Genomic DNA, 55,091 nt, shown 5'->3' on the forward strand with positions numbered 1-55,091 from the left:
TTTTCATGGTTCTCCCGCGACGGGAACGAGCTACTTGCCCACCGGCAAGCCCCCTGGCTGGATATATCCGAGTTTCCAGGCCACCAGGATGCACAGGAACAAAACAACCGACAGCCCGATCCGAACCGTCAGCGCGCGCGCCATGCCGCCTCCTTTGGCGCGGCCGTTGCGCCCGTCCCTCAGCATGAAGAACAGCGCGAACCCGAGGCTCGCCAGGATGCCCGCGAAGGCGAGGGCGACAAAGTACTTCATGAATCACATTATCGGCCGCAGAGGCGGTCTCACGGTTTGAATACAGATATCCCTGTCGATACATCGCCCGCGCGTCGCGGGCGTTTCTGGCTGGTCACATTGCTGGCGGCCATTGGCATCGCGGGCACGTTCTCGCTGGGACAGTGGCAGCTCTCCCGCGCGGCGCAGAAGGAGGCCATCCAGGCCGAGATCGATGCGCGGAAGAACCTGGAGCCGCTCGATCAGGCCGCTTTCCTGGCGCTGGAGAACGCTTCTTCCTCCGCCCTTCACCGGCCGGTTCGGCTGCGCGGCCTCTGGCTCCAGTCGCAGACGGTCTATCTCGACAACCGGCAGATGCACGGGGTGCCCGGCTTCTACGTCCTCACGCCGTTCGCGATCGAAGGCTCGAACCAGACCGTGATGGTGCAAAGGGGCTGGATCCAGCGCAATTTCAATGACAGGACCCAACTTCAGCCGGTCGTGACGCCCGCCGGCCTGGTCGAGGTGATCGGCGCGATTTCGCCACCGCCGTCGCACCTGCTGGACCTTGGCAAGACCGAGCCCTCAGCGCCAATGCCGGACGGCGCGGGGTCTTCCCCCATCCGGCAGAATCTCGACCTTGAAGCGTATCGAGCCGAGACCGGGCTGCCCCTGCGGACCGATATCTCCCTGCAGCAGAACGGCGAGGCATCCGAGGGCCTGCAGCGAGATTGGCCGGCTCCCGCGCTGGGTGTCGAAAAGCACTACGGCTATGCGTTCCAGTGGTTCGGGTTGTCGGCCCTCGTCCTCATTCTCTATGTCTGGTTCCAATTCATCGCCCCCTACCGTCGCGCACGCCTTGCCCGCCGCCGCTGACGAGCCGCTCGGGCTGACGGTGCACTCGATGCCGTCGCCGCGCCAGGCGCTCGACGCGGCGGCGACGCGCCGCAAGGTGACCGGTCGGTGGAAGATGATCCTGGTCCTGCTGTGCTGTGCGGCGCCGGTGATCGCCTCGTACTTCACCTACTACGTGATCCGCCCGGAGGGCCGCAGCGTCTATGGCGAATTGATCGACCCGCAGCGCCCGATGCCGAACCTCCAGGCCACCTCGGCCGACGGTGCGACGATCCAGCTTCAATCGCTGCAAGGGCAGTGGCTGCTGGTCGCGGTGGCCGGCGCCGCCTGCGACTCGGTGTGCGAGCAGCAGCTCTATCTGCAGCGTCAACTGCGCGAAAGTCTCGGGCGCGAGAAAGACCGGCTCGACCGCGTCTGGATCGTGAGCGATGCGGCGCCGCTGCCGAAGCGTCTCGAAGATGCCCTGCACGGCGCGACGGTCGTCCGCGTGCCCGAAGCGCAACTGGCGCAATGGCTGGCCCCCACCGCGGGCCACGCGCTGGCGGATCACCTCTACCTGGTCGATCCGATGGGCCACTGGATGATGCGTTTCCCGCCGCGCATGGATACCGCCGGCGCGAGCCGCGCCAAGCGCGACCTCGACAGGCTGATGCGCGCCTCCGCGTCGTGGGACGAGCCGGGGCGCTGAGCGAGTCATGGAAAGCACCTCGCTCTACGACCTCACCCCGATTGCCTGGCTGCTGGCGGTCGGCGTGCTGCTCGCGCTCGGGCCGCTGGTCTGGGTCTGGCGGCGCAATGCCGGCGCCGGCCCGGCGCGCAGGCTGCACGCGCTGACCGTGCTCACGCTGTTCCTGACCTTCGACCTCACGCTCTTCGGCGCCTTCACCCGTCTCACGGATTCCGGTCTCGGCTGTCCCGACTGGCCGGGTTGCTACGGCAACGCGAGCCCGGTCGGTGCGAAACACGAGATCGCGATGGCACAGGCCGCCCAGCCGACCGGGCCCGTCACGCACAGCAAGGCCTGGGTGGAAATGGTCCACCGCTATCTGGCGACCGGTGTCGGCGCGCTCATCCTCGCGCTCGCCGTCGCCACCTGGGTCGCGCGGCGCCGACAACGCGCGGAGCACACCGGCACGAGACCGCTGAGCGCCTGGTGGCCCGCGGCGACGCTGGCATGGGTCTGCCTGCAGGGGGCTTTTGGCGCGCTGACCGTGACGTGGAAGCTTTTCCCTGCCATCGTCACGCTTCATCTTCTGGGCGCCGTGGTGCTGCTCGCGCTGCTCTGCATCCAGGCCGTGCGCTACCAGCAGGATGCGATTCGGCGTCCGCCGACGCCCGTGCCATCGGCGCTGCGCAACCTGCTGATCGCGACTATCGTGCTGCTGGTGCTGCAGATCGCGCTCGGCGGCTGGGTCAGCACGAACTACGCGGTGCTCGCCTGCACGCAGTTCCCGACCTGCCAGGACAGCTGGTGGCCGCCGATGAACTTTGCGCAGGGATTCCAGCTCTGGCGCCATCTCGGGGAAACGGCGGACGGCGCCCCCATCGACTTTGCTGCCTTGACCGCGATTCACTATGTTCACCGCCTGATGGCCTATCTCGTCTTCATCGCCATCGTTGTGCTGGTGCGTTCCCTTCTTCGTGTACGGCCCCTGCGTCCGCAGGCGCGCTGGCTGGCCGGGCTCGCGCTGCTCCAGCTCGCGACCGGCCTCGGCAATGTGCTGCTCGGCTGGCCGCTGGCGGCCGCCGTGCTGCACACCGGCGGCGCCGCGGCGCTCGCGGTGGTACTGACCTGGACTCTGTGCGAAAGCCGGCGCGAGGGCGCAGCCGTGGCAGCAACTGCCACCGGGCGCCGCGATGGATTGGAGGCCGCATGAGCGCACCGGCTTCCGTCCACAGCTCGCACACCGCCAACGTGATGCGCCAGTTCTACGCACTGACCAAGCCGCGCGTGGTGCAGCTGATCGTGTTCTGCGCCCTGATCGGCATGGTGCTCGCCGTGCCGGGTGTTCCTGGCTGGGCCGACCTCCAGCAGGCGGTGTTGGCCTGCATCGGCATCTGGCTGGTCGCCGGCGCCGCTGCGGCGTTCAACTGCCTCGTCGAAAAGGGCATCGACGCCAAGATGAAGCGCACCGCATGGCGGCCTACCGCGCGCGGCGAACTGAGCGACCGGCAGGCGTTGATCTTCTCGATCGCCCTGTGCGCCCTGGGCTCCGCCATCCTCTGGTTCGCCGTGAACCCGCTCACGATGTGGCTGACCTTCGCGACCTTCGTCGGGTACGCGGTGATCTATACGGTCATCCTCAAGCCGCTGACGCCGCAGAACATCGTCATCGGCGGCGCCTCCGGCGCGATGCCGCCGGTGCTCGGATGGGCCGCGATGACCGGCGAAGTCAGTCCCGAGGCGCTGATCCTCTTCCTGATCATCTTTCTCTGGACGCCGCCGCACTTCTGGGCGCTGGCGCTCTACCGCGTCGAGGACTACCGCAAGGCCGGCCTGCCGATGTTGCCCGTGACGCACGGGAACGAGTTCACGCGGTTGCATGTGTTGCTCTATACCCTGATCCTCTTCGCGGCATGCCTGATGCCGTTCATCTACGGGATGAGCGGCTGGCTCTATCTGGTGGTGGCCTTCGGCGTGAGCATCGGCTTCACGGGCTATGCGTTCGCGCTGTGGCGCAACTACTCCGATGCGCTGGCGCGCAAGACTTTCCGCTTTTCGCTGATCCACCTGAGCGTGCTGTTCGCCGCACTGCTCGTCGACCACTATCTCCGATGACTTCATCCATCAACAAGCGGCAGGCCCTCCGCCGGATCGCCATCGCGGCGGGTTCGCTCGCGGCCGCCTGCGCGGGCATCAACCTCGCGGGCTGCACCGAATCCAAGCCGACCTTCAATGCCGTGGACATCACCGGCGCCGATTACGCGAAGGACTTCTCGCTCACCGACGCGAACGGCCGCGTGCGCACGATGGCGGACTTCAAGGGCAAGGTGGTCGTGCTCTTCTTCGGCTACGCCCAGTGCCCGGATGTCTGCCCGACCACCATGACCGAGATGGCGCAGGTCAAACAGCAACTCGGAAGCGATGGTGACAAGCTGCAGGTGGTGTTCGTCACGGTCGATCCCGAGCGCGACACGCCGGAGGTCATGAAGGCATACATGGGTGCGTTCGATCCGTCCTTCGTCGCGCTGATCCCGACCGCCGAGCAACTGCCGCCGCTCGCCAAGGACTTCAAGGTCTACTACAAGAAGGTCGACGGCAAGACGCCGACGAGCTATTCGATGGATCACTCCGCGGCCAGCTTCATCTACGACCCGCAGGGGCGGCTCCGGCTGTATGCGCGGTACGGCGCCGGCGTTCCGCCGATGGTGGCCGACATCCAGGCGCTGCTGAAGTCCTGATCGCGCTTCCGTGGACGACAGCGTCGATCACCTCAGGTCGCGGAAGGGCGCGTTCCGCATCGCGCTGATCCCGGCGGAGGTGCTGGAAGCGCTCAACGACGGGAAGCTCGAGACCGTCAATCTCAACGAGTTCCTGGCGTTGGAACTGCCGCGCCTGGCACGCAAGGTCGCGGTGCACATCGGGCTCGATGCGCAAAGCGAGCGCTTGATCGACACCTTCGCGATGCTGCCGGCCTTCAAGCCCATGCAGCGGCACGGCCATATCGCGCGTGCGCTGTACGACCTGACGGCCGAACTTGCCGAGCGCGATGCCGTAGCCCATCGGCTCGCGACCCATCCGAGCGACGTGGCGCGCTGCTGGGCGACGCACTGGATTGCGATGTCGGGGCTCCCGTTGCAGGCACAACTCGAAGCCGCTTGGCGCTTCGCCGCGGATCCGCATTTCGGCGTCCGCGAAATGGCATGGATGGCCGTGCGAGACGCGACGATCCGCTCGCTCGACGAAGCGTTGCGGCTCCTCAAGCCGTGGGCGCTCGATCCCGACGCGAACATCCGCCGCTTCGCGAGCGAGCTGACGCGGCCGCGCGGCGTGTGGTGTGCCCAGATCGAGCAGTTGAAGGCCGAACCGTGGCGGGCGATCGAGCTTCTCGAACCCTTGCGGGCCGATCCCAGTCGCTACGTACAGAACTCGGTGGCGAACTGGCTCAACGACGCGAGCCGGACCCAACCGGACTGGGTGGAAGAGATCTGCGCGCGATGGCAGCGCGACAGCGACCTGCCGGAAACCCGCTACATCGCGCGCCGCGCTCTGCGCACCTTGTCCCGGCAGGCGCCTGCGCCGGTCTGAAAACGAAAAAGCCCGGCGGGGCCGGGCTTGTCGGAGCGGGGGCGTCTCAAGCGTATTCCGCGAGCGCCTTCTTCATCTTCTTCATGGCCGCCACCTCGATCTGGCGGATGCGCTCGGCGCTCACGCCGTAGACCTCGGCGAGGTCGTGCAGCGTCATGCCGCCCGAACCGTCGTCGTTCACCTTCAGCCAGCGCTCTTCGACGATGCGGCGGCTGCGGTCGTCGAGGGCCTCGAGCGCCGTGGTGATGCCGTCGGTCGACAGCCGGTCGCGCTGGCGCGACTCCAGCAGCGCGGTCGGCTCCTGGCTTGCATCCGCCAGGTAGGCGATCGGGCCGAAGCCGTCTTCGCCGTCGTCGGACGGACTCGGGTCGAGCACCACATCGCCACCGGAAAGCCGGGTTTCCATCTCGAGGACTTCCTCCGGCTTCACGTTCAGGCGGGTGGCCATCTGCGAGACCTGGTCCGCGCTCAAGGTGTCGCGGTGCGCCTCGCCCTCAATGGCGGCTTCGGCCTTGAATCCCTGCTTCATCGAGCGCAGGTTGAAGAACAGCTTGCGCTGGGCCTTGGTCGTCGCGACCTTGACCATGCGCCAGTTCTTCAGGATGTACTCGTGGATCTCGGCCTTGATCCAGTGCATGGCGTAGCTCACCAGCCGCACGCCCTGATCGGGATCGAAGCGCTTCACGGCCTTCATCAGGCCGACATTGCCCTCCTGGATCAGGTCGCCGTGCGGCAGCCCGTAGCCCAGGTATTGGCGGGAAATGGAGACGACCAGGCGCAGGTGCGACAGGATCAGCGCACCGGCGGCTTCGAGATCGTTGTGGTCGCGCAGTTTGCGCGCGTAGCCCTGCTCTTCCTCGAGCGTCAGCAACGGCAGCCGATTGGTTGCCGAGATATAGGCGTCCAGGTTGCCCAGCGGAGGCACTATCGACCACGGATTGGCGACGGCGAGCTGGTTGGCAGAGGCTCCAGACAGTGTTGTCATTCGGGAAACTCCTTCGTTCTTGGCCATATTAGCACTCGATTAGAGGGAGTGCTAAGACAAGGGTTCCCTGGCCGCGTCAATGGCGGCGATAGCTTGACAGCACCACTTTCAGTGGCCTGCGGGGCGCTCAAGGTATCACCAGCGGATACCAAGACGCTGAAAAATCTTCGAAAGTACAAAAAGTGGTCCAACCCAGAGGTACTGGATATCCTCGAAGAAGGAAGGCTTCTTCCCCTCGATCTTGTGGCCCACGAACTGGAAGATCCACGCCACCACGAAGATGGCGGCGGACACCGGCAAAACAAGGCTTCCCATGGCGTGCACGGCGGCCAGAAGGAGCACGGTGCCCACGAGCATGGTGATCAGGAACGCGGGCACGTGGAGCCGTGCGTAATACACCAGGCTCGCAGCCACGAACGCGTAGGCGACCCAGGGATGCAAAGCAAAGAGAAGGCCGACGATGCTGAGCATGATCGCCGGGATCGCCACCATGTGGATCGCCTCGTTGACTGGATTCCGGTGGCTCTCCTCGTAATGGGCGAGCAGGCGATCGACCTTCCGGTCGGTGCCGGCGAGCGGGGCGGCGGTGGTGTCCATGCGGTCTCCTTGTTCTGGTGCCGCGGACATGATGCCAGAGCGGCTCCGGCGCAACAGGAGGATGAACCCGACCGTTTATTTACCCGAGAAGCGCCTGTGCGAACTCCCGCGCGTCGAAGGTTTCCAGGTCTTCCAGCTTTTCGCCAACACCGATGAAATAGACCGGAACTGGCCGCTCGCGCGCGATCGCGCACAACACGCCGCCCTTGGCGGTGCCATCGAGCTTGGTGACCACCAGACCCGTCAGGCCGAGCGCCTCGTCGAATGCCTTGACTTGCGCCAGCGCGTTCTGCCCCGTGTTGCCGTCGATGACCAGCAGCACTTCATGCGGTGCCGTCGGGTCGGCCCGATTGACGACGCGCTTGATCTTCTTGAGCTCGTCCATGAGGTGGATCTGCGTCGGGAGCCGGCCCGCCGTGTCGACCAGCACCACGTCCTTGCCGCGCGCCTTGCCGGCGTTGACGGCGTCGAAACTGACGGCGGCGGGATCGCCGCCTTCCTGGCTGACGATCTCGACGGTGTTCCGGTCCGCCCAGACGAGCAGCTGCTCGCGCGCGGCGGCGCGGAAGGTGTCGGCCGCGGCCAGCAGCACGGAGGCGCCCTCGTTGGCCAGATGCTTCGTCAGCTTGCCGATCGACGTCGTCTTGCCCGCGCCGTTCACGCCGGCCACCATGATCACGGTCGGGGTGTACTCGCCGATCACGAGTGGCTTTTCGAGCGGGCGCAGCAGGTCGGCGATCGCATCCGCCAGCAGCACCTTGACCTGGCCGGCGTCCGTGGCCATGTTGCTCTTGACCCGGCGCCGAAGGTCCTCCAGCAGATGCTCGGTCGCCTTGACGCCGGTGTCGGCCATCAACAGCGCCGCTTCCAGCTCTTCGTAAAGCTCGTCGTCGATCTGGGCGTTGACGAACGCGGCGGTGATGCTGTTGCCCGTCTTGCGCAGGCCGCTCTTGAGCTTGCCCAGCCAGCCGCTGCGCTCGGGTTGTGCAGGTGCCGGGACCGGCGCAGGGACGGCTGGCGCGGGCGCCGGTGCCGCGACGGGCGGGGGTGCAGGCTCGGCGGGAATCGGCTGCGGGCTCTCGGGCTGGTTGAAGAGGGGGGGCGCTTCCTGGGAAACGGCCGGTGCAGGGACCGGTTCGACTTCGGCGGCAGGCGAGGGCGCAGGTGCCGGTGCCGGTGCCGGCGGAGCGCCCTTGCCGAACCAACTGGAGGGCGAAAAGACCGACCTTGCCGGCGTGGCCGGAGCCGCCGGTGTTTCACCCGACGAAACCTCGGGAGAAGGCGCCGGTGCCTGGGCGGCATCGGGCTGCGGTTTTTTCTTGAAGAAACTGAACATTGGCGGGTTTTTACAATCCGAGCCATTCTATGAAACACCCCTCGCCACGCCGCGCTGCGCTGGGTGCGGTGCTGGCCTTGGTGCTCTCTGCACCCTGGGCGCTGCCCGCCTTCGCGCAGTCTTCCCCCTCGAAACCCGCAGCCGCATCGCCTTCCAACGGGGCGCCGGCCGCCGAGAAATTCACCCTCGCCAATGGCATGACGCTGATCGTGCAGCCCGACCGGCGCGCACCCACCGCGGTCCAGATGCTCTGGGTCCGCGTCGGCGCGATGGACGAGGTGGACGGCACCTCCGGCGTCGCGCACGCGGTCGAGCACATGATGTTCAAGGGCAGCAAGACGCTCAAGCCCGGCGAGTTTTCCCGCCGCGTCGCGGCACTCGGCGGCCGCGAGAACGCCTTCACGACCCGCGACTACACCGGCTACTACCAGCAGATCCCGGTTGAAAAACTGGAGCAGGTCATGAAGCTCGAATCCGACCGCTTCGCCAGCAACCAGTGGCCGGACGACGAGTTCAAGCGCGAGATCGAGGTGGTCAAGGAAGAGCGGCGCATGCGCACCGACGACCAGCCGCGCGCCTTGCTCGGCGAGCAGCAGAACGCGGCGGTGTTCACCGCCTCGCCGTATCACCGCCCGGTGGTCGGCTGGATGAGCGACCTCGATGCGATGACTCCGGACGACGTCCGCGACTTCCTGGCGCGCTGGTACACCCCCGCCAATGCCGCGATCGTGGTGGTGGGCGATGTCGACGTGGCGCAGGTTCGCGCGATGGCCGAGAAGTACTACGGTTCGATCCCCGCGCGCGCCGTGCCGACCCGCAAGCCGCGCACGGAACCCGCGCAGCGCGGGATTCGCCGCATCGAATACAAGGCCCCGGCCGAGCAGGCCTACGTTTCGCTCGCTTTCCGCGTGCCGCAGATCGATACGGCCGACAACTTCAAGGGCGACATCGATCCCTACGCACTCGTGGTGCTGGCGGCGGTGCTCGACGGCTATCCGGGGTCGCGGCTCGATCGCGCCTTGACGCAGGGCCCCGACCGGGTCGCGGATTCGGCGGGTGCCTACTCGGGCTTCGTCGGCCGCGGGCCGCAACTCTTCGTGCTCGATGGCGTTCCGGCCGCCGGGAAGACGGCCGAAGCGGTCGAGGCCGCCTTGCGCGCCGAGGTCGCGAAGATCGCCCGCCAAGGGGTCGGCGAAGCCGAACTCGCGCGCGTCAAGACGCAGTGGGTGGCGAGCGAGACCTACAAGCTCGACTCCGTCATGGCACAGGCGCGCGAACTCGGCAGCAACTGGGTGCAGGGGCTTCCGCTCGACGCGAGCGCGCGCATCATCGAGCGGCTGCAGAGCGTCACCGCGGAGCAGGTGAAGGCTGCGGCCGCCAAGTACTTCGGAGATGACCAGCTCACGGTCGCCACGCTGCGTCCGCTGCCGCCCGAGGCGAACCGTCGTCCGCGGGGATTCGCGGCACCGATGGGCGAAATGCGTTGATGGAAAGCGGAAGACCCATGTTCAAGTTCCCGACAACAGGCCTTCGCGCCTTCCTCTTCGGCGCCACGGTGCTGATGGGCGCGAGCGCCCAGGCCGCGATTCCGATCCAGCAGTGGACCCTGGCGAACGGCGCCAGGATCTATCTGGCCGCCACCAACGCCTTGCCCATCGTCGATGTGCAGGCCGACTTCGACGCCGGTTCCCGCCGCGATCCGGCGGCCCAGGCCGGCCTCGCCAACGTGACCGCCACGATGGTCGAGAAGGGCATCCGCGCGAACGGCAGCGACCCGGCGATGGACCAGAACGCGCTCGGCGAAGCCTGGGCCGATCTCGGCGCGAACTTCGACGTGAGCGCCGGCGGCGAGCGCACCAGCTTCACGCTGCGCACGCTCGCACAGCCCGCGCTGCTGGACAAGGCGGTGCGACTCGCCGCACGCCAGATCGGCGAGCCCGCATTTCCGCCAGACGTCTGGAGCCGCGAGCGCGAGCGGCTCAACGCGGCCATCAAGGAAGCCAACACCAAGCCCGCCACCGTGACGGAGAAGGCCTTTGCGCAAGCGGTCTACGGAACGCATCCCTACGGTGTCGAAACGACCGAGGCAACGCTCGCGCAGATAGACGTGGCGACGATGCGCAAGCGCTACGAGCAACTCATCGTGCCTTGCCGGGCGAAGATCAGCATCGTCGGCGCCGTCACCCGTCCGCAGGCGGAGGACATCGCCAAGGCGCTGCTGTCGCGCCTGCCATCGTCGGCATCGTGCCCGGAACTGCCCGCGGTGCCCGAAGTTGATCCGCTTGCCGCCGCGAAGGAAACGCGCATTCCCTTCGATTCCGCGCAGGCGCACGTGCTCATCGGCCAGCCGGGCTACCGGCGCGCCGACCCGGACCACTTCGCGCTGAACCTCGGCAACTACGTGCTCGGCGGCGGCGGGTTCGTTTCGCGACTCACCGAGCAGGTGCGCGAAAAGCGCGGGTTGACCTACAGCATCTACAGCGGCTTCTCGCCGGGCCTGCAGGCGGGTGCATTCCGCATCGGCTTCCAGACGCGGCCGGACCAGGCCGAAGAAGCGGTCAAGGTCTCGCGCGAGGTGCTGGCGAAGTTCGTCGCCGAAGGGCCGACCGAAGCCGAGCTCAAGGCGGCGAAGGACAACCTCATCGGCGGGTTCCCGCTCTTGCTCGACAGCAATCGCAAGCTGCTCGGCAACGTCGCCAATATTGCCTGGCACGACCTGCCGCTCGACTACCTGGAAACCTGGACGGCCCGCATGAACGCCGTCACCGTGGCGGACGTCAAAGGCGCCTTCGCGCGCAAGCTGCAGCCGGAGCGCATGGTGACGGTCATCGTCGGCGCCAAGCAGCCCTGACCGCGCGAGGGCATCGAAGGCGCAATCCGCGCCTTCGATGCCGTTAAGCTTTGGGCGTGAAACCCGCGCCCCGAAAATCCATCCCCGCCAAATCGCCTGCCGCCCTCGCCAGACTTGCCAAGGCGCCTCATTTCGTCCGCATCATCGGCGGCGAATGGAAGCGAACCCGCCTTGCCGTGGCCGACAAGGCCGGCTTGCGTCCCACGCCCGACCGGGTGCGCGAGACCCTTTTCAACTGGCTGGCCAGCCTCGCAGGTGCCGGTGGCGGCGAACTGCCCGGATGGCGCTGCGTCGATGCCTTCGCGGGCACCGGCGCGCTCGGGCTGGAAGCCGCCTCGCGCGGTGCCGAGTCGGTCCTGCTGTGCGAGCAGGACCCGGCGCTCGTCGCGCAACTGCAGGCGCTCAGGACAAAGCTCTCTGCAGAAGCGGTGCGCGTCGAACGCGGCAACGGCATCACGGCGCTGGAGCGCACGCCGGCCGGCACTCTCCATGTCGTCTTCCTCGATCCACCGTTCGACAACGCGGGCCTCTATGCGCCCGCATTGAATGCTGCGATGCGCGCGCTGCGGCCAGCCGGTGTGATCTACCTCGAAGCCGCGCGGCGCTGGAACGACGAGGAACTCGCGTCGCTCGGCCTCGTCGTGTACCGCCATCTCAAGGCCGGCGCGGTGCATGCGCACCTTCTTCAGCGTGCCGCGGACGCGGCTGCATAATCCGCCGAAACACAGGGCCGCGAGCGGCTGCATGAGAGGAGCAACCATGACCAGCAACGTGATCGCGGTATACCCCGGCACATTCGATCCGATGACGCTCGGCCACGAAGACGTGGTGCGGCGCGCAACCCAGCTTTTCTCGAAGGTCATCGTCGCCGTCGCCGCGGGGCACCACAAGAAGGCGCTCTTCACATTGCAGGAGCGCATCGACATGGCCCGCACTGCGGTGAGCGCCTACAGCGATCGGGTCACCGTCGAGAGCTTCTCGGGGCTCCTGCGCGACTTCGTCGTCGCGCGCGGCGGCAAGGCGATGGTGCGCGGCCTGCGCGCGGTGACCGACTTCGACTACGAATTCCAGCTGGCGGGCATGAACCGTTCGCTGATGCCGGAAGTGGAGACGGTGTTCCTCACGCCCAGCGACAAGTACCAGTTCATTTCCAGCACCTTCGTGCGCGAGATAGCGATGCTCGGCGGCGAGGTCGACAAGTTCGTCTCGCCGAAGGTGCAGGAGGCCCTGCTCGCCAAGGTGAACAGCCTCGGGCGCGAATGAGCGCCGCGCCGGGCCGCCCCAAGCAAGCTCACGCCCCCTTGGGGGGCCGCGAGGACACGGCAGTGCCGAGCGTGGGGGCTGCATGAGCGCCGCGCCGGGCCGCCCCAAGCAAGCTCACGCCCCCTTGGGGGGCCGCGAGGACACGGCAGTGCCGAGCTTGGGGGCGGTATGACCGACGCCGCGCTGCCTCGCCTGCATCCCCTGGGCGAGGCGGCCCTGGTGTGCGAGTTGCCACCGCCGGCGACGCTTGCTCAGCAGCAGCAGATCTGGGCCCTCGCGGCCGAAGCCGCGCAATGGCGCGGCGTGCGCGAGGTGCTCCCGGGCATGAACAACCTGAGCCTGCTCTTCGATCCCGAGCAGATCGACGGTGTCGAGCTCGAAATGCAGGTGCTCTCCGCATGGCCGCAACTCGCAGCGGCGCCCCTCGGAGGGCGGCGCATCGACATCCCGGTGGTCTACGGCGGCGAATCAGGGCCCGATCTGGCCGATGTGGCCGCGCACACGGGCCGCACGCCGGCGGATGTCGTCCGGCGGCACTGCGAAGGCGACTACGTCGTCTACCTGCTCGGGTTCTTGCCCGGCTTCGCGTTCATGGGCGGGCTCGCGCCGGAGCTCGCCACGCCGCGTCGTGCGGCCCCACGCGTGGCGGTTCCGACCGGGTCGGTCGGAATCGGTGGCGAGCAGACTGGCATCTACCCGATGGTCTCGCCAGGCGGATGGAACCTGATCGGCCGAACCTCGGTGCCGCTGTTCGATCCCCGCGCGGAGGCCCCGACGCTGCTGCGTCCCGGTGACCGCGTCCGCTTCGTCGCGGAAAGGGTGGAGCTTTGACGGCCGCCATCACGGTCCTTCGTGCGGGCATGCTGGCTTCAGTGCAGGACCTGGGCCGGCATGGCCATCGGCACCTCGGCATCTGCCCCGGGGGGGCGCTCGACTCGCTGGCGCTGGTGCTGGCGAACCGGCTGGTCGGCAATCCCGACGGCGCGGCGGGGCTGGAACTCACCATGGGCGGCTGCGAGCTGCGCTTCGAAGCGGCCACGCGCGTCGCCTGGGCCGGCGACGACTTCGACGCCCGGCTCGACGGCCAACCGGTCTGGCCGGGTTGGAGCGTGCCGGTGCGCGCCGGACAGATTCTCACGTTCGGACGCGCCAACCGCTCGCGCAAGAAGGCGGGCATCCGCACCTGGCTGGCGGTTGCCGGCGGCATCGACGTGCCGGTGATCCTCGGGTCGCGCAGCACCGATCTGATGGCCGGCTTCGGCGGCCACGAGGGCCGTGCCCTGAAGGCCCACGACACTCTGATCTGCGGCCCGAGTGCGCTCACGACGGCCCAGTTGGAAAGGCGTGCGTTCGGTGCCCGAATGCCGTCCGGGCACACCGACCCGGCGGATGGCGCCATCGAGCTTCGCATCGTTCCCGGCCCCGAGCTCGAGTTCTTCACGGTCGCGTCGCGAGAGCAGATCTGGCGCGATGCATGGCGCATCACGCCGCAGAGCAACCGCATGGGAAGCCGACTCGAAGGCCCGGAGCTCAAGCGCAAGCGCAACGGTGACATGCTGTCGTCCGGCGTGATTCCCGGCACCATCCAGGTGCCGCCTTCGGGCCAGCCGATCGTCCTGATGGGCGACGCGCAGACCATCGGCGGCTATCCGCGCGTGGGCGTGGTGATTCGCGCCGATCTGTGGAAGCTGGCGCAGGCGCCGCTCGATGGCCGCCTGCGCTTTCGTCCGGTCGAGACTGCCGAGGCGCTCGCGGCCTGGGGCGAACAGAAGCGCTATCTCGCCCACCTCGCGCAGGGCCTGCTGTCGATGGGGTGGCTGACGCCGGCGCAGAATCCTCTCCATGGAGAAACGCATGCGGATTGATCTCAATGCCGACCTCGGCGAAGGCTGCGACAACGACGAAGCGCTGCTCGGACTGGTGAGTTCGGCCAACATCGCCTGCGGCTGGCACGCGGGCGATGCGCGAACCATGCGCCAGTGCGTGCGCTGGGCGATCGACAAGGGCGTGGCGATCGGCGCGCATCCGAGCTTTCCGGACCGCGAGAACTTCGGCCGCAGCACGATGCATCTGCCGCCCGATGAAACCGTCGCCGGCATGCTCTACCAGATCGGCGCACTGGCGGCGATCGTGAAGGCCGAGGGCGGAATGCTTGCGCATGTGAAGCCGCACGGCGCCCTCTACAACCAGGCGGTGAAGGACCCGGTGCTGGCTGATGCGATCTGCGAGGCGGTGCGGCGTTTCGATCCGACGCTGCGCTTCTTCGGTCTCGCCGGCAGCGGCATGATCGCGGCGGCCCAGCGCGCGGGGCTCACGCCGGTCGAGGAGGTCTTCGCCGACCGCGGCTACCAGCCCGACGGCAGCCTCGTCCCGCGCAGCCAGCCCGGTGCGCTGATCGAGGAGGAAGAGCAGTCGCTCGCACAGACGCTGTCGCTGGTGCGCGACCACCGCGTGACCGCCATCGACGGCAGCGTGGTGCCGGTCAATGCGCAGACGGTGTGCCTGCACGGCGACGGCGCGCATGCGCTGGCCTTTGCGCGACGCATCCGCGAACGGCTCGCGGCCGAAGGCATCGCCGTCGCCGCCACGGCCTGAACGATCCGGCGCAGATCGTGAACGTCCTCCTGACCGGCTTCGAACCGTTCGACAAGGACGCGATCAACCCGTCGTGGGAGGCGGTGCGCTCGCTGGACGGCTGGCGCCTCGAAGGCGCCACGGTGCATGCGCGGCGCATCTCGTGCGTGTTCGGCGCCGCCTTGCGCGAGCTCGATGCGGCCATCGACGAGCTTCGACCGCAACTCGTCATCGGCGTCGGCCAGGCGGGCGGGCGCAGCGAGATCACGCCCGAGCGCGTGGCGATCAACATGGACGACGGCCGCATCTGCGACAACGCCGGCTGCCAGCCCATCGACGAGCCGGTGGTCGCGGGTGCGCCGGTGGGCTATTTCTCGAGCCTGCCGATCAAGGCGATCGTGCGCGACCTGCGCGCGGCCGGCATACCGGCGGCGGTGTCCAACTCGGCGGGCACCTTCGTGTGCAACCACCTTTTCTTCGGATTGATGCATCGCATCGCGACCCGGCCGGTGCACGGCATGCGCGGTGGGTTCATTCATATCCCCTATCTGCCGGAACAGGCGACCCGCTTGCCAGGGGCGCCCAGCATGTCGCTCGATGCCGTGATCGCCGCGCTGCGGATCGCTGTTGCAACCTCCATCGAGGTGCGCGAGGACTTGCGAGAAACCGGCGGCCAGTTGCACTGAAGCGTGCTTACGCGCCTTGAACGACGCGCTGCAGCCACGGGCCGAGCGTCTCGTTGACGAAGGCCGGCTTCTCCATCGTGAGCATGTGGCCGCATTCGGCGACCCAGACCAGTTCCGCGTGCGGCATCAGCGCCGCGATCTCGCGCGAGCATTCCGGCGGCGTGAGGCGATCGGCGTCGCCGCAAAGCACGAGTGTCGGGCAACGCAGGTGCGCGAGGTGCGGGCGTGCATCGGGCCGCTCCATCAGCGCGCGGTTCTGGCGGATCAGCTGCGGGGCGCCGGCGTCGAGGATCAGCTCGACATAGCGCTGAATGAGCGCGTCGTCGCGCGCCTGTGCCGGGTGAAACGCGAAGCCTGCGTTGAGTTCGATCACGTCGCGCGCTTCGCCGCGCTCGAAGAGTTCGATCGCCGATTGGCGCAGCTCGTACATCTCGGGCGTTTCGGGGCGCGCATTGGTGCCGAGGAGGGCGAGTCCCACGATGCGATCGGGCGCCTGCCTGGTCGCTTCCATCGCGATCATTCCGCCCATCGATGCACCGCAGAGAACCAGCGGACCGGGGTGCTCCGCGAGCAGCGCCGCCGCCATGGCCTCGATGCGGTCGTGGCGCATGTGCACGTCGGTGACGTGCACATCGAGTGTCGGGCGCAGGACGGGTATCTGCGCTTCCCAGAGGCGCTCGTCGCAGGCGAGCCCAGGCAGCAGGACAAGACGTGGCATGCGTCGATTCTCCGCGATCGCACGGGGAGACATCGCGACGTCACCCGCGTGCGCGGACAATAGGCGCCGATGCCCACCACCGAACTCATCCTGATCCGCCACGGCGAAACCGACTGGAACCGCGAACTCCGCTTTCAAGGCCACATCGACGTGCCACTCAACGACATGGGCCACGAGCAGGCCCGAAGGCTCGGCCTGCGACTGGCGGGGGAGTCCGTGCAGTACCTCGTCAGCAGCGACCTCATGCGTGCGCAGCAGACCGCGGCGCCGGCGGCGCAGCAACTCGAGCTGGCGATCGCGACCACGGTCACGCTGCGAGAGCAGAACTTCGGGGTGGTCGAAGGCATGCGGGCCGAGGAGATCCAGACCCTGCATCCGCGCGCGTGGGAAGACTGGCTGCAGTTCCGCGAAGACCATGCCATGCCCGAAGGCGAGTCGGCAAGGCAGTTCCACGGGCGGATCATCGATGCGCTCGGCAGCATCGCCACGGCACATTCGGGCCAGAGCGTGCTGGTGGTGACGCATGGCGGCGTGCTCGACATGGTCTGGCGAACCGCCCGCGGGCTGGGCCTGAACGGTCCGCGCCAGAGCGAGATTCCCAACGCGGGTTTCAACCGCATCCGCCTTGCCGACGCTTCCGCCCCCGATCGCATTGAAATCGTCGACTGGGCCGACACGCGGCACTTGGACGATCTGCCGGCCCAGCCGACCTACGACCAGCGGCGGCACCTGAAGAAGTAGCCGGCGCGCGGTAGCGCTATCAGCGCGCCTAGAATGGGGCGCATGAGCAAAGATGGCGCCGCCCCCGTCCGCCGCACCCGCCGTGGCAGCGGCGCGGTCACGCTGCACGATGTCGCGAAGCTCGCCGGTGTGGCGCCGATCACTGCATCGCGTGCGCTGAGTTCGCCTTCGCAGGTGTCTGCCGAGGTGCTCAGGAAGGTCACCGAGGCCGTCAGTCGCACCGGCTATGTGCGCAACGTGCTCGCGGGCGGGCTGGCGTCGACGCGCAGCCGACTCGTCGCGGCGGTCGTGCCGACGATCGCGGGGCCGGTGTTCCTCCAGACGGTGCAATCGCTGACCGAGGCGCTCGGCGAGCGTGGCTACCAGCTCATGCTGGGCCAGAGCGGCTACGTGAATTCGCGCGAGGACGCGCTGCTCGAAGCCATCATCGGCCGCCGGCCGGACGGCATCGTGCTCACCGGCATCATGCATTCGCCCGAGGGACGCAAGCGGCTGCTGGCGGCGGGCATTCCGGTGGTCGAGACCTGGGACCTCACACCGACGCCGCTGGACATGCTGGTGGGCTTTTCGCACGCCGAGGTGGGGCGCAAGGTCGCCGAATTCCTGCGCGCCAAGGGACGCCGCCATCTCGCGGTGGTCGCAGGCGATGACGAACGGGCGCGCAGGCGGCATGGCGCTTTCTGCGAGGCGGCACGCGCGGCAGGCTTGCCCGAGGTGCCGGTCAAGCGCGTGCCCGCGCCGACGACGCTGAAGAGCGGCCGGACGGCCCTGTCCGAGCTGCTCGGCGAGCATCCGGGCATCGACGCCGTGTTCTGCAGCTCGGACCTGCTGGCGCTCGGCGTGATGATCGAAGCGCAGTCACGCGGCATCGCGGTGCCCGGACAGCTCGCGGTCGTCGGCTTCGGCGATCTCGAATTCGCGGCCGACCTGCAGCCGGCGCTGACCACGGTGCGCATCGACGGCGCCGCTATCGGGCGCCAGGCCGCGCAGTTCATCGTCGAGCGCGCGGAGGGGCGTCCGGTCGACCAGCGCGTGATCGACATCGGCTTCTCGATCGTCGAGCGCGACAGCGCCTGATCCGCGTAAACCCTAGGTTCGAACCCGTTGTCGAATTTCACGGTAGCGCTATCATTCGGGCATCGAAGATAGCGCTACCATCGAAAGAGACACCTTCATGAACTTCAGGAAATTGATTGCCGCAGGCGCCATCGCCGTTGCGACTGCCACCGGCGCTCATGCGCAGGACTGGCCCCAGAAAACGGTGAGCATCGTCGTTCCGTTCCCGGCGGGCGGTTCGACCGACATGGTCGCCCGCGCCATCAGTCCCAAGCTCGGCGAAAAGCTGGGCCAGAGCTTCATCGTCGACAACAAGGCCGGCGCGACCGGCACCATCGGCGCGACACAGGTCAAGCGCTCGCCGCCGGACGGCTACACCTTCCTCGTCACCTCCCTGGGCCCGCTGGTGATCGCGCCGCACCTCATCAAGGGCCTTCAATACGATGCGCTGAAAGACTTCGACCTGATCACCGTCGCGGTGCAGGCGCCCAACGTGCTGGTCGTCCCGGCCAACTCGCCGCACAAGTCGGTCGCCGACGTCATCGCCAGTCTGAAGGCCAATCCGGGCAAGATGACCTTTGCATCGTCCGGCAACGGATCGAGCGACCACCTGACGGCCGAGCTTTTCTGGCAGCAGACGGGGACGCATGGCCTGCACGTGCCGTACAAGGGCGGCGCGCCGGCCATCACCGACCTGCTGGGCGGCCAGGTCGATGCGTCCTTCCAGAACGTCAACGCGGTGGTGCAGTACATCAAGGGCGGCAAGCTCAAGGCGCTCGCGGTGACGGGCGAGAAGCGCTCGCCCGTTCTGCCCGACGTGCCGACCATCGCCGAAGCCGGCGTGAAGAACGTCGACGTCTATTCGTGGCAGGCCATCGTGGCGCCCAAGGGCTTGCCCACGGCGGTCCGCGACAAGGCGCACGGCGCGATGGTCGCGGCGCTCAACGACCCGACGGTGAAGAGCCAGTTCACCGCCATCGGTCTCGAAGTCGTCGCCAACACGCCGGCGCAGTTCGCCGCCTTCCAGCAGCAGGAGTACGCCCGCTGGAAGAAAGTGATCGAGACCGGCAAGATAACTATCGACTGACCACCCCCAGCCTCGCGCACTTCGTGTCGCTCTGCACCCCCTCGAGGGGGCGCACCCAGCGGCCCGGCGGAGCCGGTTCCGCGGGTGCCTGCGAACGGGCCGGCTGCGCGGCCGCTGTTTGACCTTCTACGAGAGTCTGAACCTATGTCTTCCTCCACTCCCAAGATCACCGAACTGCGGGTGATCCCCGTCGCCGGCCGCGACAGCATGCTGCTGAATCTCAGCGGTGCGCACGGCCCGTTCTTCACCCGCAACCTGCTGATCCTGACCGACAGCGCCGGCCGCACCGGCGTGGGCGAGGTGCCCGGCGGCGAGAAGATCCGGCAGACGCTAGCAGACGCTCGCGATCTGGTCGTGGGCCAACCGCTCGGCCAGCACCAGGGCGTGCTGCAGCGCGTGCAGAAGAAGTTCGCTGACCGCGATTCCGGCGGGCGCGGGCTGCAGACCTTCGACCTGCGCACCACCATCCATGCGGTCACCGCCATCGAGTCCGCGATGCTCGATCTGCTCGGCCAGCACCTGGACGTGTCGGTGGCGGCGCTGCTCGGCGAGGGCCAGCAGCGCGACGCGGTCGAGATGCTCGGCTACCTCTTCTTCATCGGCGATCGCGACAAGTCCGATCTGCCGTACGCGCGCGAGCCGGGCGCCGACAACGACTGGTTCCGCCTGCGCCACGAGAAGGCGATGACGCCCGAAGCGATCGTCCGCCTGGCCGAAGCAGCGCGCGAGCGCTACGGCTTCAACGACTTCAAGCTCAAGGGCGGCGTGCTGCGCGGCGACGAGGAAGTCGACGCCATCATTGCGCTGCACGAGCGCTTCCCCGAGGCCCGGGTCACGCTCGACCCGAACGGCGGCTGGCTGCTCAAGGATGCGATCCGCCTCGGTCATCGGATGCGCGGCGTGGTCGCCTATGCCGAGGATCCCTGCGGCGCGGAGGAGGGCTTTTCCGGTCGCGAAGTGATGGCCGAATTCCGCCGCGCCACCGGCCTGCCGACCGCGACCAACATGATCGCCACCGACTGGCGGCAGATGGCGCACGCGCTCTCGCTGCAGTCGGTGGACATCCCGCTGGCCGACCCCCACTTCTGGACCATGGCCGGCTCGGTGCGCGTCGCCCAGACCTGCCGCGACTGGGGGCTCACCTGGGGCTCGCACTCCAACAACCACTTCGACGTGTCGCTCGCGATGTTCACCCACGTCGGGGCCGCGGCGCCGGGCCGCGTGACCGCCATCGACACCCACTGGATCTGGCAGGACGGCCAGCGCCTCACGAAGGAACCGCTGCGCATCGAGGGCGGCATGGTGCAGGTGCCGAAGAAGCCCGGCCTGGGCATCGAACTCGACATGGCCGAAGTCGAGAAGGCGCATCAGCTTTACAGGCAGCACGGCCTCGGTTCGCGCGATGATGCGGTTGCGATGCAGTGCCTGATCCCCGGCTGGAAGTTCGACCCCAAGCGTCCGGCCTTCGATCGCTGAGCCTGCCGACCGCTCGACGACACCACAAGGAGACGACATGAGAGAAAACCGCCTGCGGACGCTCTGGAAATCGGGGGGCGCCGCGGTCAATGGCTGGCTCGCGATTCCCAACGGCTTTTCGGCCGAGACCATGGCTCACCAGGGCTGGGATTCACTCACCATCGACCTGCAGCACGGCGTCGTCGACTACCAGTCGATGATCCCGATGCTGCAGGCCATCTCCACCACCGACACGGTGCCCGTGGTGCGCGTCCCCTGGCTCGACCCGGCGGCGCTGATGAAGACGCTCGACGCCGGCGCCTACGGCGTCATCTGTCCGATGATCAACACGGCCGACGAGGCCGCGCGGCTCGTCGCCTACACGCACTACGCACCGCGCGGCACGCGCAGCTTCGGTCCGATCCGGGCCTTGCTCTATGGCGGCGCCGACTATCCGCAGCACGCGAACGACACCATCGTGACCTTCGCGATGATCGAGACGGCGCAGGCGCTCGAAAACCTCGACGCCATCATGTCGGTCGAAGGGCTCGACGCGGTCTATATCGGCCCCTCGGATCTTTCGCTGGCGCTCGGCTGCAGGCCGGTGTTCGACGATGTCGACCCGCCGGTGGCGCAGGCGATCGACCACATCCTCGAACGCGCGAAGGCGCACGGCCTCGTCGCAGGCATCCACAACGGCACGCCCGAAGGCGCGCTCGCCCGCATCGCCAAGGGCTTCCAGTTCGTCACCGTGAGCTCGGATGCGCGCCTCATGGCGGCAGGATCGCAGCAGGTGCTCGCCAAGATGCGCGCTGCGCAACCGGCCGCCGGCTCAACTTCTTACTGAAAGGACATTGATCATGAAGATCGGATTCATCGGACTCGGCATCATGGGCGCGCCGATGGCGCAGAACCTCCTTCAGGCCGGGCACGAGATGTTCGTGCGCACCCGCAGCAAGGTGCCCGAAGCACTCAAGGCAGCGACCGCCTGCGCAAGCAACGCCGACGTGGCGCGTGCGGCGGATGTCGTGATCCTGATGCTGCCCGACACACCGGACGTCGAGCAGGTCCTCTTCGGCGAGGACGGCGTCGCATCGGGCCTGTCGAAGGGCAAGACGGTGATCGACATGAGCTCGATCTCGCCGATCGACACCAAGCGCTTCGCCAAGAAGATCAACGAGCTTGGCTGCGATTACCTCGACGCGCCGGTCTCGGGCGGCGAAGTCGGCGCCAAGGCCGCGAGCCTCACGATCATGGTCGGCGGCGACGAAGCGGTGTTCGAGCGTGCCAGGCCGCTGTTCGAGAAGATGGGCAAGAACATCACGCTGGTCGGCGGCAATGGCGACGGACAGACCACCAAGGTGGCCAACCAGATCATCGTGGCGCTCAACATTGCGGCCGTGGGCGAAGCCTTGCTGTTCGCGAGCAAGGCGGGCGCCGATCCGGCCAAGGTGCGGCAGGCGCTCATGGGCGGCTTCGCGGCCAGCCGCATCCTCGAGGTGCACGGCGAGCGGATGATCAAGCGCACCTTCAATCCGGGCTTCCGCATCGGCCTGCATCAGAAGGACCTGAACCTTGCCCTCGCCGGCGCGAAGGCCATGTCCGTGGCCCTGCCCCAGACCGCGTCGGCCGCGCAGCTCATGCAGTCCTGTGCGGCCCATGGGTGGGACCAACTCGACCATTCGGCGCTGGTGAAGGCGCTGGAGCAGATGGCCGCGCACGAAGTCGCGAAGGACTGATTTCAGGCGGGCAGGCCGAGGCGGGCATAGACCGCCGATGCCTGTCGCAGCAATCGCCGCGATTCGGGCTGGCGATTGACCTGCTGTTGCAGGATTCCCTGCGCACCGGCGAGCGAGCCGCCCGTGCCGTTGCGGACGAGCGCATCGAGATAGACCTGCTCGAAGAGATCGCGCTGCGCGTGGCTGCCGCCGATCTCGATCAGGCGCGGCAGCGCCAGCCCCAGTTCCTCGATCGCGGTTGCGTGCTCCCCGCGCGCATGCGCGAGCAATGCGCGCGCGGCCGGTACGCACACCCGCTGCCATGCGCTGCGCGTCGATGGCGGTGCTTTCGGCGCGAAGTCTTCGATGCGCTGCAGCAGCGTGTCCGCCTCCGGTCGACCGGCGCGCGCGAGACCGTAGAGGTACTGCAGGTCGAGAAACGGCAGCACATGGTCGTCGAGCCGATGCGCAAGATAGCCGCCCACGTCCTGCCAGCGATCGCCCACGTCGATGCCCGCCAACTCGAACCGCGCCAGCAGCGACACGGCGCCGATCTGGTCCTGCGAGTACGCCTTGACCACGCCCCATACGTGGTTGTCGTAGACCGTGAGAGCGTCCGCGTCACGTCCCAGGTCGATCAGGAAGAGCGCGACGTGCCACCAGTTGTGCGTGACCATGAAGGAGTTGAGTCCGACCCAGGTGTCGCTCACCCCCTGCATGAAGTCGAGGCCTTCGCCGAGCCGGCCTTCGGTGAGCATCACGTGGGCGAGCGCGTGATGCGCCCAGGGCTCCTTGCGCTCCATGGCGATCGCTCGGCGAGCACTGGCTTCAGCCTCGCGCATCCGGTGGCATTGCTCGTGGCCGAATGCGGCCATGCCGTGCAGATAGGGAACGTCGCCGGCATGTGGCAGTGCGGTCAACGCCAGGCGCAGCATGCCCGGGCAGTCGCCGACGTTGAAGCAGTGGTATTGGCCGAGCTTCAGCGAAGCCAGGTCGCGCGGATGCTCCTTTGCCTGCTCCTCGTGCAGCGCGATGGCGCGTGTGATGTCGCCTTCGGCCCACGCGGCGATGGCTGCGATATAGCGCTGTTCGCGTGAAGTTGCGCGGGCGGATGCGGCTTGCGCGCGATCGATGAAGGGACGCGCGTTCGCGGCCGCATCGCCCGATTCCGCGAACAGATGCAGCGTTGCGCAATACGCCTGCACGATGGGGCTGGGGTCGTGCGCGGCAGCCAGCACATCCACCGCGCGCGCCTCGCACGAGATGAAGCCTTCGACGAAGTCATTGACCGCGCGCAGGCTCGTCGGGTCGTCGAGGCTGAGCGGATTGCCGAGGCTGTCGCAAAGACGGGGCGCTGAACTCAAGGCGGCTCCTGGCGTGGGATCGGGGAAGCAGCCATGTTGCCACGCCCGGCGTTCAAACGCCGGCTTGCTGGTGTCGATATTCCTGGGTTCGTCCCCCATAGCCGTAGGCGGCAGCACGCGCGTCGATCAGGTGCACATACGAGACTTCGTGCAGGTTGCTCCTCAATGCGGCCATCGCTGCATGCACCTCGCGCACGTAGCGAGCCTTCTCCGCCTTCGTGTTGGTCTCGTCGGTGATGCTGATGTCGAGATGGAAGGCGGACTTTCCCTGCTCGGCGAGTGATTGGCCGCCGATGAACCAGGCATCGGATGCGATGTATTGCACGGTGATGGCGATCACCGGCAGCTTCTTGTCGAGCACGGTCTGCGTCAGTTCCGCGACCTTGTCGACCACGCGCCGCGTGAGGGTCGTGTCGGGATTGCCGGACAGATGGATGACGATGTGGGGCATGGCGATGTCCTTTCTGCGTTGGGTGCAGTGAATTCTGAAAGTCGCCGTGTCATCTGAAAAGCGGGAGGATATGATGGATATCATCGGAATTTCGGATGAATAGATCCATGCAGGCCTTCGACATCGAACAGCTCAGGACCTTCGTCGAAGTCATCGAGGCCGGCAGCCTGACCGCCGCGGCCCCGAGGGTCTTCCTGTCGCAGTCGGCCGTGAGCGAACAGATTCGCAAGCTCGAAGAACGGGCTGGGCAAGCGCTGCTCACGCGCAGCAAGGCGGGTGTGGCGCCCACCGGCGCCGGCTTGCGGCTCGCCGGCCACGCACGGCGCATCCTTGCGCTGAGCGACGAAGCCCTTCGCGATCTGCGCGGCGAAACCCTGCACGGCGAACTTCGCCTCGCGGTGACCGACTACTTCCGGCCGCGCGATCTCGCGGGGATGCTGAGCCGCCTTGGCGAAAGCTATCCGCAGGTCCGCTTGCGCGTGAACATCCTCAAGAGCGGCGCGATCGAAGCCGGCTATGCGCAGGGTGATTTCGACGTCGGCCTGTCGATGCGCATCACGGGCGCCACCGCCTCAGGCAATGCGCCCGAGCGCGCGCAGGTGCTGCGGCGCGAAGCGCTGATCTGGATGGGCGCTGTCGGCATGCGGCTCGTCCGCCGCGAGCCGCTGCGGCTGCTCGTGCTGCCCGACACGTGCTCGCTGCACCAGTACACCGTCAAGCTGCTGGATCAGCGCCGCATCCCCTACGAGGTGGCGCATGTGGCGTCGGGCGTCGCGGGACTTCAGTCGGCGCTCGCGGCGGGCCTGGGCGTGGCCTGCCTCAACGAATCGGCGCTGACAGACGGTGTTGCGCCGCTCGCCGCGCCGCACGGTTTGCCAGCGTTGCCGCGTGCGGCCTTTCACTTTCTGCCCGCACGACGTGGAGAAAGCGACTTCGTCAGCCGCGCCCGTGAGCTGCTGGCGACGCACTTCGCCTGAGTTGCGTCGTCAGGCCGCCGGCGGTTGCGGCCAGGGCCGCTGCGGTTCGCGAATGAGCTCGAATGCACGCGAGACCTTGAGTACGCCCAGATCGTCGAAGCGCTTTCCGGCGATCTGCATGCCGATCGGCAGGCTGTTCTTTGCATATCCGCAGTTGATCGACGCGGCCGGTTGCTCCGACATGTTGAATGGCACGGTGAAGCCGATGTGCTCCAGCGGTCGCAACGGGTCGTTGGTCGGCGAAGGGGCCTCCGCGGCCGCCGGCATGTTCGGCGCGGTGGGCGAAATCACGTAGTCGTATTTCGCGCACGCGGCAACGGCCGCGAGGCGCGTCGCATGGAACTGGCTGAACGCGCGGAAGACGTATTCGCCGCCGAAGCCCTCGGCGCTCTCGGCCCAGGCGCGGATGTAGGGCAGGACCTTCGCGCGTTGCTCGGGACGGAGTGCCTTCATGTCCACCAGCGAACGCATCCGCCAGAAGTGGTCCATGCCGTCGAGCATGGCTTGCGACATGAAGGGCCGCATCGGCTCGACGATGGCGCCGGCGCGCTCGAAGAGCCGCGCAGCGTGCTCGACCGCCTGCTGGATCTCGGGATCGACCGCGAGGCCGCAGCCGGCGTCCAGCAGCAGGCCGATGCGCAGGCCGCGCAGGTCGTCGACGGTGGTGTCGAAAGCATCCCAGTCGATGGTCTGCGCAGGCAGGCTCATGCTGTCGCGCGCATCGGGCTGCGCGAGCGTCTGCATCATCAGCGCGGCGTCGGACACGGTGCGCGTCATCGGCCCGGCGGCGCGGCCCATGTAGGGCGGATCGATCGGAATGCGGCCCAGGCTGGGCTTGAGCGTGAAGATGCCGCACCAGCCGGCCGGCAGGCGCAGCGAGCCGCCGATGTCGGTGCCGATATGCAGCGGCCCGTAGCCCGCAGCGGCCGCGGCACCGGCGCCTGCGCTGGAACCGCCGGGCGTTCTCGACAGATCCCACGGATTGCGCGCGAGCGTATGAAAGCTCGACAAGCCGGACGACAGCATGCCGTAGTCCGGCATCGTCGTCTTGCTGAAGATGACCGCGCCGGCTTCCTTCAGCCGCGCGGCAGGTGGCGCATCGGCGCTGGCCGGGAGGAGGGTGACCGCCGCGGTGCCCGCGGGCATCGGATCGCCGCGCGTCGCGATGTTTTCCTTGATGGTGGTGGGGACGCCGTCCAGCGGGCCGAGGGGCTCGCCGCGCCGCCAACGCGCTTCGGATGCGCGCGCCTGTTCGAGTGCGGACTCGGGCCGGAGCAGCCACGTCGCCTGCAGGTGCGGCTCCCAGCGCTCCACATGAGCGAGCACCGCCTGCGTCACCTCGACCGGCGACAGGTCTGCCTTGCGGTACGCGGTGACGAGTTCCCGTGCGCTCAGCTCATGGCGTGGTCCGCTCACCACGACAGCGTCGACAGGTCGTTGACGAAGATCGGCATGTCCTTCCACAGACCCTTCACGCCCTTCTTGGCGACGGTGGGCCACTGCGGCTGGAACAGGAAGACGTTGGCCGCGTCGTTGGCCAGGATGCGCTGCGCATCGCCCAGCAGCTTGTTGCGTTCGGCCGCGTTGCCGGTCGTCTTGATCTTGTCGTACACCGCGTTGAAGTCCTTCGACTGGTACTGCCAGTAGTAGTCCGTCTTGGCGTAGTTCCCGAGGTCGAAGGGCTCGACGTGCGAGACGATGCTGAGGTCGTAGTCCTTGTTGCCGTAGGTGCCGCTGAGCCACTGCGCCCATTCGACGTTCTGGATCTTCACGTTGATGCCGATCTTGGCCAGCTGCGCGGCGATCACCTCGCCGCCCTGGCGGGCGTAGGGCGGCGGGGGCAGCGTCATCGTGAGTTCGAGCGGCGTCTTCACGCCGGCTTCGGCCAGCAGCTGCTTGGCCTTCTCGATGTTGAACGGGTTGACGCCAGTCGTGTCGACGTAGCCCGGCGCGCCCGGCACGTAGTGGCTGCCGATCGGCACGCCGAAGCCGTCCACCGCGCCTTCGATCACGGCCTTGCGATCGATGGCCGCGGAGATCGCGCGGCGCACGCGCACGTCGTCGAGCGGCTTGCGCTTGTTGTTGATCGACAGGATGGTCTTCGCGCGCGAACCGCTCAGGATCACCTGGAACTGCGGGTTGGCCTTGAACTGCGGCACCACGCGGGTCGCGATGCGAGGGAAGGCATCGACGTCGCCGGCCAGCATCGCCGCGGCCTGCGCGGCCGGGTCGGAGATGAAGCGGAAGGTGACCTTGTTGAGCTTGATCGAACCCGCGTTGCGGAAGCCCTCCCACTTGCTCACCACCACCGAGCTGCCCTTGTTCCAGGCGTCGAGCTTGTAGGGGCCCGTGCCCACGGGCTTCGTGGCGTTGGCGTCGGCGCTCTTGGGTTCGACGATCACCGCCGTCGCCTGGCCGAGGAGGAAGGGCAGGTCGGGGTCGATCTCCTTGTTGATGAGCACCACCGTGGCGTCGTCGACTACCTGGGTGCTGAGGTTCGCGAAGGTGCGCTTGTCCTTGTTGGTACTCTTTTCCGCGCCCGCGCGGTCGAACGAGAACTTCACGGTTTGCGCACTGAACGGTTCTCCGTTCTGGAACTTGACGCCGCGGCGCAGCTTGAAGGTGTAGGTGCGCAGGTCCGGCGAGACTTCCCAGCTCTCGGCGAGCAAGGGCGTGACGCTGCCGTCCGGGTTGATCTTGGTGAGCGTCTCGAGGATGTTGTACTGGACGATCTCGGCGATTGCCGACGCCGCGCCCGCCGTCGGGTCGAGCCCCGGCGGTTCGAGCGCCATGCCGATCACCATCGAGTCCTTGCGCCCTTGCGCCAGCGCCATCTGCGGCAGCGAGAGCGGCACGGTGGCGAGTGCGGCGGTGGTCAGGAGGGTGCGGCGTTTCAACATGGTTTCGGGACTCCAGAGAAAGCTGTGGTGTTGGGAAACAAACGTTACATCATGGCGGCCCGCAACCGGCTCGGCAAGTGTTTGCTCATGACGCGATGACCGGTTCGGCGCGCGGCACCGCGGCCAGCAGGGCCTGCGTGTAGGGATGTTCCGCATGCGCGAACAGATGCTGCGGCTCGCCGCGTTCGACGACGAGGCCACGATGCAGCACGCAGACTTCGTCGCACAGGTGGTTGACCACCGCGAGATCGTGGCTGATGAGGAGGTAGCTGATGCCGTACTGCTGCTGCAGGTCCTGCATCAGGTTGAGCACCTGCGCCTGCACCGAGACGTCGAGCGCACTCACCGGTTCGTCGGCCACGATGAGCTTCGGCCGCGTGATGAGCGCGCGCGCGATCGCGATGCGCTGCCGCTGCCCGCCGGAGAACTCGTGCGGGTACTTGTGCAGGTCGGCGAGGCGCAGGCCGACGGCGACGAGCGATTCGCCGGCCAGCTCGCGCTGCTGCGCACGCGTGGTTTCGCCGAGCGCTTCGAGCGGTTCGGCCACGATGCGCTCGACCGTCTGGCGCGGATCGAGTGAACCGTAGGGGTCCTGGAAGACCATCTGGAAATTGCGGCGGGCCTTGCGCAGCGCGTCCTTGGGCAAGGCATGCAGGTCTTCGCCGAGCAGCCTGATGACGCCGGAGGTCGGCTTGTCGAGCGCCATCACGAGCCGCGCGATGGTCGATTTGCCGGAGCCCGATTCGCCGACGATGCCGAGGCTGCGGCCCGGTCGGACGCTGAAGCTCACGCCATTGAGCGCCTTGACCATCGGCGGTGTGCCGAAGAGGCGCTCGCGCGGCAGCGCGTAATGGCGCACGAGGTCGGTGACTTCGAGCAAGGGAGTGTTGGCCGGTGTGTTCGTCATGCGGCGATGCTTTCCTCGGCCGCGATTTCGCCCAGCCGGATGCACCGCACCAGGTGCTCATGCGGCAATTGCACCTCCGGGGGGCACGTCGCGTGGCAGGCATCGACCGTGTAGCGGCAGCGGCCCGCGAAGGGGCAGCCCTTTGGCAGGTCGACCAGCTCGGGCACGCTGCCCTTGATCGTCGCGAGCCTCGCGCCGCGTGGCGTGCCGAGTTCAGGCCGCGCCGCGAACAGGCCGCGCGTGTAGGGATGTGCGCGTTCGGCGAAGACGGACGACGTGGGGCCGCTTTCGACCACGCTGCCGCCGTACATCACGAGCATCTTCGAGACGTTCTGCGCGATCACGCCGAGGTCGTGCGAGATCAGGATCAGCGCCATGCCGCGCTCCGCGACGAGACCGCGGATCAGGTCGAGGATCTGCTTCTGGATGGTGACGTCGAGTGCGGTGGTCGGCTCGTCGGCGATCAGCAGGTCCGGACCGCAGGCGAGCGCCATCGCGATACCGATGCGCTGGCGCTGGCCGCCGGAGAACTGGTGCGGATAGGCATCGAGGCGCGACGCGGCATCGGGAATGCCGACACGGTCGAGCAGCGCGAGCACTTCCTTGCGCGCCTCGGCGGCGGAGAGGCCACGATGCAGCCGAAGCGGCTCGCCGACCTGCCGCGCGACGGTGTGGACCGGATTCAGCGCCGTCATCGGCTCCTGGAAGATCATGCCGATGCGGTCGCCGCGGATCTTGCACATCGCGCGCTCCGGGAGGCCGACCAGCTCGGTGCCGTCGAAGCGGATGCTTCCGCTGACCTTCGCGGTCGAGGGAAGAAGACCCATCAGCGATTGCACCGTGATCGACTTGCCGCAGCCCGATTCGCCGACGATGCCGAGGGTTTCGCCGCGCTCCAGCGTGAAGTCGATGCCGCGCACCGCTTCGGCCGGGCCGCGTTGAGTCTGCAACTGGACGTGGAGATCTTTGACTTCGAGAAGTGGCATATCGGGCTCAGCGGGCACGGGCAAGTCGCGGGTCCAGCAGGTCGCGCAGACCGTCGCCGAGAAGGTTCAGCCCCAGCACGGCAAGCGCGATCGCCACGCCCGGGAAGACCGCGAGCAAAGGCGCCTGGAACATCATCGTCTGGGCCTCGCTCAGCATGCGGCCCCACGACGGCTGCGGCGGCTGCGTGCCGAGGCCGAGATAGGAGAGGGCGGCCTCGGCGAGGATCGCGATCGCGAAGCGGATGGTGATCTGCACGATCAGCACCGCCGAGATGTTGGGCAGCACATGCTGCATGGTGATCGCGAACGAGCCCTTGCCGCAGGCGCGCGCCGCCGCGATGTATTCGCGCGACCAGATCGCGTTGGCCGAGGCCCGCGTGATGCGCGCGAAGGTCGGGATGTTGTAGATGCCGATCGCGATGATCGCGTTGACGATGCCCGCGCCGAAGACGGCGGTCATCATGATGGCCGACAGGATCGCGGGGAAGGCCATGGAGAAGTCGGCGAAGCGCATGATCGCTTCCTCGACCCATCCGCGGCGGGCCGCCGCCAGCAGGCCGAGCGCCGTGCCGACCGTCAGGCCGATGCCGACCGCGATGACGCCGACGAGGATCGATGCGCGCGCGCCGACGAGCAGCAGCGAAGCCACATCCCGCCCGAAGGTGTCCGTGCCCAGCCAATGCGCCGCGCTGGGCTTCTGCAACTTGCTCGCGATGTCCATCTCGTAGGGCGACCACGGGGTCCACGCCAGCGACACCGTGGCGGCCAGCACGAGCAGCAGCGTGAGCACGCCGCCGATCACGAAGCTGCGGTGGTGCATCGCGCGGCGCCAGAAGCCGGAGGTCTGACCAGGCGCGGTGCCGGGCACCGCTGCAGGAACGGCGCTCATATGTCGTGGGCCTTGATGCGCGGGTCGATCACGGCGTAGAGCACGTCGACCACGAAATTGACGATGACCACCATGGCCGCCAGCAGCATCACGCAGTTGCGCACCACGATCAGGTCCCGGTTGCTGATGGCCTGGAAGATCAGGCGGCCGAGCCCCGGCAGGTAGAAGACGTTCTCGACCACGATCGTGCCAGCCAGCAACTCGGAGAACTGCATGCCCATCACCGTGATGACCGGGATCAGCGCATTGCGAAGCACATGGCGCCAAAGCACCGCGCGCTGCGAGACGCCCTTGGCACGCGCGGTGCGCACGAAGTCCTCGCGCATCACTTCGAGCACCGCGGAGCGTGTGATGCGGGCAAGGATCGCGGCCTGGACCACCGCGAGCGACAGCGCGGGGAGCAACAGGGATTTCAGGCCGGCAAGGACGCCTTCGTCCCAGCCTTCGAAGCCGCCCGCGGAGAACCACTGGAGCTGCACCGAGAAGACCAGGATCAGCAGGATCGCGAACCAGAAATTCGGAATCGCGATGCCGATCTGCGTGAGGCCCATCAGACCCACGTCGCCCAGCTTGTTGTGGCGCGCCGCCGCCGTCACGCCGACGAGGAGCGCGAGCACGGTGGTGAAGGTCATGGCCAGGAGCGCCAGTGGAATGGTCAGCGCGAGGCGTTCGAGGATGAGGTCGATGACCGGCGAGCTGTAGGCGTAGCTGTCACCGAGGTTCCCCGTCAGCAGACCGCCGATCCAGTGCCAGTAGCGCGTCCAGGCCGGCTGGTCGAGCCCGAGCTTGGCCGCGAGTGCCGCCACCGCATCGGGTGCCGCATCCGGACCCATCAGGATCTGCGCCGCGTTGCCCGGAAGGATCTCGAGCACGAGGAAAACGATGATGGAGGCGCCGATCAGTGTCGCGATCAGCGTCACGAAGCGCTTGAACAGGAACAAACTCATAAGGCGGGGCGCAGCATAACCGCAGTCATGCAACGAACATGCCCGTGCTTGCCTGGGGCGGCGCGCTTTTCACCGGCTGTGGGGGCATCCGGCAGTGACGGGCGGGAGACGCCCGCCGGGTCGATAATCACGCGATGGCTCTCATGATCACCGACGAATGCATCAACTGCGATGTCTGCGAGCCGGAGTGCCCCAACGACGCGATCTTCATGGGCGACGAGATCTACGAGATCGACCCGCACAAGTGCACCGAATGCGTCGGCCACTTCGACGAACCGCAGTGCGTGCAGATCTGCCCGGTTGCCTGCATTCCGGTCAATCCGGCGCACGTGGAATCGCGTGAGACCCTGTGGCAGAAGTTCCAGCGACTCACGGCCGCCAAGGAAGCGGGCCAGGCGGGCCCTGCCGGCGCCGCCTCGATCTCCTGAATCCGGCTAGTCGCCGGATTTTTTCTTTTTCGCCTTCTTCGTCTTTTTCGTGGACTCGGCGTCCTGCCCGGTCTGCATGCTCGTGTAGAGCACGTCCTTCTTGCCCTTGCGAAGTTTTTCGGGCGCGCTCTTCCGCTCGGCGCCATCTCGTCCGGGACTGTTGTCGATGAGGATCGGCCGGTTGCGAGCGCCTGCCGCTTCGAGGCGCCGGCGGTCGCCTTCCATGCGGTTGGCCGCTGCGTGCGCGTCGCGGATGGTCTCGTCGGCCGCGCGCCTATGGCTGGGGTCGCGCGCGTCATCGACCTCGACCAGCCTGCCGTTCCTGCAGGGTTGGTCGGTGTAGGTGTTGCCGCAGCGCCAGGTGCCGCCGCCTTCGGCCGCGACGGCGCTCCAGGGGATGCACGTCGCCATGAGCAGCGCTGCGCATCGCGCAGTGGTCTTCGGGGTATGTGACAGCTTCATTCTTGTAACTCCCTTCCTTCCCTCTTCTTCCGCTAGCCCGCGGCGGGTTCGCCCCCGCCGTCGGGCTCTCGCCTCGGCGGTTTGGGGCGGGGCGGCTTGCTCGTGTGGATGAGCAAGGTCGCCTTGTCCATCTCGCCGGCCACCAGGGCCGGGAACGCATGGAGCGTCCGGACGATCGCGTCGTCGATCGCCTCCCTCTGTTCCTTGAGCGGCTTCTTCAGCACCCAGTTGACCACTTCGGACTTCACGCCGGGATGGCCGATGCCGAGGCGCAGGCGCCAGTAGTCTCCGGTGCCGAGCTGCGCGTGGATGTCGCGCAGACCGTTGTGGCCGGCATGGCTGCCTCCCAGCTTCAGCTTGGCCTGGCCCGGCACCACGTCGAGTTCGTCGTGGACCACCAGGATTTCCTTCGGCTCGATCTTGAAGAAGCGGGCCAGCGCAGCGACCGATTTGCCCGAGACATTCATGAAGGTTTGCGGCTCCAGGAGCCAGAGCGGCTTGCCGTTCACCTGCGTGCGGGCCACGAGGCCGTGGTACGAGCGCTCGGGCGAGAGCGTGAGCTTCAGGTCGCGTGCGAGCGCATCGATCCACCAGAAGCCGGCGTTGTGGCGTGTGGCTTCGTATTCCGGGCCGGGATTCCCAAGGCCGACGAACAACTTGATCATGCGGGGATTATCTGGGTTGGGTGGTTCCCAAAACAAAATGGCCCGCACGAGGCGGGCCATCGAAAGCGCACGGGATGCGCGAGTTACTTCTTCTTGGCGGGGGCCTTGGCGTCTGCCTTGGCTGCAGCCGGAGCGCCTTCAGCAGGCGCGCCTTCGGCAGGCGCTTCTTCCGCGACCACCGGCGACACGGCGGACACCACGACCGGGTTGCCCTTGCCGTGGGCCACGAACTTCAGGCCCTTCGGCAGCTTGATGTCCTTGACCGTGACCGTCGCGTTCTTGGTCAGACCCGAGAGGTCGATCTCGATGAACTCGGGCAGGTCGGCCGGCAGGCAGCTGACTTCGATTTCGGTCATCACGTGGTTCACGAGGTTGTGATCGAGCTTGACGGCGGTGGACTCTTCTTCACCCTTGAAGTGCAGCGGCACCTTGACGGTCATGCGGGTGCGGGCATCGACGCGCTGGAAGTCGACGTGCTGTACGAGCGGACGGAACGGGTGGTACTGCACGTCACGCAGCAGGACCTTCGCGACCTGGCCGCCGAGTTCCATCTCGAGGATCGACGAGTGGAAGGCTTCCTTTTTGAGGGCGTGCCACAGCGCGTTGTGATCGAGTTCGATAAGTTGCGGCTGGCCTTCACCACCGTAGACGATGCCGGGCGTCTTGCCCGAGATGCGCAGACGGCGGCTCGCACCCGTACCCTGCTTGGCGCGCTCAAAAGCGACGAATTTCATAACTGGCTCCTGTGGAAGTCGACCGCGACCAGTGCGACTCCGGTTTAAAAAGGGCTTCCCGAAGGAAGCCCGGCTTTTTGCTCGGATCAGGATCTCAGAAGAGATTTTCCTGGTCGGAGAACAAACTCATGACCGACTCGCCCTTGGCGATGCGCTGGATCGTCTCGGCGATCAGCGGCGCCACGGAGAGCTGGCGAATCTTGGTGCAGCCGGTTGCGCCGGCGGAGAGCGGGATCGTGTTGGTCACCACCACTTCGTCGAGCGCGGTGCCCTTGGCGATGCGCTCGATGGCCGGACCCGAGAAGATCGGGTGCGTGCAATACGCGTAGACCTTCTTGGCGCCGCGTTCCTTCAGCACTTCGGCCGCTTTGACCAGCGTGCCGGCCGTGTCGATCATGTCGTCCATGATCACGCAGTTGCGGCCGTCGATCTCGCCGATCACGTGCATGACTTCGCTCACGTTGGCACGCGGACGGCGCTTGTCGATGATCGCGAGGTCGCAATTCAGTTGCTTGGCCAGCGCACGGGCGCGGACCACGCCGCCGACGTCGGGCGACACGACGATCAGGTCTTCGTAGTTCTTCTGGCGCAGGTCGCCCAGAAGCACCGGCGACGCGTAGATGTTGTCGACCGGGATGTCGAAGAAGCCCTGGATCTGGTCGGCATGCAGGTCCATGGTCAGCACGCGCGCCACGCCCACGGTTTCGAGCAGGTTGGCGACCACCTTGGCCGAGATCGGCACGCGGCTGGAACGCGGACGGCGGTCCTGTCGGGCGTAGCCGAAATAGGGGATCACGGCACTGATGCGCTCGGCCGAAGCGCGCTTGAGCGCGTCGACCATGATGAGCAGTTCCATCAGGTTTTCGTTGGTGGGTGCGCAAGTCGACTGGACGACGAAGACATCGCGCGCCCGGACGTTCTGGTTGATCTCGACGGTGACTTCGCCATCGGAGAAGCGGCCGACACGCGCGGCGCCCAGCGAAGTACCGAGGTGCTGAGAAATTTCAGCGGCAAGCCCAGGATTGGCATTGCCGGTGAAAACCATGAAATCAGGGTTATGTGCCTGCATGAGCGTCCCGGCGAATTGCATCCGGCAATGCGAAATGGCTCTTGAAGGAGCCGCCAACAATCTTGTGAATGAAGATTTGGCAGGGGAGAAAGGATTCGAACCTTTGCATGCTGGAATCAAAATCCAGTGCCTTAACCAGCTTGGCGACTCCCCTACACAGGTCAATGGCCAATGCCATTCACCGATATATGTCGCATCAGACCGCAGAGCGCTCTGATTTCTAGACCGCCCACCCCACCAGAGGATGAACTGCCAGATTGCTGCACTTGCGAACCTGCCAGCCCTGAGGGGCCTCGGCCAATTCTGCATCATGCCGCATTGCTGCGAACACCGAACTTCCCGAGCCAGTCATGCGCGCCTCCAACCCTTGAGATCCAAGCCACTCAATGGCCTGGGTGACTGCGGGGCAGAGCCTCTGCGCTACCGGCTGCAGGTCGTTATGACCGAAGTCAAAGCGAAAACTGTCTGCTTCCGCTTCACTGTATGCAGCAAAGCCAGAGAGTATAGCAGCAGGAGTTTCACGTTGGAGGTCCGGCGCAGAAAAAATTTCTCGCGTATCAAGGCCTTGGTCAGGCTTGACGACGGCGAAGCGCCCCGATGGAAGCGAAACCGGCGTGATTTCCTCGCCGATCCCCTCGACCCACGCATTGTGTCCGCGGAGGAAGAAGGGCACGTCCGCGCCCAGGCCCAGGCCGATCTGTTCGAGTTTGGCGAGCGGCAGGTTCAGTTCCCAGAGTCGATTGAGCGCGAGCAGGCAGGTCGCCGCGTCGGACGACCCACCTCCCATGCCGGCCTGTGCCGGGACGTGCTTGGCGACGCCAATGTGCACGCCCCGCGCCGTCCGGGTGAACGCCTGAAGGGCCCGGGCAGCGCGGACGACGAGATCGTCCGCGGGCAGGGGCGTGGTCAGGTCCTCGCGCGTGACCTTGCCATCGTCTCGACGCTCGAAATGCAGCGCATCGCTCCAGTCGATGAGCATGAAAACCGACTGCAGCAGGTGGTAGCCATCCGCGCGCCGGCCGGTGACGTGCAGGAAGAGATTGAGCTTGGCCGGAGCGGGGAGATCGTAGAGGGCCTTCATGCGCGTTCAAACACGATGCGCAGGTCGGCGCGCGGCTCGGGTGATTCGCGCGTCGCCTGCAACTTGCCGGCGTTGACCTGCGACAGGTCCGGCCGCCAGCCGGGTACGTGGTCGTCGCGGCCCGCGAGCCATCCGAAAAGCGCGGCGACCGGAATGGCCGCGCCCGTCGCTGCCTCGATCAGCGCATCGACCGAGTCGTATCGCCGCGATTCCTTGCCGTTCATCAGCAGCGCCTCGCCCGGGGCCCAGTGAAGCTGCGCCAGCGTGTTGCCGATCGGGCTCGTGAGCGTAAGGGTGCCGGCCTGCGGAGCGCCTCGCAGCTCGAACAGTGCCGCGAAGGTCTGGACGGGCTGACTGTCGATCCGCAGCGAGAGGCGACCGCTCCATGCCTCGATCGTTCCGGCCTGCCTCGATGCGCCCGGCGTCGCGCAGCCCGCGGCCACCAGCGCTCCGGCACAAGCGGCCAGCAGCATGGTGCGGCGATTCAAAGCTTCACGCGCAGGCGCTTGAGCGTTTCCTGCAACGTCTCGTTGTCGGCATCGGCAAGGTTCGCTTCCTTCCAGATGCTGAGCGCCCGGTCGCGCTGGCCCGTGGTCCACAGGACTTCGCCGAGGTGCGCGCCGATCTCCGGATCGGGACGGCGCTTGTAGGCGTCTTCGAGGATGCGCATGGCCTCCGTCGTGTTGCCGAGACGGAACTCGACCCAGCCGAGGCTGTCGGCGATGAAAGGATCATCGGGCGCCAACTGAACGGCCTTCTGGATCAAGGTCCTCGCCTCTTCGAGACGCACCTTGCGATCCGCGAGCGAGTAGCCGAGCGCGTTGTATGCGTTCTGGTTCTCGGGCTTGAGCTCGATCAGCCGGCGCAGCAGCCGCTCCATGTCGTCGAGGCGATTCAGCTTCTCGGCGACCATGGCCTGGTCATAGATGAGATCGGTGTCGGTGGGCGAAGAAGCGCTCGCCTGGCCCAGCATGTCATAGGCGGCCTGGTACTGCTTCGCGTCACGCAGCAACTGAACTTCGGCGAGGAACTTCTCGCGCTTCTCTTCGGCGGTGCGCTCCGGCAGGCTGCGCACGAGCTCCCGAGCCTGCGGCAGCTTGCCCTGTCGAGCGAGCAGCGAAGCACGACGGACCTGCGCGCCAAGCAGGTCGTCCGAGTTGTCGATGCGCGCCAGCCAGTTGTCGGCAGCGGCGAAGTCCTTGCGCCGCTCGGACAACTGGGCCATCAGCAGGTAGGCCTGGGTCAGGCCCCTGTCCTTGGCGTCCTGGTCGCGCTGCGTTTCGGCCAGCGACATGTACTTGCGCAGAGAGGCTTCGGCCGCTGCGTTCTGCCGTGCCTGCGCCTGAAGGCTGCCAAGCAGCAGCCAAGGCTCGGGGAGTTCGGGCTTGGCCGCAGTGAGTTTCGTGAGCTCCGCGGTCGCATCGGCATAGCGCCGGCCTTCGACCAGCACGCGCGCATAGGCGATGCGCATCTCAGGCTGTGCTTTCGCACCGTCGAGATAGCGCTTGACGATCGGCTCCGCCTGCGGCTGTGAGGGGTCCATCAGTTCGAGCGCCAGCAGCGCCGGACCTTCCGAAGACGGGTCCATCTCCTGGCCCTTGATCGCCGCTTCGAGCGCACCAGCGCTGTCGCCGGCTGCGAGCTTGAGTCGGCCCACCGTGGCCCAGGCTGCGCCACCGGTGGCAGGGTTCTTCAGCTCGTCGGTGAGCGCCTGTTCGACGACCGAGGCGGCAAGCTTCTTGTCCGTGGCGCGGCTGTAGTTGCGTGCGATCACCGCCATCAGGAAGGGGCGCTCGATCTGCGGCGTGGCCGCGATCTCCGCGCGAAGCGGCTCGACCGTCTCGCCGATGCGATTCAGCGCGATCAGGATCTGGAGCTCGAAGCGCCGGGCGTCGCGCGATTGCGGAATGGATTCCTTCCAGGCCCGGGCCGCGGCGAGCGCTGCGTCCCCGGAACGGGATTGCAGCGCGATCTCGACCGCGCGCTGGAAGAGCTTGTCGTCGCGCGAACGTCGCGCCGCGTCGAGGATCAGGCTGTAGCCGCCACCCGGGTCGCCGCCGCGCGCGTTGAGCTCGCCCATCAGCACCTCGTAGAAGAGATCCGCAGTCAGCGCGGAAGGCTGCACTTCCGGCTTGTCCGTCGCGGGCGCAGAGGCGGTCGCAGCCGGCGTGACCGCGGGTTCGGCGGGCTCGATGATCGGTGCGGGGCTGGTGGGCGCGGCGGGTGCCGGCGGTTCTGTCTGTGCCTGCGCGGCAAGGGCGACAAGTGCCGTAAATGCGGCCGCCGCGAGGCGGGATCTGCGGAGCGGAAAATTCATCGAACCATAATAATCCACGCTTCTTAAACGAGAGCCACCAGCGCCGGATGCGGCGTGAATTGCGTCAGGCTTTCCCGTCATGCCCGAACTACCCGAAGTCGAAGTCACCCGCCGCGGTTTTGCGGATCGCATCGCCGGCGCCCGCATCGAGGCCATACGCGTCGGCAAGCCGCTGCGGTGGGCCCTGTCCGTTGATCCGGGATTGCTCGTCGGACGCACGGTCAGGGGCGTGCGCCGTCGCGGCAAGTATCTGCTGGTGGACCTCGACCTGGGCCTTTTGCTGCTGCACCTGGGCATGTCCGGCAGCCTTCGCTTCGATGCCTCGCTGCCGGCCGCCGGCGCTCATGACCACTTCGATCTCGTGACCAGCCAAGGCACGCTTCGGCTCAACGATCCGCGGCGCTTCGGCGCGGTGGTCTATGTAGAAGACGAAGCATCGCCGCTCGCCGGGAAGCTCCTGGGGGGACTGGGCATGGAGCCGCTTGGCGACAGCTTCGACTTCGAAGCCTTCCACGCGGGCTTGCGCCGGCGGCGTGCGCCTGTGAAGCAGGTGCTGCTTGCCGGCGACGTGGTGGTGGGCGTCGGCAACATCTATGCGTCCGAGGCGCTTTTCCTGGCGGGTATCCGGCCCACCCTTGCGGCTTCCCGCATCAGCAGGCCACGGGCGCTGCGTCTGCATGGGGCCATCCGCGAAATCCTCGCGCGTGCCGTCGACCGCGGAGGCAGCACGCTTCGCGACTTTTCGAACGTCGATGGCCAGAGTGGCTACTTCCAGCTCGAAGCCACGGTCTACGGGCGCGCCGGCGAGCCATGCCGGATTTGCGCAACGCCCATACGGCAGTTGCGGCAGGGGCAGCGCTCCACGTATTTCTGTCCGATGTGTCAAAAGTCATGAGACCATTCGTCGGGCGTGGCTTCTGGAGTACCTGTCGGTGATCGGCCCGGTGCTACCATCTTTGTAAATTGTTTTTACATTTACGCCGTTGACCGCTTCTTTCACTCAGCAGTTCGACCAGCACGGCACCTGGCGGCGAAATTTCGCGCACCGGTTGAAGTGGTTGACGCGCTGGCTGAACGAGAACGAGCTTCTGAACCAGAGCGTCGCTGAACGGCTTCACGACGTCGAATCTCAACTGCGCACCAGCAGGGTCATGGTCGCATTCGTTGCCGAGTTCTCGCGTGGCAAGTCGGAGCTCATCAACGCGATCTTCTTCGCGGGATACGGGCGCCGCATCATGCCGGCGAGCGCCGGGCGCACGACGATGTGTCCGACCGAGCTGGGATACGACCCGGCGCACCCGCCGAGCCTGCGCCTGCTGCCGATCGAGACACGGCTCGAGCCCTACTCCCTGGTGCATTGGCGTGAGGAGCCTGCGCGCTGGACTCACGTCGACATCGACGTCGACGACGCCGAACTGCTTTCGCAGGCGATGAGCAAAGTCGCGGAGGTGCGCTGGGTCCCGGTGGACGAGGCCAAGGCGCTGGGATTCTGGAGCGACGACAACCTCGACGACAACCCTGTACCGGATTCCGACGGCCGCGTCGAAATCCCGCGCTGGCGGCATGCGGTGCTGAACATGCCGCATCCGTTGCTGGAGCAGGGGCTGGTGATTCTCGACACGCCGGGCCTCAACGCGATCGGCGCGGAGCCGGAGCTCACCGTCAGCCTGATTCCGCAGGCGCATGCCGTGGTCTTCATCCTCGGCGCCGACACCGGCGTCACGCGATCCGATCTCGCGATCTGGCGCGAGCACCTGGTCACCGAGGGGGATGCGAGCGAAACGCGCATCGTGGTCCTGAACAAGATCGACACGATGTGGGACATCCTGAGCACCCCGGCCCAGGTCGATGCGCAGATCCAGCGACAGCGCAAGGGCGCCGCCGACGTGCTCGGTGTGCCGCTGACGCAGGTGCTTCCCGTTTCCGCTCAGAAAGGCCTGCAAGCCAAGATCCGGCGTGACGTGCCGCTGTTGCAGGCGAGCCGCCTGCCCGCACTCGAAGCCATTCTGGGCGAGGGGCTGCTCGGCAAGCGTGAAACGATGTTGCGGCTTGCCGTGGATGCAAGCATCGCCGCTTTGCGGACCGAGGCCTCCCGCATCCTGAACGTGCGCCAGCGCGACCTGTCGGAGCAGGCGCTGGAGCTGCAGGGGCTGCGGGGCAAGAACAGCTCCGTCATCCGGCACATGCGCACCCGCATCGAGCAGGAGCAGTCGGAATTCGAAGGCAGCAACACCCGCATCCTTGCCTTGCGTTCGGTGCAGGGCAAGCTGCTGCGCGAGGTCTATGCGGTGCTCGGGAGCACAGCGCTCAAGGCGGACATGGGCCGTCTGGCGACGGCGCTGAAGCGGCGCGGCATCAAGTTCAATGTGCGCAAGGTCTACGGCGAGACCTTCGATGCGCTGCGCAACAACCTGCGCGAGGTCCAGGCGACCACGGCCGAGATCCAGTCGATGTTGCACGCAACGTTCCGGCAGCTCAATGCAGAGCACGGCTTCACGCTGCAGGCGCCGCCCGAGCCGGACCTGACCGACTTCGAACAGCAGCTCTCGCAAATCGAGCAGAGCCATGTTCACTACCTCGGCGTGGGCAACCTGCTGAAGCTCGCGCAGCCTGATTTCTGCGACAAGCTGGTTCGCGCGCTTGCGAGCCGCCTGCGCGTGGTCAACGAGGCGGCCATGACCGAGGTCGAGCGCTGGAGCAAGGGTGCAGGCGCGCAGCTCGATGCCCAGCTCAAGGAGCGTCGCCGTACGTTCACCAAGCGGATCGAGGCCGTCGAGCGCATTCAGGGCGCGGCGGGCAATCTCGACGAGCGATTGGCCGAGCTCGCCGCGCAGGAGCGCGATCTTTCCGACCTGCACCATCGGCTGGACGAACTCACCGCAGTGCTCCTGAACCACGAGGCGCCGAACTCCTCTTCCTACCGCAGCGAACTCAGTGCCGCCTGAAGACCTGCGGTCCGGCGCGCAACGCATCGCGCCGACCTTTGCCGACAATGTCGTCGCATGGCAGCAGAGCCATGGGCGCAGCGAGTTGCCGTGGCAGAACACGCAGGACCCTTATCGCGTCTGGCTGTCCGAGGTGATGCTTCAGCAGACCCAGGTATCGACGGTGCTGGGGTACTTCGCGCGATTCCTCGATCGCTTTCCGACGGTGCAGTCGCTCGCCGCGGGGACGGAAGACGAGGTGTTCGGGCTTTGGAGCGGGCTCGGCTACTACAGCCGCGCCCGCAACATGCATCGATGCGCGCAAGAGGTGGTGTCGCGCTTCGGCGGTGAATTCCCGCGGACAGCGGCGGAGCTGCAGACGCTGCCCGGCATCGGTCGTTCGACGGCAGCGGCGGTCGCCGCCTTCTGCTTCGGCGAGCGCGTAGCGATTCTCGACGGCAATGTGAAGCGGCTGCTCTCGCGCGTTCTCGGCTTCGGCGGCGATCTCGCATCCGCGGCGCAGGAGCGTGCCCTCTGGAACGAGGCGACCGAACTCCTGCCTCCGGCCTCCGCACCTCGGGCGATCGGCCGCTACACCCAGGGCTTGATGGACCTGGGCGCCACGGTCTGTTTGCCGCGCAAGCCGAGCTGCATCATCTGTCCGGTCGCCGAGATGTGCGTCGCCCGGGAAGAGGGGACGCCCGAGAAGTACCCCGTCAAGACCCGCAAGCTGCGCCGGACCGCGCAGTCGCTCTGGATGTTGAACGCCCGGGATCCCCAAGGGCGCGTATGGCTCGAAAAGCGCCCGGCGCGCGGCATCTGGGCTGGGCTGTATTGCCTTCCCGTCTTTGAAAGCCGGTCTGCATTGCTCGACGAACTGGCACCCGCGGATCGCCGGACCGCGCGCGACGAAGCGGGGTTCGTGCATGTGCTGACGCACAAGGACCTTCACCTGCACCCGATCTCGGTCCTGTGCCGCGAGTCGCGTGCCGACACCTCGGAAGGCGGCTGGTTCGACGACCGCGAATGGGCGGCTCTCGGTATGCCGGCCCCTGTGCGCAAGCTATTGACCAGCGGCGGTTGAGCGCGCTCCCTGCGCGACGGCTCAGGCTCAGCCTCCGTCGAGCTCGCGGTGCCGCTTGAGGGCGCCCCACTTCACGCCGAAAGCGCGAGCCAACTGCTCCACGAGGAAGACCGAGCGATGCTGGCCGCCGGTGCAGCCGATCGCGACGGTGACATAGCTTCGGTGATCCCTGGCGAGCGCGTCCAGCCAGCGCTCGAGGAACTGCTCGATGTCGGCATACATGCGCGCGACGTTGTCATGTTCGCGGAGCCAGTCGATCACCGGCTCGTCGCGACCGGTCAATGGCCGAAGCGTAGAGACGTAGTGCGGATTCGGCAGCATGCGCACGTCGAACACGAAGTCCGCATCCAGCGGCACCCCGCGCTTGAAGGCAAAGGATTCGAACACCAGCGTGAGCGTGCTCTCCGGCGCGGAGACCAGCGTCTTGATGTAGCTCTGCAACTGGGCGGGCCGGATGATGCTGGTGTCGATCACGTCGGCGCCATCGCGCAGGTCCGCGAGCAGTTCGCGTTCGAGTTCGATGGCCTGTGTCAGCACGCGCTGCTGATCCGGCACGTCGGTACGGCCTTCCTGGCGCGACAGCGGATGTCGCCGCCGGGTCTCGGAGAACCGGCGCAGCAGCGCGTCGGTGGTCGAGTCGAGGAACAGCGAGCGCAGCGAGACCCCTTCGCGGCGCAGACCGTCCAGCTGCTGGGGGACGAGCGGCAGCGACACGCCGCTTCGCACGTCCATGGCAATGGCCACCCGTGCGGTCTGCTGTTGCCGCTGCAACGCAACGAAGGGCGTGAGCAGCTCGGGCGGAAGGTTGTCGACGCAGTAGTAGCCCGCGTCTTCGAGTGCGTGAAGCGCGACGGACTTGCCGGAACCGGACATCCCGGTGATCAGGACGAGGTCGAGGCTCACGAAGATGCCTCCGCCGTCTTCGTGCCCAGCATCTCGCGCGCATGCGCGAGCGAGGTCTGCGAGACGCGCTCGCCGCCGAGCATGCGAGCGATCTCCCGCGTGCGGCCTTCGGCGTCCAATGCCGACACGCTGCTTTCGGTGCGCGTTCCTTCCTGGCCCTTGGCACTCGTCAGCCGCTTGGCCACCACGAGATGGTGATCCGCGCACGCAGCCACCTGGGGCAGGTGCGTGACCGCGAGCACCTGCCGGTCGCGGCCGAGCTGCTTCATGAGCCGGCCCACGGTTTCGGCCACCGCGCCGCCGACGCCGGCATCGACCTCGTCGAAGATGAGCGTCTGCGCCGCGCCGAGTTCGCTGGTCGTCACTGCAATCGCAAGCGCGATCCGCGACAGCTCGCCACCGGAGGCCACCTTGCCGATCGATCGCGGCGTGCTCCCGGCATGTCCGCTGACGAGGAACGAGATGTCCTCGAGGCCGGAGCGGGCGGGCTGCGCGAGCGGCTGAAGCGCGACTTCGAAGCGTCCGCCCTTCATGCCGAGTTCCTGCATGGCTTGCGTCACGGCCTGTGCCAGCTTGGGCGCGGCCTGCTTGCGAGCCTTTCCGAGCGCCTTGGCTTCCTTCATGTAGGCCTGTTGTGCGGCCTGCTCCGCACGCTCCAGTGCCTGGAGGTCGCTCTGGGCGTCCAGTGCCTGCAACTCTGCTTGCCAGCCGGCGAGCAGGGCGGGCAGTTCGGCGGGTTGGCGCCGATAGCGCCGGGCGAGCGACATCCACAAGCCCATCCGTTCGTCGAGTTCGGCGAGCTTTTCAGGATCGGTGTCGGCCTGCCTCAGGTAGCCGTGCAGCGAATGAGCAGCATCGGCCGCCTGTGCCACGCTCGACGCGAGGACCTCGCCGAGCGCCTTGAATTCGGGTTCGATGTGCTCACAGTTCTGCAGCAGAGCGACCGCACGACTCAGCGCCGCGAGCGCGCCGTTGTCATCGTCCTCGAGCGCGCTGGAGGCGCCTTCCGCCGCGTCGATCAGGGCCTGGGCGTTGGAGATTCTCGAGTGGGCGGCCGAAAGCTCTTCCCACTCGTCGGCGCCCGGCGCGAGTTTCATGACTTCGGCGACTTGCCACTGGAGCCGCTCGCGCTCGCGCTGCAGCGTGTCTTGCGCGGAGCGTGCGCCTTCGAGTGCCGAGATGGCGCGACGCCACTCCTGCCAGGCCCCGCCGAGCACGTCGGTGCTGGCGCCGGCATAGGCATCGAGCAGACCGCGCACGGCGTCCGGCCTCGTGAGACTTTGCCATGCATGCTGGCCGTGGATGTCCAGGAGGCGATCGCCGAGTTCGCGCAACTGCGCGGCGGTGGCCGGGCTACCGTTGATCCAGCCACGGCTGCGGCCCTGGAGATCGACGGTCCGCCGCAAGAGCAGACCATCGGCCGCCTCGAAGCCGCCTTCGTCGAGCCAGCCGGTCAGCGCCGGATCGCCGTCGAATTCGGCGCTCACGTCGAGCCGTTCGGCGCCCTCGCGGATGGAGCCGGCATCGGCTCGGTTGCCGAGCGCCAGTTGCAGCGCATCGATGAGGATGGATTTGCCGGCGCCGGTCTCGCCGGTCAGGACGGTAAAGCCGGTGGACAGGTCGAGTTCCAATGTGCGCACGATCACGAAGTCGCGCATGGCGATGCGGCGCAATGCCATCTCAGGAACCTCCTTCGTTCCAATGCAGTTTCTTGCGCAGGGTGTCGAAATAGCTCCAGCCGCGCGGATGGAGGAAGCGGACGCGGTAGTCCGATCGGCGCACCACCACGCGGTCGCCGATGGCCAGCGAGGCGAGGGATTGCATGTCGAAATTGGCGCTGGCGTCGCGCCCGCCGACGAGTTCGATCGAGACTTCTTCGGCGTCTGGCAACACGATCGGGCGGTTGGAGAGCGTATGCGGCGCGATCGGCACCAGCACCCATCCTGGAAGCGCGGGATGCAGCAGCGGTCCGCCTGCAGAGAGCGAGTAGGCCGTGGAGCCCGTTGACGAAGCGATGATCATCCCGTCGGCACGCTGGTTGGCCACGAAATGGCGGCCCACCGTCACGCGCAGTTCCACCATGCCCGAGGTGCCGCCGCGATTGACCACCACGTCATTCATGGCCAGCGCGTCGAAGACGGAGACGCCATTGCGCATCACCTGCGCGTGCATGAGATTGCGGTGGTCTTCCTCGTATTCGCCTGCCAGCATCGGGACCAGCGTCGCCTGGTAGTCGTCGAGCGCGATGTCCGTGATGAAGCCGAGCCGCCCGCGGTTGATGCCGATCAGCGGAACGCCGTAGGGCGCCAGTTGCCGCCCGATGCCGAGCATGGTGCCGTCGCCGCCGACGACGAGGCCCAGATCGCATTCCTCGCCGATCTCTTCGACCGTGAGCGCCTTGTATCGCCCGACCGGGACGCCGTCGGCCTGAGATTCCTCGACGAACACGGTGCAGCCCTGCGCTTCGAGAAAGGCGGCGATGTCTTCCATGACGACATCGAGCGCGCCGCTCTGTGCCCGCCCACCCGAAGCCTGGTATTTCCCAATGAGTGCGACGTGACGAAAGCGAGAGCTCATAAACAAATTACAACATTAAAATTGCCCGATGCTGGACGACCGCGCCAAGTTGCTGTTAAAGACACTCGTCGAGCGCTATATCGCCGAAGGCCAGCCCGTCGGATCGCGCACGCTGTCCCGCGCTTCCGGGCTGGATCTTTCGCCCGCGACCATCCGGAACGTGATGTCCGACCTGGAAGGCCTGGGTCTGATCGCGAGTCCGCATACCTCAGCAGGGCGCGTTCCCACCGCCCGAGGCTATCGCCTCTTCGTTGACACCATGTTGACTGCGCAGCGGGAGCAATTTGCCGCACCCAGTCTTGCGCCCGATCAACCGCAGAAAGTCATCGCCAATGCGGCGAATCTGCTGTCCAACCTGTCGCAGTTCGTGGGCGTGGTCATGGCACCCCGTCGTGCTTCGGTCTTCCGGCAGATCGAGTTCCTTCGCCTGTCGGATCGCCGCTTGCTGGTCATCATCGTGTCGCCTGACGGGGATGTTCAGAACAGGGTGATCTTCCCGGAGTCCGACTACTCGCAGTCGCAACTGGTCGAGGCGTCCAACTACATCAACGCGAACTATGCGGGCCTCTCCATCGAGCAGGTGCGCGATCGGCTTCAGTCGGAAATGGAGCAACTGCGCGGCGAGATCGCGGCACTGATGCAGGCCGCCGTGAAGGTGAGCTCCGAAGTGCTTACCGAAGCGCAGGAAGAAGTGGTGATCGCGGGCGAGCGCAATCTCCTGTCGGTGAGCGACTTCTCCAGCGACATGGGTCATCTGCGCAGAGCTTTCGATCTCTTCGAACAGAAGGCGCAGCTGATGCGTCTGCTCGATGTCTCCAGCCAAGCCGATGGGGTGCGCATCTTCATTGGCGGCGAAAGCCAGATCGTTCCGTTCGACGATCTCTCCATCGTGAGCGCGAACTACGAAGTCGACGGCCAGGTGGTTGGAACGCTCGGCGTCATCGGGCCGACGCGCATGCCGTACGACCGCATGATCCAGATCGTGGACATCACCTCGAAGCTCGTCACCAACGCGCTGAGTCATCGCAAGTGACTTGTGCACGGACTTGGGCCACTAAAATCCGGAGCGCGTGGGCCGTTAGCTCAGTTGGTTAGAGCAGCGGACTCATAATCCGTTGGTCGCTGGTTCAAGCCCAGCACGGCCTACCACCGAATCCGGAATGCAGGCTTGCTTGCAAGAGAGGTTCAACAAAGTTCAAAGCTTCGGCGAATGGCTCCATTTTGGATGCTATACTTGCAAGCTGTGCGGCTGTAGCTCAGTTGGATAGAGTACTTGGCTACGAACCAAGGGGTCGTGGGTTCGAATCCTGCCAGCCGCACCACTTCACAAAGGGTTGGTCCATCGCGGACCAACCCTTTTTCTTTGGCGCGTTCACGGATCGAGCCTCATGCAGGACTCGCGCGCGGCAGGCCCGAAAACGAAAAAGCCCGCCGGAGCGGGCTAAGGACCTTGGAGTCCAGAGGAGAGCCTTCATTGTGAACCACTTCTCGGCACGATGAAAGGAACTACGTCACATGCTGCAACATCGCGCGGCGTTTGACACTATCGCTTTCAGGGCTGTGGATGCGGTTCCGCCTCCTCCCAAGCAATAATGAAGGCAGCGGCAAGCCAGTGCCGTGCGGAACGCTCCCGCTTCCGACCACCCGGCCTGGGCCGGACGCATCCATCTTCTGGCGCTCATGCATGGGGACGACCGAGATGAATTCATTGCAGATGTTCTTGCCCGCCTCAGAGCCGGCGCGCAGCGAGGCGTTGGCCAAGCTCCAGCGCAGTCACCACCTGCCGCGTCATCTCGTCAAAGGGATCGCACGAGGTGAGCCGGGGCGGCGCGCGGTCCTCGCAGCCGGAGTTCCGCAAAGTCAGCAGTCGTTACCCGATCCGGATTTGACTGCGCCTGACCAGCAATCGGGTTGAACCGGACAGCCGAGATCGGCCCGGACCGAAGGCCGCATCCTCGGTCACTTCTTCGCCGTGTGATACAACCACCGCCCGACCTTGCGGGTCGGCAGTTGTAGAAATGAGCAAGGCTTTCACGAAGGAAAACGAGGCCGACGATGATGATGGCGACGGCGGCGGATTGCCGCCCCTGCCCGTCGGCGGCAAGAACTACATCACGCCCACGGGGTATGCGCGGCTGCGGTCGGAATTGCTTGGTCTGATGGACGTCGAGCGCCCCAAGGTCGTCGAGGCGGTGCACTGGGCCGCCAAGAACGGAGATCGCTCCGAGAATGGCGACTACCTCTACGGCAAGAAGCGGCTGCGCGAAATCGATCGGCGGATCCGCTTCCTCACCAAGCGCCTCGAAATCGCCGAGGTCACCGATCCGTCGGTGCATCACGGCAGCGATCAGATATTTTTTGGCTCGACGGTCCGCTACGCCGACGAGAACGGCGACGAGCGCGAGGTCACGATTCTCGGGATCGATGAAGCGAACAGCGCGCACGCGCAGGTGAGCTGGATCTCCCCGATCGCGCGGGCGCTGCTCAAGGCGCGGGAGGGCGACGTCGTCAAGCTCGCCACGCCGGGCGGCGTGCATGACATCGAAATTCTGGCGGTCAGCTATCCAGTGCCTTCGTCCGAACTCAACTGACGGGCAGGACTTTCAGGGGACGGGAATCATCCGTGCGGCGGCGAGCACGGACGAGGTGCGGCGCACGGCCCGCAGCACGGCTTCGAGATGCGTGCGATCGCGCACCGCGATCACGAAGCGAAGGTCCGTCGAATCCTGCGGCGTTTCGTCGGCCATTTCGACGTGCGTGATGTCAGCTTCGGCATCGGCGAGCGCGGCCGCGACACGTGCGAGCACGCCCTTGTCGTTTCGCACGGTGATCACGACTCCGGCCTCAAACGTGCGAACCGGATCGTCGGCCCATTCGACCGCAAAGAACCGCTCGCTGTCCTTGTAGCGAAGCCGCTGTCCGACGCCGCATTCCTCTGTGTGAACCACGAGCCCTTCGCCGTGGCCCAGATAGCCGACGATGGGATCACCGGGGATCGGTCGGCAGCAGAGCGCGAACCGCACGGATGAATTCTCGCTGCCGTCCAGCGTCACCGCCCCTTGCGACACCCCATCGCTGGCCGCGAACCGCTCGCGGCTCAACATGAGCGCGTCGGGTTTCGCGCCCCGTTCGGCGAGCAGCGCCATGAGCCGCTTCGCCACGATGCTGGCGATGCGTTTGCCCAGGCCGATGTCGGTGAGCAGTTCGGATCGCGTGCGGTTGCCGGTGAAGCGCAGCAGCTTTTCCCAGGTCTGCTGGTGCTCGGCGTCGTCTTCGGGCAGCTTGCCCAATCCTTCGGCGCGCAGAGCCTGCGCGAGGAGCTTTTCGCCGAGACCTTCGGATTCCGCGTGGGCAAGCGTCTTCAGGTAGTGGCGAATCTTCGACCGCGCGCGCCCTGTGCGAACGAAACCGAGCCATGCAGGGTTCGGCGTGGAAACAGGGGCAGTGATGATCTCGACCACGTCGCCATTCTTGAGTTCGGTCCGCAGAGGCACCTGGTCGCCGTTGATGCGCGCAGCAGATGTGTGATCGCCGATGTTGCTGTGGATGGCATACGCGAAGTCGACCACGGTTGCACCGCGAGGAAGCGCCATGATCTGGCTCTTCGGAGTGAAGACGTAGACGGCATCGGGAAAGAGGTCGACCTTGACGTGATCCCAGAACTCCGCCGCGTCGCGCGTCTCATCCTGGATATCGAGCAGCGACTGGAGCCATTTCGCGCCTAGCCGGTCGCTGGTCGCCACCGTCGCCGGATCGGCCGCCTTGTACAGCCAGTGCGCAGCCACGCCGGATTCGGCCACCACGTGCATGGCTTCGGTGCGAAGCTGGAATTCGATGTTGACGCCCGCCGGGCCGACGAGCGTCGTGTGCAGCGACTGGTAGCCGTTGAGCTTGGCAATCGCGATGTGGTCCTTGAACTTGCCGGGCAGCGGCTTGTACATCTGGTGCAGGATGCCGAGCCCCGTGTAGCACGAGATCACCGTCGGCACGATCAGACGGAAGCCGTAGATGTCGGTGACCTGCGCAAAGCTCAGATGCTTCTCGACCATCTTGCGGTAGATGGAGTAGAGCGTCTTTTCCCGGCCCGCGATGCGCACGCTCATGTCCGAGGCGGCGAATGCGTTCTCGACTTCCTGCTGGACCTTCTGAATCAGGTCGCGTCGCCGTCCGCGCGCCTTGGCCACGGCCTTGGCGAGCACTGCGTAGCGCCAGGGCCGAAGATGCCGAAAGGAAAGATCCTGCAGTTCACGGTAAGTCTGGTTCAGGCCCAGTCGGTGCGCGATCGGGGCATAGATTTCGAGGGTCTCGCGCGAGATGCGTGCCCATTTTTCGCGCGGCGCGTCGTCGAGCGTGCGCATGTTGTGCGTCCGGTCGGCGAGCTTGACGAGGATCACGCGCACGTCGCGCGCCATCGCCAGAAGCATCTTGCGAAACGACTCCGCCTGATTCTCCTCGCGGGTGTTGAAGCGGAGCTTGTCGAGCTTGGTGAGGCCATCGACCAGTTCAGCCACCGGAGCGCCGAAACGCTCGATCAGTTCGGACTTCGTGACACCGCAGTCTTCGATCGCATCGTGCAGCAAGGCAGCCATCAAGGCCTGTGCGTCGAGCTTCCATTCCGCGCACTGAGCGGCCACTGCGATCGGATGCGTGATGTACGGCTCGCCGCTGTTGCGCAATTGACCCAGGTGGGCCTCATCCGCGAAACGATAGGCGCGCCGGACCAAGTCGACATCTTCGGTGCCCAGATAGTCGAGGCGATCGGTCAATGCGGCGAAACTGGCGGCGGCCGCGTTCAATGCCGCAGGGCTGGGCTGCGGACTTCTGCGTGCTTCTGACTGAGGCTTGACAACCGCGCTCATGAGCACCACTTTAGCGTGGCTGCGCCTAAGACGCATTCAGGCATAAAAAAAGCACCGCGTGCGGTGCTTCCTTGTTGCACGGCTACGTCAATTAGCCGGGAACCTTCTTGAGCATTTCGAGACCGATCTTGCCCTCTGCAATTTCGCGAAGTGCAGTAACGCCGGGTTTGTTCTTGCTCTCGATCTTGGGGGCATGACCTTGGCTCAGCATGCGCGCGCGATAGGTGGCGGCGAGTACGAGCTGGAAGCGGTTCGGGATTTGTTGCAGGCAATCTTCGACGGTGATGCGGGCCATGATGATCTTTCGGCAGTGTGCGGGACGTTGGGCGGATCAGGGGATGTTCAGTGCGGCAAAGGTGCCAGCACGTGCGCGGCGCTGTGCTGAGTAGCGAAGCCGCTGAGCGTGGACGATCGCCTTCAGGTCGAAAAGTGCGCGCTCAAATACCTCGTTGATTATAACGAAATCGAACGCCGACGCCTGCGCCATCTCTTCTGCGGCGTTCCGCAGGCGAAGTTCGATGACCTCCGGGCTGTCTTCTCCGCGGCGCTCGAGCCGGGAACGCAGTTCTTCCCAACTGGGGGGCAGGATGAAGATCATCACTGCGTTGGCAAACGCCTTGCGGATCTGCAGTGCGCCCTGGAAGTCGATTTCGAGAACGACGTCCGCTCCTTGCGCAATACGCTCTTCGATCGCCTTCTTCGATGTGCCGTAGCGCCGGCCGTGGACGTGCGCCCACTCCACGAATCCGTCGGCCGCCACCATGACGTCGAATTCGGGCTCGGATACGAAGAAATACTCGCGCCCATGCTTTTCCTGGCCACGCGGCGCCCGGGTGGTATGCGAGACCGAAGGCTGGACGGCGGAGTCGAGTTCCATCAGCGCCTTGACCAGGCTCGATTTGCCCGCGCCGCTGGGCGCTGCGACCACGAAGATGTTGCCGGGGTAATCCATGGATTCCGTTTCTATTCGATGTTCTGGACCTGCTCGCGCATCTGCTCGATGAGGACCTTCATGTCCACGCCGATGCGGGTCAGCTCGAGCGTGGCGGATTTCGAGCCGAGGGTGTTGGCCTCGCGGTGAAGTTCCTGGATCAGGAAGTCGAGTCGCTTGCCGATCTCGCCGCCTTTCTTCACGAGCCGTTCGATCTCGTCGAGGTGGGAGTTCAGTCGGGTCAGTTCCTCCGCGACATCGATCCGGATCGCGAACGCGGTGGCTTCGGTCAGGGCGCGGTCCTGGGCGGCTTCGGGCGGCGTGCCGCCGCTCAGGCCCATCGCTTCCTGCCAGCGTTCGAGAAATCGTGTGCGCTGCTGCTCCACCAGTTGCGGGACCAGCGGCAAGGCCTGGGTGGCAAGCGCACGAAGTTGCGCGAGATGGTCCTGCAGCATGCGGGCAAGGCGTCCCCCTTCGCGTTCGCGTGCAGAGAGCAGGTCCTTGAGGGCCTTTTCGGTGACGTCGGTCAGGTCCGCAGCCCAGTCGCCCTTGGCGACGCTGTCGCCGGCCGCGAGCCGCAGCACGTCGGCCACGCTGAGGTCGCGCGCATCCGGCAGCCAGGCCTTGATGTGGTCCTGGACGGCATTGAGGCGCTGAAGCAGCTTCGTGGACGGATCGCCGATACCGGACGCTGCCCCGCTGTCGATCGCGGCGCGCAGCTCGACCTTGCCCCGTTTCAGCTTCGCCGTGAGCATTTCGCGCAAGGCGGGTTCGTGCTGCCGCAGCTCTTCGGGCAGCTTGAAGGTCAGGTCGAGAAATCGGCTGTTGACCGAGCGTATTTCGACACCGAGCCGAGGGGTGGCATGAGCCCGTGGTTCGGCTTCAGGGTGGCTGCCGGCGGGGCTGTTCTGCCCGCTGGCGTAGCCGGTCATGCTGTAAACTGGCATCGCGCCTCGCTGTGATCTGTTGTTGCACCGTGGCGTCGGCACAGCGTTCGCTTGCCGCACCTTCGCCTTCGGGCGAAACTCCCGGATTATGTCAAAGGTCAAACCTTCGCCTCTGCTGCCCGACACGGTGATCGGTGGCTACCGAATCGTGCGCCGGCTTTCCGCCGGCGGCTTCGGGGTCGTCTATCTGGCCGTCGACCAAAGCGGGCAGCAGGTCGCCATCAAGGAATATCTGCCTTCGTCCCTGGCAACGCGGGGAACGGGGGAATTGGCGCCGCAGGTTCCGCCCGAGAAGCTGTCGCTCTATCGGCTCGGGCTGAAGAGTTTTTTCGAGGAAGGCCGGTCGCTCGCACAGATTTCGCACGCCTCGGTGGTGAGCGTGCTCAATTTCTTCCGCGAGAACGAAACCGTCTACATGGTCATGAACTACTTGGAGGGCGCGACCCTGCAGGACTTCGTCGTCACCGCGCGCGACCTGAAGAAGCAGAAGGTATTCCGCGAATCGACGATTCGATCGCTCTTCGACGAGATTCTTCGGGGCCTGCGCATCGTCCACCAGCACAAGATGCTGCACCTGGACATCAAGCCGGCCAACATCTTCGTCACCGACGACGACAGGGCGGTGATGATCGATTTCGGCGCCGCGCGCGAGGTGCTGTCGAAGGAAGGCAACTTCATCCGGCCGATGTACACCCCCGGCTTCGCGGCGCCCGAGATGTACCGTCGCGATTCCTCGATGGGACCGTGGACCGACATCTACGCCATCGGCGCCTGCATCTACGCCTGCATGCAGGGTTATCCCCCCAACGACGCGCCGCAGCGTATCGAGAAGGACCGCCTCGGGCTTTCGCTCTCCCGGCTGCGCGGCATCTATTCGGACAATCTGATCGAGGTTGTCGAATGGTGCATGTCGCTCGATCCGCTTTCGCGCCCGCAGTCGGTGTTTGCGCTGCAAAAGGAACTGAGCCGCGAAGGCGAGCGCCGCTACACCAAGCTCACGGTGGGCGAGAAGGTCCGCCTGTCCATCGACAACATGCGTTCCCCTGAAAAGAAAGGGCTGCCGAAGGCGGCGGCTCCCACCACACGTCCCGCATGACCCCCCAAGCTCATCACTTCGTGTATTCGCTGCCCCCCCGGGGGGGGCTCAGTGCCCTTCGGGCGGCCGGGCAGGCACTGTGAAGTTCTCCGTCTTCCAGGTCAGTCGCAAGGGCGGTCGTCTCAAGAACGAAGACCGCATGGGCTATTGCTACACGCGCGAATCGGGCCTGTTCGTGCTGGCCGATGGCATGGGCGGGCACCCCGAGGGCGAAGTCGCGGCCCAACTCGCGCTGCAGACCATCGCGGCGCTCTACCAGCGCGAGGCGAGGCCGGTCGTCAAGGACGTGAAGGCGTTCCTCACGGCTTCCGTGATGGCCGCGCATCAGCAGATCATGCGATATGCCGGCAACAAGGGCATGCTCGACACGCCGCGCACCACGGTGGTCTCGGCAGTCATTCAAGACAACACGGCGACCTGGATTCATTGCGGCGATTCCCGGCTCTACGTGGTTCGCGACGGCGCCTTGCTGATGCGCACCCGCGACCATTCGCATGCCGAGCGGCCGCGCGTCGGTGGCGGGCCGGAGCCGGTCAACCGCAACCTGCTGCTCACCTGCCTGGGTTCGCCGACGCCGCCGCTCTTCGACGTCTCGGCGCCGCTGCAGCTGCAGCGCGGCGACCGCATCATGCTGTGCTCCGACGGCGTCTGGGGCGTCCTCGACGACAGCGTGATCATCCATGTGCTCTCGTCCGGCAAGCCGGTGTCGGATGCCGCGCCCGACCTGGCCGAAATGGCGCTGCGCAACGGCGGCACCCACAGCGACAACGTGACCCTGATCGCGCTCGAATGGGAAACGCCCGACGCCCCGGGGCAGAAGCGCGGCGTTTCCACCGACAGCATCAGCGATGGCGTGTTCGCGTCCACCATCCAGGCCGGCATGCCTTCGGACAGCGAGCTCGACGATCTCGACGAGGACGCCATCGAGCGGTCGATCGCCGAGATCAACGAAGCGATCAAGCGATCCGCCGCGCGCAAGGGCTAGGCCTTTCTTTTCTTTTCCGTTCATCACCATGACTGATTTCGTACGAAGCGGCGCCCGTGCCGCAGACCAGCTGCGCCCGGTTCGCATCACCCGTGGCTTCACCATCCATGCCGAAGGTTCGGTGCTGATCGAGTTCGGCCAGACGCGCGTGCTCTGCACCGCCTCGGTCGAAGAGAAGGTGCCGCCGCACAAGCGCGGCAGCGGTGAGGGCTGGGTCACGGCCGAGT

General features: G+C 66.4%; 57 protein-coding genes and 3 tRNA genes (1 of these 60 running past the window's edge). 32 read left to right on the top strand and 28 right to left on the bottom strand.

Annotation, left to right across the window (positions count from 1 at the left end; all coding sequences use genetic code 11):
- Positions 1–30: 30 nt before the first annotated feature.
- Positions 31–252, bottom strand: coding sequence for a twin transmembrane helix small protein (locus WKW77_RS28870; RefSeq protein WP_177142633.1), 222 nt, complete (start codon positions 250–252; stop codon positions 31–33).
- Positions 253–351: 99 nt separating this feature from the next.
- Between WKW77_RS28870 and WKW77_RS28875 the strand changes: the two genes are divergently transcribed.
- From WKW77_RS28875 to WKW77_RS28900, 6 genes are read left to right on the top strand one after another with little or no spacing between them, the layout of a single operon-like run.
- Positions 352–1,086 carry an SURF1 family protein gene (locus WKW77_RS28875; protein ID WP_340360338.1) on the top strand — a complete coding sequence of 245 codons (735 nt, stop codon included), beginning with the start codon at positions 352–354 and terminating at the stop codon, positions 1,084–1,086.
- Positions 1,028–1,753: an SCO family protein gene (locus tag WKW77_RS28880; RefSeq protein WP_340360339.1), complete on the top strand. Its 726-nt coding sequence runs from the start codon at positions 1,028–1,030 to the stop codon at positions 1,751–1,753. The genes WKW77_RS28875 and WKW77_RS28880 overlap by 59 nt, the downstream gene beginning before the upstream one ends.
- A gap of 7 nt (positions 1,754–1,760) precedes the next feature.
- Complete coding sequence (locus WKW77_RS28885; protein WP_340360340.1) at positions 1,761–2,942, top strand: COX15/CtaA family protein; 1,182 nt, start codon at positions 1,761–1,763, stop codon at positions 2,940–2,942.
- Positions 2,939–3,844 carry a heme o synthase gene (gene cyoE, locus WKW77_RS28890; protein ID WP_340360341.1) on the top strand — a complete coding sequence of 302 codons (906 nt, stop codon included), beginning with the start codon at positions 2,939–2,941 and terminating at the stop codon, positions 3,842–3,844. Before WKW77_RS28885 ends, cyoE begins: the two co-directional genes overlap by 4 nt.
- On the top strand, positions 3,841–4,467 hold the full coding sequence (locus WKW77_RS28895; protein WP_340360342.1) for an SCO family protein: 627 nt from the start codon (positions 3,841–3,843) through the stop codon (positions 4,465–4,467). Before cyoE ends, WKW77_RS28895 begins: the two co-directional genes overlap by 4 nt.
- Before the next feature lie 10 nt (positions 4,468–4,477).
- The gene (locus tag WKW77_RS28900; protein ID WP_340360343.1) at positions 4,478–5,314 is read left to right on the top strand and encodes a DNA alkylation repair protein; all 837 of its coding nucleotides are present in this window, start codon (positions 4,478–4,480) and stop codon (positions 5,312–5,314) included.
- 46 nt (positions 5,315–5,360) lie between these two features.
- Here WKW77_RS28900 and rpoH read toward each other — a convergent pair whose 3' ends face one another.
- From rpoH to ftsY, 3 genes are all read right to left on the bottom strand, one after another.
- On the bottom strand, positions 5,361–6,299 hold the full coding sequence (rpoH, locus tag WKW77_RS28905) for an RNA polymerase sigma factor RpoH (RefSeq protein ID WP_340360344.1): 939 nt from the start codon (positions 6,297–6,299) through the stop codon (positions 5,361–5,363).
- Positions 6,300–6,434: 135 nt separating this feature from the next.
- The gene (locus tag WKW77_RS28910) at positions 6,435–6,896 is read right to left on the bottom strand and encodes an Mpo1 family 2-hydroxy fatty acid dioxygenase (protein WP_340360345.1); all 462 of its coding nucleotides are present in this window, start codon (positions 6,894–6,896) and stop codon (positions 6,435–6,437) included.
- Positions 6,897–6,975: 79 nt separating this feature from the next.
- Positions 6,976–8,232, bottom strand: coding sequence for a signal recognition particle-docking protein FtsY (ftsY, locus tag WKW77_RS28915; protein ID WP_340360346.1), 1,257 nt, complete (start codon positions 8,230–8,232; stop codon positions 6,976–6,978).
- A gap of 29 nt (positions 8,233–8,261) precedes the next feature.
- Between ftsY and WKW77_RS28920 the strand changes: the two genes are divergently transcribed.
- The 8 genes from WKW77_RS28920 (at position 8,262) to pcp (ending at position 15,606) form a co-directional block, all read left to right on the top strand.
- Positions 8,262–9,719, top strand: a complete 1,458-nt coding sequence (locus WKW77_RS28920) for a M16 family metallopeptidase (protein WP_340360347.1) — start codon at positions 8,262–8,264, stop codon at positions 9,717–9,719.
- A gap of 17 nt (positions 9,720–9,736) precedes the next feature.
- Complete coding sequence (locus tag WKW77_RS28925) at positions 9,737–11,083, top strand: M16 family metallopeptidase (protein ID WP_422823287.1); 1,347 nt, start codon at positions 9,737–9,739, stop codon at positions 11,081–11,083.
- Between the two features lie 56 nt (positions 11,084–11,139).
- The gene (locus WKW77_RS28930; RefSeq protein ID WP_422823288.1) at positions 11,140–11,796 is read left to right on the top strand and encodes an RsmD family RNA methyltransferase; all 657 of its coding nucleotides are present in this window, start codon (positions 11,140–11,142) and stop codon (positions 11,794–11,796) included.
- A 46-nt stretch (positions 11,797–11,842) separates the two neighbouring features.
- Positions 11,843–12,346: a pantetheine-phosphate adenylyltransferase gene (coaD, locus tag WKW77_RS28935; protein WP_340360348.1), complete on the top strand. Its 504-nt coding sequence runs from the start codon at positions 11,843–11,845 to the stop codon at positions 12,344–12,346.
- A gap of 168 nt (positions 12,347–12,514) precedes the next feature.
- Positions 12,515–13,177: a 5-oxoprolinase subunit PxpB gene (gene pxpB, locus WKW77_RS28940; RefSeq protein WP_340360349.1), complete on the top strand. Its 663-nt coding sequence runs from the start codon at positions 12,515–12,517 to the stop codon at positions 13,175–13,177.
- Positions 13,174–14,211 carry a 5-oxoprolinase subunit C family protein gene (locus WKW77_RS28945; protein ID WP_340360350.1) on the top strand — a complete coding sequence of 346 codons (1,038 nt, stop codon included), beginning with the start codon at positions 13,174–13,176 and terminating at the stop codon, positions 14,209–14,211. Before pxpB ends, WKW77_RS28945 begins: the two co-directional genes overlap by 4 nt.
- A complete protein-coding gene (gene pxpA, locus WKW77_RS28950; RefSeq protein ID WP_340360351.1) occupies positions 14,201–14,941 on the top strand; it encodes a 5-oxoprolinase subunit PxpA in 741 nt (246 codons plus the stop codon). The genes WKW77_RS28945 and pxpA overlap by 11 nt, the downstream gene beginning before the upstream one ends.
- A gap of 14 nt (positions 14,942–14,955) precedes the next feature.
- Positions 14,956–15,606 (top strand): pyroglutamyl-peptidase I, encoded by a 651-nt coding sequence (pcp, locus tag WKW77_RS28955; protein WP_340360403.1) that lies wholly within the window; start codon positions 14,956–14,958, stop codon positions 15,604–15,606.
- 7 nt (positions 15,607–15,613) lie between these two features.
- Here the strand turns inward: pcp and WKW77_RS28960 are convergent, their stop codons facing one another.
- Positions 15,614–16,324: an alpha/beta fold hydrolase gene (locus WKW77_RS28960; RefSeq protein WP_340360352.1), complete on the bottom strand. Its 711-nt coding sequence runs from the start codon at positions 16,322–16,324 to the stop codon at positions 15,614–15,616.
- A gap of 69 nt (positions 16,325–16,393) precedes the next feature.
- Between WKW77_RS28960 and WKW77_RS28965 the strand changes: the two genes are divergently transcribed.
- From WKW77_RS28965 to glxR, 6 genes are all read left to right on the top strand, one after another.
- Entirely contained in the window at positions 16,394–17,065 is a 672-nt protein-coding gene (locus WKW77_RS28965) for a histidine phosphatase family protein (RefSeq protein ID WP_340360353.1), read from the top strand.
- 42 nt (positions 17,066–17,107) lie between these two features.
- A complete protein-coding gene (locus tag WKW77_RS28970; protein ID WP_340360354.1) occupies positions 17,108–18,142 on the top strand; it encodes a LacI family DNA-binding transcriptional regulator in 1,035 nt (344 codons plus the stop codon).
- Between the two features lie 97 nt (positions 18,143–18,239).
- On the top strand, positions 18,240–19,208 hold the full coding sequence (locus WKW77_RS28975) for a Bug family tripartite tricarboxylate transporter substrate binding protein (protein WP_340360355.1): 969 nt from the start codon (positions 18,240–18,242) through the stop codon (positions 19,206–19,208).
- A gap of 144 nt (positions 19,209–19,352) precedes the next feature.
- Positions 19,353–20,684, top strand: coding sequence for a glucarate dehydratase (gene gudD / locus WKW77_RS28980; protein ID WP_340360356.1), 1,332 nt, complete (start codon positions 19,353–19,355; stop codon positions 20,682–20,684).
- A gap of 37 nt (positions 20,685–20,721) precedes the next feature.
- The gene (locus WKW77_RS28985) at positions 20,722–21,510 is read left to right on the top strand and encodes an HpcH/HpaI aldolase family protein (RefSeq protein WP_340360357.1); all 789 of its coding nucleotides are present in this window, start codon (positions 20,722–20,724) and stop codon (positions 21,508–21,510) included.
- Between the two features lie 13 nt (positions 21,511–21,523).
- Positions 21,524–22,402 carry a 2-hydroxy-3-oxopropionate reductase gene (glxR, locus tag WKW77_RS28990; protein ID WP_340360358.1) on the top strand — a complete coding sequence of 293 codons (879 nt, stop codon included), beginning with the start codon at positions 21,524–21,526 and terminating at the stop codon, positions 22,400–22,402.
- Between the two features lie 2 nt (positions 22,403–22,404).
- Here glxR and WKW77_RS28995 read toward each other — a convergent pair whose 3' ends face one another.
- Together WKW77_RS28995 and WKW77_RS29000 are read right to left on the bottom strand one after the other, a co-directional pair.
- Complete coding sequence (locus WKW77_RS28995) at positions 22,405–23,745, bottom strand: tetratricopeptide repeat protein (protein ID WP_340360359.1); 1,341 nt, start codon at positions 23,743–23,745, stop codon at positions 22,405–22,407.
- A gap of 52 nt (positions 23,746–23,797) precedes the next feature.
- Positions 23,798–24,196, bottom strand: coding sequence for a tautomerase family protein (locus WKW77_RS29000; RefSeq protein ID WP_340360360.1), 399 nt, complete (start codon positions 24,194–24,196; stop codon positions 23,798–23,800).
- A gap of 107 nt (positions 24,197–24,303) precedes the next feature.
- On the opposite strand from WKW77_RS29000, the gene WKW77_RS29005 reads away from it, so the two are divergent.
- Positions 24,304–25,173, top strand: a complete 870-nt coding sequence (locus WKW77_RS29005; RefSeq protein ID WP_340360404.1) for a LysR family transcriptional regulator — start codon at positions 24,304–24,306, stop codon at positions 25,171–25,173.
- A 9-nt stretch (positions 25,174–25,182) separates the two neighbouring features.
- Here WKW77_RS29005 and WKW77_RS29010 read toward each other — a convergent pair whose 3' ends face one another.
- The 6 genes from WKW77_RS29010 to WKW77_RS29035 form a co-directional block, all read right to left on the bottom strand.
- Complete coding sequence (locus WKW77_RS29010; RefSeq protein ID WP_340360361.1) at positions 25,183–26,589, bottom strand: amidase; 1,407 nt, start codon at positions 26,587–26,589, stop codon at positions 25,183–25,185.
- Entirely contained in the window at positions 26,586–28,073 is a 1,488-nt protein-coding gene (locus tag WKW77_RS29015; RefSeq protein ID WP_340360362.1) for an ABC transporter substrate-binding protein, read from the bottom strand. Before WKW77_RS29015 ends, WKW77_RS29010 begins: the two co-directional genes overlap by 4 nt.
- A gap of 85 nt (positions 28,074–28,158) precedes the next feature.
- Positions 28,159–28,980, bottom strand: coding sequence for an ATP-binding cassette domain-containing protein (locus WKW77_RS29020; RefSeq protein WP_340360363.1), 822 nt, complete (start codon positions 28,978–28,980; stop codon positions 28,159–28,161).
- On the bottom strand, positions 28,977–29,966 hold the full coding sequence (locus WKW77_RS29025; protein ID WP_340360364.1) for an ABC transporter ATP-binding protein: 990 nt from the start codon (positions 29,964–29,966) through the stop codon (positions 28,977–28,979). The genes WKW77_RS29020 and WKW77_RS29025 overlap by 4 nt, the downstream gene beginning before the upstream one ends.
- A gap of 7 nt (positions 29,967–29,973) precedes the next feature.
- The gene (locus WKW77_RS29030; RefSeq protein ID WP_340360365.1) at positions 29,974–30,855 is read right to left on the bottom strand and encodes an ABC transporter permease; all 882 of its coding nucleotides are present in this window, start codon (positions 30,853–30,855) and stop codon (positions 29,974–29,976) included.
- Positions 30,852–31,802, bottom strand: coding sequence for an ABC transporter permease (locus tag WKW77_RS29035; RefSeq protein ID WP_340360366.1), 951 nt, complete (start codon positions 31,800–31,802; stop codon positions 30,852–30,854). The genes WKW77_RS29030 and WKW77_RS29035 overlap by 4 nt, the downstream gene beginning before the upstream one ends.
- A 134-nt stretch (positions 31,803–31,936) precedes the next feature.
- Here WKW77_RS29035 and WKW77_RS29040 point away from each other — a divergent pair, with 134 nt between their 5' ends.
- On the top strand, positions 31,937–32,230 hold the full coding sequence (locus WKW77_RS29040) for a YfhL family 4Fe-4S dicluster ferredoxin (RefSeq protein WP_340360367.1): 294 nt from the start codon (positions 31,937–31,939) through the stop codon (positions 32,228–32,230).
- Between the two features lie 6 nt (positions 32,231–32,236).
- On the opposite strand, the gene WKW77_RS29045 is transcribed toward WKW77_RS29040, so the two are convergent.
- The 8 genes from WKW77_RS29045 to WKW77_RS29080 all read right to left on the bottom strand — a co-directional run bounded on the left by WKW77_RS29045 (position 32,237) and on the right by WKW77_RS29080 (position 38,558).
- A complete protein-coding gene (locus WKW77_RS29045; protein ID WP_340360368.1) occupies positions 32,237–32,692 on the bottom strand; it encodes a hypothetical protein in 456 nt (151 codons plus the stop codon).
- Positions 32,693–32,724: 32 nt separating this feature from the next.
- Positions 32,725–33,357: an aminoacyl-tRNA hydrolase gene (pth, locus tag WKW77_RS29050; protein WP_340360369.1), complete on the bottom strand. Its 633-nt coding sequence runs from the start codon at positions 33,355–33,357 to the stop codon at positions 32,725–32,727.
- An 83-nt stretch (positions 33,358–33,440) separates the two neighbouring features.
- Complete coding sequence (locus tag WKW77_RS29055) at positions 33,441–34,091, bottom strand: 50S ribosomal protein L25/general stress protein Ctc (protein ID WP_340360370.1); 651 nt, start codon at positions 34,089–34,091, stop codon at positions 33,441–33,443.
- A 94-nt stretch (positions 34,092–34,185) separates the two neighbouring features.
- A complete protein-coding gene (locus tag WKW77_RS29060) occupies positions 34,186–35,160 on the bottom strand; it encodes a ribose-phosphate pyrophosphokinase (protein WP_324161062.1) in 975 nt (324 codons plus the stop codon).
- Between the two features lie 77 nt (positions 35,161–35,237).
- Positions 35,238–35,314: transfer RNA gene (locus tag WKW77_RS29065), tRNA-Gln, on the bottom strand.
- A gap of 66 nt (positions 35,315–35,380) precedes the next feature.
- Positions 35,381–36,241, bottom strand: a complete 861-nt coding sequence (ispE, locus tag WKW77_RS29070) for a 4-(cytidine 5'-diphospho)-2-C-methyl-D-erythritol kinase (protein WP_340360371.1) — start codon at positions 36,239–36,241, stop codon at positions 35,381–35,383.
- A complete protein-coding gene (locus WKW77_RS29075) occupies positions 36,238–36,714 on the bottom strand; it encodes a lipoprotein insertase outer membrane protein LolB (protein WP_340360372.1) in 477 nt (158 codons plus the stop codon). The genes ispE and WKW77_RS29075 overlap by 4 nt, the downstream gene beginning before the upstream one ends.
- A gap of 11 nt (positions 36,715–36,725) precedes the next feature.
- Positions 36,726–38,558, bottom strand: coding sequence for a tetratricopeptide repeat protein (locus WKW77_RS29080; RefSeq protein ID WP_340360373.1), 1,833 nt, complete (start codon positions 38,556–38,558; stop codon positions 36,726–36,728).
- A gap of 79 nt (positions 38,559–38,637) precedes the next feature.
- Between WKW77_RS29080 and mutM the strand changes: the two genes are divergently transcribed.
- From mutM to mutY, 3 genes are all read left to right on the top strand, one after another.
- A complete protein-coding gene (mutM, locus tag WKW77_RS29085; RefSeq protein ID WP_340360374.1) occupies positions 38,638–39,453 on the top strand; it encodes a bifunctional DNA-formamidopyrimidine glycosylase/DNA-(apurinic or apyrimidinic site) lyase in 816 nt (271 codons plus the stop codon).
- An 88-nt stretch (positions 39,454–39,541) separates the two neighbouring features.
- Positions 39,542–41,503 (top strand): dynamin family protein, encoded by a 1,962-nt coding sequence (locus WKW77_RS29090; RefSeq protein WP_340360375.1) that lies wholly within the window; start codon positions 39,542–39,544, stop codon positions 41,501–41,503.
- On the top strand, positions 41,493–42,566 hold the full coding sequence (mutY, locus tag WKW77_RS29095; protein ID WP_340360376.1) for an A/G-specific adenine glycosylase: 1,074 nt from the start codon (positions 41,493–41,495) through the stop codon (positions 42,564–42,566). The genes WKW77_RS29090 and mutY overlap by 11 nt, the downstream gene beginning before the upstream one ends.
- Before the next feature lie 27 nt (positions 42,567–42,593).
- Here mutY and rapZ read toward each other — a convergent pair whose 3' ends face one another.
- The 3 genes from rapZ to WKW77_RS29110 are packed head-to-tail and all read right to left on the bottom strand — an operon-like array spanning position 42,594 to position 46,046.
- The gene (rapZ, locus tag WKW77_RS29100) at positions 42,594–43,469 is read right to left on the bottom strand and encodes an RNase adapter RapZ (RefSeq protein WP_340360377.1); all 876 of its coding nucleotides are present in this window, start codon (positions 43,467–43,469) and stop codon (positions 42,594–42,596) included.
- Positions 43,466–45,148, bottom strand: a complete 1,683-nt coding sequence (gene recN, locus WKW77_RS29105; RefSeq protein WP_340360378.1) for a DNA repair protein RecN — start codon at positions 45,146–45,148, stop codon at positions 43,466–43,468. Before recN ends, rapZ begins: the two co-directional genes overlap by 4 nt.
- Before the next feature lies 1 nt (position 45,149).
- On the bottom strand, positions 45,150–46,046 hold the full coding sequence (locus tag WKW77_RS29110; RefSeq protein ID WP_340360379.1) for an NAD kinase: 897 nt from the start codon (positions 46,044–46,046) through the stop codon (positions 45,150–45,152).
- 28 nt (positions 46,047–46,074) lie between these two features.
- Here WKW77_RS29110 and hrcA point away from each other — a divergent pair, with 28 nt between their 5' ends.
- The 4 genes from hrcA (at position 46,075) to greB (ending at position 48,637) form a co-directional block, all read left to right on the top strand.
- The gene (gene hrcA / locus WKW77_RS29115) at positions 46,075–47,079 is read left to right on the top strand and encodes a heat-inducible transcriptional repressor HrcA (protein WP_340360380.1); all 1,005 of its coding nucleotides are present in this window, start codon (positions 46,075–46,077) and stop codon (positions 47,077–47,079) included.
- 39 nt (positions 47,080–47,118) lie between these two features.
- A tRNA-Ile gene (locus WKW77_RS29120) sits at positions 47,119–47,195 on the top strand.
- Between the two features lie 96 nt (positions 47,196–47,291).
- Positions 47,292–47,368, top strand: a tRNA-Arg gene (locus WKW77_RS29125).
- A gap of 696 nt (positions 47,369–48,064) precedes the next feature.
- The gene (gene greB / locus WKW77_RS29130) at positions 48,065–48,637 is read left to right on the top strand and encodes a transcription elongation factor GreB (protein ID WP_340360381.1); all 573 of its coding nucleotides are present in this window, start codon (positions 48,065–48,067) and stop codon (positions 48,635–48,637) included.
- Between the two features lie 12 nt (positions 48,638–48,649).
- Here greB and WKW77_RS29135 read toward each other — a convergent pair whose 3' ends face one another.
- The 4 genes from WKW77_RS29135 to WKW77_RS29150 form a co-directional block, all read right to left on the bottom strand.
- Positions 48,650–50,905: a RelA/SpoT family protein gene (locus WKW77_RS29135; RefSeq protein ID WP_340360382.1), complete on the bottom strand. Its 2,256-nt coding sequence runs from the start codon at positions 50,903–50,905 to the stop codon at positions 48,650–48,652.
- 91 nt (positions 50,906–50,996) lie between these two features.
- The gene (gene rpoZ / locus WKW77_RS29140) at positions 50,997–51,200 is read right to left on the bottom strand and encodes a DNA-directed RNA polymerase subunit omega (RefSeq protein WP_093162973.1); all 204 of its coding nucleotides are present in this window, start codon (positions 51,198–51,200) and stop codon (positions 50,997–50,999) included.
- Between the two features lie 36 nt (positions 51,201–51,236).
- Positions 51,237–51,857, bottom strand: coding sequence for a guanylate kinase (gmk, locus tag WKW77_RS29145; protein ID WP_340360383.1), 621 nt, complete (start codon positions 51,855–51,857; stop codon positions 51,237–51,239).
- An 11-nt stretch (positions 51,858–51,868) separates the two neighbouring features.
- Positions 51,869–52,783, bottom strand: coding sequence for a YicC/YloC family endoribonuclease (locus tag WKW77_RS29150; protein ID WP_340360405.1), 915 nt, complete (start codon positions 52,781–52,783; stop codon positions 51,869–51,871).
- Positions 52,784–52,871: 88 nt separating this feature from the next.
- Between WKW77_RS29150 and WKW77_RS29155 the strand changes: the two genes are divergently transcribed.
- From WKW77_RS29155 to rph, 3 genes are all read left to right on the top strand, one after another.
- Complete coding sequence (locus tag WKW77_RS29155) at positions 52,872–53,879, top strand: serine/threonine protein kinase (RefSeq protein ID WP_340360406.1); 1,008 nt, start codon at positions 52,872–52,874, stop codon at positions 53,877–53,879.
- 79 nt (positions 53,880–53,958) lie between these two features.
- On the top strand, positions 53,959–54,864 hold the full coding sequence (locus WKW77_RS29160) for a PP2C family protein-serine/threonine phosphatase (RefSeq protein ID WP_340360384.1): 906 nt from the start codon (positions 53,959–53,961) through the stop codon (positions 54,862–54,864).
- A gap of 28 nt (positions 54,865–54,892) precedes the next feature.
- A protein-coding gene (gene rph / locus WKW77_RS29165; RefSeq protein ID WP_340360385.1) for a ribonuclease PH crosses the window boundary here: on the top strand, positions 54,893–55,091 show its beginning. The gene runs 530 nt beyond the window's last position; the window shows 199 of its 729 coding nt (coding positions 1–199); it begins with the start codon at positions 54,893–54,895; the stop codon falls past the right edge of the window.

The sequence above is a fragment of the Variovorax ureilyticus genome, from assembly GCF_037889935.1.
GTDB classification, from domain to species: Bacteria; Pseudomonadota; Gammaproteobacteria; order Burkholderiales; family Burkholderiaceae_C; genus Variovorax; species Variovorax ureilyticus.

Coding starts and splice junctions, on each gene's coding strand:
- WKW77_RS29040 (WP_340360367.1), top strand. CDS start 31,937: ATGGCTCTCATGATCACCGACGAATGCATCAACTGCGATGTCTGCGAG.
- WKW77_RS29080 (WP_340360373.1), bottom strand. CDS start 38,558: ATGAATTTTCCGCTCCGCAGATCCCGCCTCGCGGCGGCCGCATTTACG.
- WKW77_RS29035 (WP_340360366.1), bottom strand. CDS start 31,802: ATGAGTTTGTTCCTGTTCAAGCGCTTCGTGACGCTGATCGCGACACTG.
- WKW77_RS29030 (WP_340360365.1), bottom strand. CDS start 30,855: ATGAGCGCCGTTCCTGCAGCGGTGCCCGGCACCGCGCCTGGTCAGACC.
- WKW77_RS28870 (WP_177142633.1), bottom strand. CDS start 252: ATGAAGTACTTTGTCGCCCTCGCCTTCGCGGGCATCCTGGCGAGCCTC.
- WKW77_RS29000 (WP_340360360.1), bottom strand. CDS start 24,196: ATGCCCCACATCGTCATCCATCTGTCCGGCAATCCCGACACGACCCTC.
- rpoH (WP_340360344.1), bottom strand. CDS start 6,299: ATGACAACACTGTCTGGAGCCTCTGCCAACCAGCTCGCCGTCGCCAAT.
- WKW77_RS28975 (WP_340360355.1), top strand. CDS start 18,240: ATGAACTTCAGGAAATTGATTGCCGCAGGCGCCATCGCCGTTGCGACT.
- mutM (WP_340360374.1), top strand. CDS start 38,638: ATGCCCGAACTACCCGAAGTCGAAGTCACCCGCCGCGGTTTTGCGGAT.
- WKW77_RS28965 (WP_340360353.1), top strand. CDS start 16,394: ATGCCCACCACCGAACTCATCCTGATCCGCCACGGCGAAACCGACTGG.
- WKW77_RS28895 (WP_340360342.1), top strand. CDS start 3,841: ATGACTTCATCCATCAACAAGCGGCAGGCCCTCCGCCGGATCGCCATC.
- WKW77_RS28910 (WP_340360345.1), bottom strand. CDS start 6,896: ATGGACACCACCGCCGCCCCGCTCGCCGGCACCGACCGGAAGGTCGAT.
- coaD (WP_340360348.1), top strand. CDS start 11,843: ATGACCAGCAACGTGATCGCGGTATACCCCGGCACATTCGATCCGATG.
- WKW77_RS28985 (WP_340360357.1), top strand. CDS start 20,722: ATGAGAGAAAACCGCCTGCGGACGCTCTGGAAATCGGGGGGCGCCGCG.
- WKW77_RS29075 (WP_340360372.1), bottom strand. CDS start 36,714: ATGCTGCTGGCCGCTTGTGCCGGAGCGCTGGTGGCCGCGGGCTGCGCG.
- WKW77_RS29055 (WP_340360370.1), bottom strand. CDS start 34,091: ATGAAATTCGTCGCTTTTGAGCGCGCCAAGCAGGGTACGGGTGCGAGC.
- WKW77_RS29020 (WP_340360363.1), bottom strand. CDS start 28,980: ATGACGAACACACCGGCCAACACTCCCTTGCTCGAAGTCACCGACCTC.
- pxpB (WP_340360349.1), top strand. CDS start 12,515: ATGACCGACGCCGCGCTGCCTCGCCTGCATCCCCTGGGCGAGGCGGCC.
- WKW77_RS29015 (WP_340360362.1), bottom strand. CDS start 28,073: ATGTTGAAACGCCGCACCCTCCTGACCACCGCCGCACTCGCCACCGTG.
- WKW77_RS28925 (WP_422823287.1), top strand. CDS start 9,737: ATGTTCAAGTTCCCGACAACAGGCCTTCGCGCCTTCCTCTTCGGCGCC.
- WKW77_RS29155 (WP_340360406.1), top strand. CDS start 52,872: ATGTCAAAGGTCAAACCTTCGCCTCTGCTGCCCGACACGGTGATCGGT.
- WKW77_RS29005 (WP_340360404.1), top strand. CDS start 24,304: ATGCAGGCCTTCGACATCGAACAGCTCAGGACCTTCGTCGAAGTCATC.
- ftsY (WP_340360346.1), bottom strand. CDS start 8,232: ATGTTCAGTTTCTTCAAGAAAAAACCGCAGCCCGATGCCGCCCAGGCA.
- WKW77_RS29045 (WP_340360368.1), bottom strand. CDS start 32,692: ATGAAGCTGTCACATACCCCGAAGACCACTGCGCGATGCGCAGCGCTG.
- rpoZ (WP_093162973.1), bottom strand. CDS start 51,200: ATGGCCCGCATCACCGTCGAAGATTGCCTGCAACAAATCCCGAACCGC.
- WKW77_RS28960 (WP_340360352.1), bottom strand. CDS start 16,324: ATGCCACGTCTTGTCCTGCTGCCTGGGCTCGCCTGCGACGAGCGCCTC.
- gmk (WP_340360383.1), bottom strand. CDS start 51,857: ATGGATTACCCCGGCAACATCTTCGTGGTCGCAGCGCCCAGCGGCGCG.
- WKW77_RS29135 (WP_340360382.1), bottom strand. CDS start 50,905: ATGAGCGCGGTTGTCAAGCCTCAGTCAGAAGCACGCAGAAGTCCGCAG.
- WKW77_RS29060 (WP_324161062.1), bottom strand. CDS start 35,160: ATGCAGGCACATAACCCTGATTTCATGGTTTTCACCGGCAATGCCAAT.
- hrcA (WP_340360380.1), top strand. CDS start 46,075: ATGCTGGACGACCGCGCCAAGTTGCTGTTAAAGACACTCGTCGAGCGC.
- WKW77_RS28880 (WP_340360339.1), top strand. CDS start 1,028: ATGTCTGGTTCCAATTCATCGCCCCCTACCGTCGCGCACGCCTTGCCC.
- WKW77_RS29150 (WP_340360405.1), bottom strand. CDS start 52,783: ATGCCAGTTTACAGCATGACCGGCTACGCCAGCGGGCAGAACAGCCCC.
- greB (WP_340360381.1), top strand. CDS start 48,065: ATGAGCAAGGCTTTCACGAAGGAAAACGAGGCCGACGATGATGATGGC.
- gudD (WP_340360356.1), top strand. CDS start 19,353: ATGTCTTCCTCCACTCCCAAGATCACCGAACTGCGGGTGATCCCCGTC.
- WKW77_RS29025 (WP_340360364.1), bottom strand. CDS start 29,966: ATGCCACTTCTCGAAGTCAAAGATCTCCACGTCCAGTTGCAGACTCAA.
- WKW77_RS28885 (WP_340360340.1), top strand. CDS start 1,761: ATGGAAAGCACCTCGCTCTACGACCTCACCCCGATTGCCTGGCTGCTG.
- cyoE (WP_340360341.1), top strand. CDS start 2,939: ATGAGCGCACCGGCTTCCGTCCACAGCTCGCACACCGCCAACGTGATG.
- pth (WP_340360369.1), bottom strand. CDS start 33,357: ATGATCAAGTTGTTCGTCGGCCTTGGGAATCCCGGCCCGGAATACGAA.
- pxpA (WP_340360351.1), top strand. CDS start 14,201: ATGCGGATTGATCTCAATGCCGACCTCGGCGAAGGCTGCGACAACGAC.
- recN (WP_340360378.1), bottom strand. CDS start 45,148: ATGGCATTGCGCCGCATCGCCATGCGCGACTTCGTGATCGTGCGCACA.
- WKW77_RS29110 (WP_340360379.1), bottom strand. CDS start 46,046: ATGAGCTCTCGCTTTCGTCACGTCGCACTCATTGGGAAATACCAGGCT.
- WKW77_RS28920 (WP_340360347.1), top strand. CDS start 8,262: ATGAAACACCCCTCGCCACGCCGCGCTGCGCTGGGTGCGGTGCTGGCC.
- ispE (WP_340360371.1), bottom strand. CDS start 36,241: ATGAAGGCCCTCTACGATCTCCCCGCTCCGGCCAAGCTCAATCTCTTC.
- WKW77_RS28970 (WP_340360354.1), top strand. CDS start 17,108: ATGAGCAAAGATGGCGCCGCCCCCGTCCGCCGCACCCGCCGTGGCAGC.
- glxR (WP_340360358.1), top strand. CDS start 21,524: ATGAAGATCGGATTCATCGGACTCGGCATCATGGGCGCGCCGATGGCG.